The organism is Acinetobacter sp. AOR18_HL (assembly GCF_027855145.1).
Lineage (GTDB): Bacteria > Pseudomonadota > Gammaproteobacteria > Pseudomonadales > Moraxellaceae > Acinetobacter > Acinetobacter pittii.
Genome location: NZ_JAKTIG010000045.1, coordinates 1 through 57,671 on the forward strand (window position 1 = coordinate 1; position 57,671 = coordinate 57,671).

The 57,671-nt window shown below is 39.8% G+C and carries 53 protein-coding genes (1 of these 53 running past the window's edge); 36 read left to right on the forward strand and 17 right to left on the reverse strand.

What is annotated here, in order from left to right; genetic code table 11:
• From MKL51_RS11900 to MKL51_RS11915, 4 genes are all read right to left on the reverse strand, one after another.
• On the reverse strand, positions 1-731 hold a 731-nt coding region (locus tag MKL51_RS11900; protein WP_270893817.1), incomplete at its 3' end, for an IS5 family transposase.
• Between the two features lie 112 nt (positions 732-843).
• On the reverse strand, positions 844-2,127 hold the full coding sequence (locus tag MKL51_RS11905) for a ribonucleotide-diphosphate reductase subunit beta (RefSeq protein ID WP_005803276.1): 1,284 nt from the start codon (positions 2,125-2,127) through the stop codon (positions 844-846).
• Positions 2,128-2,265: 138 nt separating this feature from the next.
• Positions 2,266-2,400 (reverse strand): hypothetical protein, encoded by a 135-nt coding sequence (locus tag MKL51_RS11910; protein ID WP_017481283.1) that lies wholly within the window; start codon positions 2,398-2,400, stop codon positions 2,266-2,268.
• Positions 2,401-2,456: 56 nt separating this feature from the next.
• A complete protein-coding gene (locus MKL51_RS11915) occupies positions 2,457-5,291 on the reverse strand; it encodes a ribonucleoside-diphosphate reductase subunit alpha (protein ID WP_002120003.1) in 2,835 nt (944 codons plus the stop codon).
• Positions 5,292-5,644: 353 nt separating this feature from the next.
• Here MKL51_RS11915 and MKL51_RS11920 point away from each other — a divergent pair, with 353 nt between their 5' ends.
• Genes MKL51_RS11920 through bfmS form a run of 3 tightly spaced genes read left to right on the forward strand, consistent with a single transcriptional unit; the run spans position 5,645 to position 8,222 of the window.
• On the forward strand, positions 5,645-5,827 hold the full coding sequence (locus MKL51_RS11920; RefSeq protein WP_031945032.1) for a hypothetical protein: 183 nt from the start codon (positions 5,645-5,647) through the stop codon (positions 5,825-5,827).
• Entirely contained in the window at positions 5,824-6,540 is a 717-nt protein-coding gene (gene bfmR, locus MKL51_RS11925) for a response regulator transcription factor BfmR (protein ID WP_000076440.1), read from the forward strand. The genes MKL51_RS11920 and bfmR overlap by 4 nt, the downstream gene beginning before the upstream one ends.
• Before the next feature lie 32 nt (positions 6,541-6,572).
• Entirely contained in the window at positions 6,573-8,222 is a 1,650-nt protein-coding gene (gene bfmS, locus MKL51_RS11930; RefSeq protein WP_002120020.1) for a sensor histidine kinase BfmS, read from the forward strand.
• A gap of 21 nt (positions 8,223-8,243) precedes the next feature.
• On the opposite strand, the gene MKL51_RS11935 is transcribed toward bfmS, so the two are convergent.
• Positions 8,244-8,597 carry a hypothetical protein gene (locus MKL51_RS11935; protein WP_002120022.1) on the reverse strand — a complete coding sequence of 118 codons (354 nt, stop codon included), beginning with the start codon at positions 8,595-8,597 and terminating at the stop codon, positions 8,244-8,246.
• Between the two features lie 92 nt (positions 8,598-8,689).
• The gene (locus MKL51_RS11940) at positions 8,690-10,108 is read right to left on the reverse strand and encodes a GGDEF domain-containing protein (protein ID WP_017481284.1); all 1,419 of its coding nucleotides are present in this window, start codon (positions 10,106-10,108) and stop codon (positions 8,690-8,692) included.
• 425 nt (positions 10,109-10,533) lie between these two features.
• Between MKL51_RS11940 and ndhC the strand changes: the two genes are divergently transcribed.
• The 15 genes from ndhC to MKL51_RS12015 all read left to right on the forward strand — a co-directional run bounded on the left by ndhC (position 10,534) and on the right by MKL51_RS12015 (position 26,723).
• Positions 10,534-11,085 carry an NADH-quinone oxidoreductase subunit A gene (ndhC, locus tag MKL51_RS11945; RefSeq protein ID WP_002120061.1) on the forward strand — a complete coding sequence of 184 codons (552 nt, stop codon included), beginning with the start codon at positions 10,534-10,536 and terminating at the stop codon, positions 11,083-11,085.
• A gap of 6 nt (positions 11,086-11,091) precedes the next feature.
• Positions 11,092-11,769: a NuoB/complex I 20 kDa subunit family protein gene (locus MKL51_RS11950; protein ID WP_002120034.1), complete on the forward strand. Its 678-nt coding sequence runs from the start codon at positions 11,092-11,094 to the stop codon at positions 11,767-11,769.
• Between the two features lie 84 nt (positions 11,770-11,853).
• Positions 11,854-13,641 (forward strand): NADH-quinone oxidoreductase subunit C/D, encoded by a 1,788-nt coding sequence (gene nuoC, locus MKL51_RS11955; protein WP_002120052.1) that lies wholly within the window; start codon positions 11,854-11,856, stop codon positions 13,639-13,641.
• Positions 13,642-13,654: 13 nt separating this feature from the next.
• Complete coding sequence (nuoE, locus tag MKL51_RS11960; RefSeq protein ID WP_002120040.1) at positions 13,655-14,164, forward strand: NADH-quinone oxidoreductase subunit NuoE; 510 nt, start codon at positions 13,655-13,657, stop codon at positions 14,162-14,164.
• Positions 14,161-15,492 carry an NADH-quinone oxidoreductase subunit NuoF gene (gene nuoF / locus MKL51_RS11965; protein WP_002120030.1) on the forward strand — a complete coding sequence of 444 codons (1,332 nt, stop codon included), beginning with the start codon at positions 14,161-14,163 and terminating at the stop codon, positions 15,490-15,492. The genes nuoE and nuoF overlap by 4 nt, the downstream gene beginning before the upstream one ends.
• 11 nt (positions 15,493-15,503) lie before the next feature.
• Positions 15,504-18,188: an NADH-quinone oxidoreductase subunit NuoG gene (gene nuoG, locus MKL51_RS11970; protein ID WP_002120017.1), complete on the forward strand. Its 2,685-nt coding sequence runs from the start codon at positions 15,504-15,506 to the stop codon at positions 18,186-18,188.
• 3 nt (positions 18,189-18,191) lie between these two features.
• Complete coding sequence (gene nuoH, locus MKL51_RS11975; protein WP_002120063.1) at positions 18,192-19,208, forward strand: NADH-quinone oxidoreductase subunit NuoH; 1,017 nt, start codon at positions 18,192-18,194, stop codon at positions 19,206-19,208.
• 18 nt (positions 19,209-19,226) lie between these two features.
• Positions 19,227-19,769, forward strand: coding sequence for an NADH-quinone oxidoreductase subunit NuoI (gene nuoI, locus MKL51_RS11980; RefSeq protein WP_002120012.1), 543 nt, complete (start codon positions 19,227-19,229; stop codon positions 19,767-19,769).
• Positions 19,769-20,287, forward strand: coding sequence for an NADH-quinone oxidoreductase subunit J (nuoJ, locus tag MKL51_RS11985; protein WP_014205902.1), 519 nt, complete (start codon positions 19,769-19,771; stop codon positions 20,285-20,287). The genes nuoI and nuoJ overlap by 1 nt, the downstream gene beginning before the upstream one ends.
• Positions 20,287-20,595 (forward strand): NADH-quinone oxidoreductase subunit NuoK, encoded by a 309-nt coding sequence (nuoK, locus tag MKL51_RS11990; protein ID WP_000529822.1) that lies wholly within the window; start codon positions 20,287-20,289, stop codon positions 20,593-20,595. The genes nuoJ and nuoK overlap by 1 nt, the downstream gene beginning before the upstream one ends.
• Positions 20,592-22,481, forward strand: coding sequence for an NADH-quinone oxidoreductase subunit L (gene nuoL, locus MKL51_RS11995; RefSeq protein ID WP_002120008.1), 1,890 nt, complete (start codon positions 20,592-20,594; stop codon positions 22,479-22,481). Before nuoK ends, nuoL begins: the two co-directional genes overlap by 4 nt.
• A 1-nt stretch (position 22,482) precedes the next feature.
• Entirely contained in the window at positions 22,483-24,081 is a 1,599-nt protein-coding gene (gene nuoM, locus MKL51_RS12000; protein ID WP_002120006.1) for an NADH-quinone oxidoreductase subunit M, read from the forward strand.
• Positions 24,082-24,083: 2 nt separating this feature from the next.
• The gene (nuoN, locus tag MKL51_RS12005; RefSeq protein WP_017481285.1) at positions 24,084-25,577 is read left to right on the forward strand and encodes an NADH-quinone oxidoreductase subunit NuoN; all 1,494 of its coding nucleotides are present in this window, start codon (positions 24,084-24,086) and stop codon (positions 25,575-25,577) included.
• 100 nt (positions 25,578-25,677) lie between these two features.
• Positions 25,678-26,313 (forward strand): uracil phosphoribosyltransferase, encoded by a 636-nt coding sequence (upp, locus tag MKL51_RS12010; protein ID WP_002120045.1) that lies wholly within the window; start codon positions 25,678-25,680, stop codon positions 26,311-26,313.
• A 116-nt stretch (positions 26,314-26,429) separates the two neighbouring features.
• Positions 26,430-26,723 carry a cold shock domain-containing protein gene (locus tag MKL51_RS12015; protein WP_005803269.1) on the forward strand — a complete coding sequence of 98 codons (294 nt, stop codon included), beginning with the start codon at positions 26,430-26,432 and terminating at the stop codon, positions 26,721-26,723.
• A gap of 19 nt (positions 26,724-26,742) precedes the next feature.
• On the opposite strand, the gene gigC is transcribed toward MKL51_RS12015, so the two are convergent.
• Entirely contained in the window at positions 26,743-27,627 is an 885-nt protein-coding gene (gene gigC, locus MKL51_RS12020) for a LysR family transcriptional regulator GigC (protein WP_002120024.1), read from the reverse strand.
• Between the two features lie 86 nt (positions 27,628-27,713).
• Here gigC and MKL51_RS12025 point away from each other — a divergent pair, with 86 nt between their 5' ends.
• Positions 27,714-28,475 (forward strand): ferredoxin--NADP reductase, encoded by a 762-nt coding sequence (locus MKL51_RS12025; protein ID WP_002120057.1) that lies wholly within the window; start codon positions 27,714-27,716, stop codon positions 28,473-28,475.
• A 48-nt stretch (positions 28,476-28,523) separates the two neighbouring features.
• On the opposite strand, the gene MKL51_RS12030 is transcribed toward MKL51_RS12025, so the two are convergent.
• Entirely contained in the window at positions 28,524-28,943 is a 420-nt protein-coding gene (locus MKL51_RS12030; protein ID WP_014205905.1) for a hypothetical protein, read from the reverse strand.
• A gap of 290 nt (positions 28,944-29,233) precedes the next feature.
• Between MKL51_RS12030 and MKL51_RS12035 the strand changes: the two genes are divergently transcribed.
• The 3 genes from MKL51_RS12035 to MKL51_RS12045 all read left to right on the forward strand — a co-directional run bounded on the left by MKL51_RS12035 (position 29,234) and on the right by MKL51_RS12045 (position 31,687).
• Complete coding sequence (locus MKL51_RS12035; protein WP_017481286.1) at positions 29,234-29,461, forward strand: hypothetical protein; 228 nt, start codon at positions 29,234-29,236, stop codon at positions 29,459-29,461.
• A gap of 225 nt (positions 29,462-29,686) precedes the next feature.
• Positions 29,687-31,390: a mechanosensitive ion channel gene (locus MKL51_RS12040; protein ID WP_017481287.1), complete on the forward strand. Its 1,704-nt coding sequence runs from the start codon at positions 29,687-29,689 to the stop codon at positions 31,388-31,390.
• Between the two features lie 126 nt (positions 31,391-31,516).
• Positions 31,517-31,687 (forward strand): hypothetical protein, encoded by a 171-nt coding sequence (locus MKL51_RS12045; protein WP_017481288.1) that lies wholly within the window; start codon positions 31,517-31,519, stop codon positions 31,685-31,687.
• A 12-nt stretch (positions 31,688-31,699) separates the two neighbouring features.
• Here the strand turns inward: MKL51_RS12045 and MKL51_RS12050 are convergent, their stop codons facing one another.
• The 5 genes from MKL51_RS12050 to MKL51_RS12070 form a co-directional block, all read right to left on the reverse strand.
• Positions 31,700-32,899, reverse strand: coding sequence for an NAD(P)/FAD-dependent oxidoreductase (locus MKL51_RS12050; RefSeq protein WP_017481289.1), 1,200 nt, complete (start codon positions 32,897-32,899; stop codon positions 31,700-31,702).
• A gap of 117 nt (positions 32,900-33,016) precedes the next feature.
• Positions 33,017-33,898 (reverse strand): 1-aminocyclopropane-1-carboxylate deaminase/D-cysteine desulfhydrase, encoded by an 882-nt coding sequence (locus MKL51_RS12055; RefSeq protein WP_002120010.1) that lies wholly within the window; start codon positions 33,896-33,898, stop codon positions 33,017-33,019.
• Between the two features lie 65 nt (positions 33,899-33,963).
• The gene (locus MKL51_RS12060) at positions 33,964-35,082 is read right to left on the reverse strand and encodes an HlyD family secretion protein (protein ID WP_017481290.1); all 1,119 of its coding nucleotides are present in this window, start codon (positions 35,080-35,082) and stop codon (positions 33,964-33,966) included.
• A 39-nt stretch (positions 35,083-35,121) separates the two neighbouring features.
• Positions 35,122-36,765: an MFS transporter gene (locus MKL51_RS12065; RefSeq protein ID WP_017481291.1), complete on the reverse strand. Its 1,644-nt coding sequence runs from the start codon at positions 36,763-36,765 to the stop codon at positions 35,122-35,124.
• The gene (locus MKL51_RS12070) at positions 36,762-37,331 is read right to left on the reverse strand and encodes a TetR/AcrR family transcriptional regulator (RefSeq protein WP_002120318.1); all 570 of its coding nucleotides are present in this window, start codon (positions 37,329-37,331) and stop codon (positions 36,762-36,764) included. Before MKL51_RS12070 ends, MKL51_RS12065 begins: the two co-directional genes overlap by 4 nt.
• 179 nt (positions 37,332-37,510) lie before the next feature.
• On the opposite strand from MKL51_RS12070, the gene MKL51_RS12075 reads away from it, so the two are divergent.
• The 3 genes from MKL51_RS12075 (at position 37,511) to MKL51_RS12085 (ending at position 38,801) form a co-directional block, all read left to right on the forward strand.
• The gene (locus MKL51_RS12075) at positions 37,511-38,134 is read left to right on the forward strand and encodes a LysE family translocator (RefSeq protein ID WP_005071049.1); all 624 of its coding nucleotides are present in this window, start codon (positions 37,511-37,513) and stop codon (positions 38,132-38,134) included.
• Between the two features lie 162 nt (positions 38,135-38,296).
• Positions 38,297-38,485 carry an NF038215 family lipoprotein gene (locus MKL51_RS12080; RefSeq protein ID WP_270904327.1) on the forward strand — a complete coding sequence of 63 codons (189 nt, stop codon included), beginning with the start codon at positions 38,297-38,299 and terminating at the stop codon, positions 38,483-38,485.
• Complete coding sequence (locus MKL51_RS12085) at positions 38,466-38,801, forward strand: hypothetical protein (protein WP_017481292.1); 336 nt, start codon at positions 38,466-38,468, stop codon at positions 38,799-38,801. The genes MKL51_RS12080 and MKL51_RS12085 overlap by 20 nt, the downstream gene beginning before the upstream one ends.
• Before the next feature lie 82 nt (positions 38,802-38,883).
• Here MKL51_RS12085 and metG read toward each other — a convergent pair whose 3' ends face one another.
• Complete coding sequence (gene metG, locus MKL51_RS12090) at positions 38,884-40,935, reverse strand: methionine--tRNA ligase (protein ID WP_017481293.1); 2,052 nt, start codon at positions 40,933-40,935, stop codon at positions 38,884-38,886.
• A 284-nt stretch (positions 40,936-41,219) separates the two neighbouring features.
• Between metG and MKL51_RS12095 the strand changes: the two genes are divergently transcribed.
• The 3 genes from MKL51_RS12095 to MKL51_RS12105 all read left to right on the forward strand — a co-directional run bounded on the left by MKL51_RS12095 (position 41,220) and on the right by MKL51_RS12105 (position 44,072).
• A complete protein-coding gene (locus MKL51_RS12095; RefSeq protein ID WP_017386611.1) occupies positions 41,220-41,720 on the forward strand; it encodes a hypothetical protein in 501 nt (166 codons plus the stop codon).
• A 145-nt stretch (positions 41,721-41,865) separates the two neighbouring features.
• A complete protein-coding gene (gene apbC / locus MKL51_RS12100) occupies positions 41,866-43,056 on the forward strand; it encodes an iron-sulfur cluster carrier protein ApbC (RefSeq protein ID WP_017481294.1) in 1,191 nt (396 codons plus the stop codon).
• A 143-nt stretch (positions 43,057-43,199) separates the two neighbouring features.
• Positions 43,200-44,072 (forward strand): 5'-methylthioadenosine/S-adenosylhomocysteine nucleosidase, encoded by an 873-nt coding sequence (locus MKL51_RS12105; RefSeq protein WP_017481295.1) that lies wholly within the window; start codon positions 43,200-43,202, stop codon positions 44,070-44,072.
• A gap of 32 nt (positions 44,073-44,104) precedes the next feature.
• Here MKL51_RS12105 and MKL51_RS12110 read toward each other — a convergent pair whose 3' ends face one another.
• Positions 44,105-44,671, reverse strand: a complete 567-nt coding sequence (locus tag MKL51_RS12110; RefSeq protein WP_016802582.1) for a DUF2062 domain-containing protein — start codon at positions 44,669-44,671, stop codon at positions 44,105-44,107.
• A 362-nt stretch (positions 44,672-45,033) separates the two neighbouring features.
• Here MKL51_RS12110 and MKL51_RS12115 point away from each other — a divergent pair, with 362 nt between their 5' ends.
• From MKL51_RS12115 to MKL51_RS12145, 7 genes are all read left to right on the forward strand, one after another.
• Positions 45,034-45,627 (forward strand): LysE family translocator, encoded by a 594-nt coding sequence (locus MKL51_RS12115; RefSeq protein WP_005071033.1) that lies wholly within the window; start codon positions 45,034-45,036, stop codon positions 45,625-45,627.
• A 114-nt stretch (positions 45,628-45,741) separates the two neighbouring features.
• On the forward strand, positions 45,742-46,311 hold the full coding sequence (gene dcd, locus MKL51_RS12120) for a dCTP deaminase (protein ID WP_002120290.1): 570 nt from the start codon (positions 45,742-45,744) through the stop codon (positions 46,309-46,311).
• A gap of 301 nt (positions 46,312-46,612) precedes the next feature.
• Positions 46,613-47,911, forward strand: a complete 1,299-nt coding sequence (locus MKL51_RS12125; RefSeq protein WP_005071030.1) for a hypothetical protein — start codon at positions 46,613-46,615, stop codon at positions 47,909-47,911.
• 213 nt (positions 47,912-48,124) lie between these two features.
• Positions 48,125-50,257 carry a hypothetical protein gene (locus tag MKL51_RS12130; protein WP_017481297.1) on the forward strand — a complete coding sequence of 711 codons (2,133 nt, stop codon included), beginning with the start codon at positions 48,125-48,127 and terminating at the stop codon, positions 50,255-50,257.
• Positions 50,258-50,272: 15 nt separating this feature from the next.
• On the forward strand, positions 50,273-50,998 hold the full coding sequence (locus tag MKL51_RS12135) for a DUF6160 family protein (protein WP_017481298.1): 726 nt from the start codon (positions 50,273-50,275) through the stop codon (positions 50,996-50,998).
• Between the two features lie 32 nt (positions 50,999-51,030).
• Positions 51,031-53,442, forward strand: a complete 2,412-nt coding sequence (locus tag MKL51_RS12140; protein ID WP_017481299.1) for a DUF6160 family protein — start codon at positions 51,031-51,033, stop codon at positions 53,440-53,442.
• Between the two features lie 161 nt (positions 53,443-53,603).
• A complete protein-coding gene (locus MKL51_RS12145; RefSeq protein ID WP_017481300.1) occupies positions 53,604-54,557 on the forward strand; it encodes a DUF6160 family protein in 954 nt (317 codons plus the stop codon).
• 81 nt (positions 54,558-54,638) lie between these two features.
• Here the strand turns inward: MKL51_RS12145 and MKL51_RS12150 are convergent, their stop codons facing one another.
• The gene (locus MKL51_RS12150) at positions 54,639-55,583 is read right to left on the reverse strand and encodes a tRNA-dihydrouridine synthase (RefSeq protein WP_025468420.1); all 945 of its coding nucleotides are present in this window, start codon (positions 55,581-55,583) and stop codon (positions 54,639-54,641) included.
• Between the two features lie 84 nt (positions 55,584-55,667).
• Positions 55,668-56,477 (reverse strand): cytochrome C assembly family protein, encoded by an 810-nt coding sequence (locus MKL51_RS12155; protein ID WP_002120294.1) that lies wholly within the window; start codon positions 56,475-56,477, stop codon positions 55,668-55,670.
• Between the two features lie 140 nt (positions 56,478-56,617).
• Here MKL51_RS12155 and ffh point away from each other — a divergent pair, with 140 nt between their 5' ends.
• Positions 56,618-57,671, forward strand: partial view of a signal recognition particle protein gene (gene ffh / locus MKL51_RS12160; RefSeq protein WP_017481302.1) — the 5' portion only. Its footprint extends 359 nt past the window's final position; the window shows 1,054 of its 1,413 coding nt (coding positions 1-1,054); its start codon is at positions 56,618-56,620; its stop codon lies beyond the right edge, outside the window.

Sequence of the window (57,671 nt, forward strand, 5' to 3'; positions counted from 1 at the left end):
CGTTTAATTGTTCGAAGTAATTCATTTCGCTCTAGCGAGCTACTCTTTGTATCTTTCCATGGTTTCGCATTTTTTCTAGGTGGAATCACCGCATGTGCTTGCCGATCTGCAATGACCTGACGGCATTGCTTGGTGTCATAAGCTCCATCGGTATAAACAGAGTCAATCTGCTCATCTTGTGGAATCTGATTAAGTAAATCACCAAGCACCTGTGAATCACAGACATTATTGGTTGTGAGCTGAATAGCGCGTATTTGTAGGGTTTTGGCATCTATACCAATATGTAGTTTACGCCATTGGCGACGATATTCAGCTCCATGTTTCTTGCGTTTCCATTCGCCCTCACCTAGAAACTTCATCCCTGTAGAGTCTACGAGTAGATGCAGCCCATCGCTACTTTTTTGGTAGCTGATTGCAATATCAATATGCTTTTGTCTTCTACAAAGCGTACTGTAATCTGGTGCGGTCCAATTTAATCCGCAAAGTTTAATCAGACTTTGCACAAAGCCAGTGACCATACGTAAAGATAGACGGAATAAGGATTTAATCATTAAGCAGCATTGGATGGCTGCGTCGGAGTAGGTTTGATTTCGCCCTTGTTTGCCTTTTGATGGAGCATACCATTGCGTAGCAGGATCAAACCAAAGGGCAATATTTCCGCGATTAATGAGTGCTCGGTTATATGCGGGCCAATTGGTTGTGCGGTAGATTTTGTGTGTAGGCTTCTTCATTTGAAAATTATATCGCTGAAAAAGCCTTTACAGATAGGTTTGTGCAACAAAGCCTATATTCAATAAAAAAGCCACTCGAGTAGAGCGGCTCTTTTGATTTGATAAGTTAGACTTACCAGCTTAACGCACCACCAGTTTGGTAGTCAGTTACGCGAGTTTCGAAGAAGTTCTTCTCTTTACGTAAGTCCATCATCTCAGACATCCACGCAAATGGATTCGTTACACCAGCAAATTGCTCTGGTAAACCTAACTGCGATAAACGGCGGTTACAGATGAATTTCAAATATTCTTCCATCATGCTTGCGTTCATACCCAATACACCGCGTGGCATTGTGTCACGTGCATATTCGATTTCAAGCATCGTACCTTCAACAATCATTTGAACCACTTCTTGTTGGAACTCAGCAGTCCAAAGGTGAGGGTTCTCAATCTTGATTTGGTTAATCATGTCGATACCAAAGTTCAAGTGCATAGATTCATCACGCAAGATGTATTGGAACTGCTCAGCAACACCGTTCATTTTGTTACGACGACCCATACTCAAAATTTGAGTAAAGCCACAGTAGAAGAAGATCCCTTCAAGTACACAATAGAATGCGATCAAGTTACGAAGTAAGCGTTGGTCGTTTTCAGGCGTACCTGTGTGGAAATTAGGATCAGTTAAAGATTGAGTATATTTCAAGCCCCAAGCTGCTTTACGTGCAACAGATGGAACTTCACGATACATGTTGAAGACTTCGCCTTCGTCCATACCTAAAGATTCGATACAGTATTGGTAAGCGTGAGTGTGAATTGCTTCTTCAAACGCTTGACGCAAGATGTACTGACGGCATTCAGGGTTAGTAATGTGACGGTAAATCGCCAATACCAAGTTATTTGCAACCAAAGAGTCCGCAGTCGAGAAGAAACCTAAAGAACGCATAACAATAGTACGCTCATCTTCGGTCAAGCCATTTTCAGACTTCCAAAGTGCGATGTCATGGTTCATGTTCACTTCTTGAGGCATCCAGTGGTTTGCACACCCGTCAAGATATTTCTGCCAAGCCCACTCATATTTAAATGGAACAAGTTGGTTCAAATCGGCACGACAGTTAATCATTGCTTTGTCGTCAACTTGAACACGTTGAGCACCCATTTCTAGCTCTTCAAGGCCAGGGGCAACGTCTAAATGTTCTAAGGCTTGAGCGGCTCTAGCCACTGTATCGGAGGCAACTGTTGGTCGCACGGAATGGGTTCCAGCGGATTGTGGAGCTGCCACGCTCGGCGATGATGGCTGCGCAGTAGATACATTCTGCGAATCTGACGCTTTTTCCGATTGGACGGGCGCAGACTTGTGTTCAGGTGTAGTCGGTTTTTGCGAATCATCTTCAAAATCGTCCCAACTAAGGATAGACATTTTTGTTCTCTCTTCGTTGTATATATCTATATTTGACATCTCTTAAACGAAGATGTCCCTACTATACGCTTTTAATGTGTAAACAAAATTAAGTTTTATTGATGCATGACCAAATTTTGGGCCTTTGGTCTCTACTCACTACAACTTATTTTGTTTACGCTGCTGCTTACGTATTGTGATAAATGCGTAAACCATTGGCATATAAAAGAAAATAAAGGCAAAGATTAAAACTCCAACACCAAGCATATAGTTATGGCTGAGATCAGAAAGCATAATCTTTACCTCTTTTAAGATTGTTCTTTAGTGAAAAAGAGCAACCTTATTGAATGTTATTGGCAAGCTTCACAATCAGGGTTGTCGATTGAACAAGCCATTGGTACAGGAGCTGCTTGAGTGAAGCCTTCTTCTTCAACCGCTGCTTCTGGTTTCTTCGCTTCTACAACAGGGGCAGCAACAGCTGCTGCTTCAACAGTCGCAGGTTTAACTGCGTTTAAAGCACCTGTGTTGATTGTAGATTTTTCAGCAGAAGTTGCACCTAAAGCTCGGAGGTAATAAGTCGTCTTAAGACCACGTAACCATGCCATCTTGTAAGTGATGTCAAGTTTCTTACCGTTTGCACCAGAGATGTAAAGGTTAAGCGACTGAGCTTGATCAATCCATTTTTGACGGCGTGATGCAGCATCAACGATCCAACGTGTATCTACTTCAAACGCAGTAGCAAAAATTGCTTTTAATTCTTCAGGAATACGAGCAATTTTTTGTACTGAACCTTCAAAGTGTTTAAGGTCGTTAACCATTACTGTGTCCCAAAGACCACGTTCTTTTAATGCACGAACAAGGTATGGGTTAATAACAGTGAACTCACCAGACAAGTTAGATTTCACATATAAGTTTTGGAATGTTGGTTCAATAGACTGAGAAACACCACAAATATTAGAGATGGTTGCAGTTGGAGCAATCGCCATCACGTTTGAGTTACGCATACCGTCTTTTTGAACTTTGGCACGTAAAGTGTCCCAGTCTAAACGTTGAGTACGGTCAACTTCGAACATGCGCTCTGGACGAGATTTCGCAACAATTTCTAAAGAGTCGATTGGAAGGATGCCTTGATCCCACAATGAACCTTTGAATGTTGAGTAAGCACCACGTTCAACAGCCAAGTTGCTTGAAGTTTCAATTGCGTAGTAGCTAATTACTTCCATTGATTCATCAGCAAAATCAACAGCAGCGTCTGAACCGTAAGCAATACCCATTTCATATAGAGCATCTTGGAAGCCCATGATACCCATACCGACAGGGCGGTGCTTCAAGTTAGAGTTTTTCGCTTGTGGTACAGCGTAGTAGTTAATGTCGATAACGTTATCGAGCATACGTACTGCTGTTTTAATAGTGCGAGCTAACTTTTCACGGTCTAACACACCACCTTGAACGTGTTGTACAAGGTTGATCGAACCCAAGTTACATACTGCAATTTCGTCTTGATTTGTGTTCAAGGTAATTTCAGTACATAAGTTAGATGAGTGAACTACACCAACGTGTTGTTGTGGTGAACGTAAGTTACATACATCTTTGAATGTGATCCATGGGTGACCAGTTTCAAACAACATAGAAAGCATTTTGCGCCATAAGTCTTTAGCACGTACTTTCTTGTGTAGCATGTTAGTTTCTTTCGCTACAGACTCATAGTAAGCATAACGCTCAGCAAATTCAGCACCAGTTAAGTCGTGCAAGTCTGGAGTTTCAGAAGGGGTAAATAATGTCCATTCACCATCTTCAAATACACGTTGCATAAACAAGTCTGGAACCCAGTTCGCAGTGTTCATGTCGTGAGTACGGCGACGGTCATCACCTGTGTTTTTACGAAGCTCTAAGAACTCTTCGATGTCTAAGTGCCAAGTTTCTAGGTAAGCACACACAGCACCTTTACGCTTACCACCTTGGTTTACTGCAACAGCTGTATCGTTCGCAACTTTCAAGAATGGAACAACACCCTGAGACTTACCATTAGTACCTTTAATATAAGAGTTCAAGGCACGAACAGGTGTCCAGTCATTACCTAAACCACCAGCCCATTTAGAAAGCATCGCGTTGTCACGCATTGCGCCATAAATGTCATAAAGGTCATCGCCAATCGTTGTTAAGTAACAACTTGAAAGCTGTGGACGTAATGTACCTGAGTTAAACAGGGTAGGCGTAGAAGCCATGTAGTCGAAGCTAGACAATAAGTTATAGAACTCAATTGCACGCTCTTCTTTATCTTGCTCATTGAGTGCAAGACCCATTGACACACGCATGAAGAATAATTGTGGTAATTCGAAGCGAACGCCGTTTGAGTGAATGAAATAACGGTCAAATAAAGTCTGTAAGCCTAAATAGGTAAACTGATTAGAACGCTCTGGCTGAATTGCTGCTGATAATTTTTCTAAGTCGAAGTCAAGCAAGTCAGGTGAAAGCAAATCAAGCTCAACACCTTTTTTCAAGAATGCTTCAAGTGCATTGTTTTCAGGTGTATCTGTTGATAAGCCTAAGAACGTTAAACCAGTGCTCACTAATTCGTTACAAAGCAAACGTGCAGTCACGTAAGTGTAGTTTGGTTCTTGTTCAATACGGGTACGTGTTGCCATCATCATTGTAGTGGCAATATCACTTTCTTTTACGCCGTTATATAAGTTTTTAACGGTTTCATCGACAATGGCTTGAACGTCAATACCTTCCAAACCTTCAGCTGCCTTAGAAACAGTTGCTTGCAATGCACTTAAATCAAGTGGCTGAAGCTGACCGTTTTTGTCGGTAACTTGTAAAGTAGGGTGGTGGTTTGAGTTCGTTTGCTGACGAGCGCTAGCACGTTGTTCACGGTAAATCACATAAGCGCGGGCAACCTTTTGTTCCCCAGTACGCATTAAAGCAAGTTCTACTTGATCTTGAATTTCTTCAATATGGATCGTACCGCCCGATGGTAAACGGCGAGTAAAAGTATTTAAGACCATTTCCGTCAACTGGGTAATACGGTCGTGAATACGGCTAGAATCCGAACTCTGTTGACCTTCCACAGCAAGAAAAGCTTTACCAATCGCAACTGAAATTTTCTCTGCATCAAATGCAGCAACATCTCCAGTGCGCTTAATCACCTGAATTTGACCGGGAGTCGAAGTAATTACGCTCATGCCAGCATAGCTCCATTGTCACTTTTGTTATGTTCATAGACCGTTTGAACCGAGCAAAAAACATGCCACGATATTTGAGGGATAAACACAAGACTTAGTAGTTAAAGTTTATTTTCAACACAAGATACGGGATTTTTCATAGCAGATCAATCTTGACTTTTTAGTAATTTTTTATCTGTATGATTTGATGGGAGATAGCATAGCAAAGCTGTTAAAAAACGCTTATAGATAACTTTGTGGATAACTCAAAAAACAAACACTTAAATAAATTTAAACTAAACAGAGAAATAATTTGTTTAATATTCATACATTGGAAATATGAATAGAATATGAAATTTAATAACAATAAATAAATCTTAAAAACACGTGAAAATTCAAAGGTTAATAAAATGCAACAAAATACGATGGTCATGTATCAGTTTGGTGAACGCCTACTTGTTTACAATGTAAACGTGTGTATATTGCAAATGATAAACGAATGTATCTGCAAGATTTTTAAGATGCATGAAACGAGATTTATAGGGGCAATGATATGAGCCAAGAAGAAAAGTTACCAAAGATTCTGATCGTTGAAGATGACGAGCGCTTAGCGCGATTAACTCAAGAATATTTAATTCGCAACGGCTTGGAAGTTGGTGTAGAAACTGATGGTAACCGTGCAATTCGTCGTATTATTAGTGAACAACCAGATCTAGTGGTCTTGGATGTCATGTTGCCGGGTGCCGATGGCTTAACAGTTTGCCGTGAAGTTCGTCCACATTACCATCAACCGATTTTGATGTTGACTGCACGTACAGAAGACATGGATCAGGTACTTGGTTTGGAAATGGGCGCAGATGACTATGTTGCTAAACCGGTTCAACCACGTGTTCTTTTAGCGCGTATCCGTGCACTATTACGTCGCACAGATAAAACTGTAGAAGATGAAGTTGCACAACGTATCGAGTTCGATGACCTTGTAATTGATAATGGCGGTCGTTCTGTCACGCTAAATGGTGAACTTGTTGACTTCACTAGCGCAGAATATGACCTATTATGGTTGCTTGCATCAAATGCTGGTCGTATCTTATCGCGTGAAGATATCTTCGAACGTTTACGTGGTATCGAATACGATGGTCAGGACCGTTCAATCGACGTCCGTATTTCACGTATTCGTCCAAAAATTGGTGATGATCCTGAAAATCCAAAGCGTATTAAAACAGTACGTAGTAAAGGTTACTTGTTCGTTAAAGAAACCAACGGGTTATAAGGTCTGAATAAACTTCCTATAAGGTTGGTCGAGTGTTTAAACACAGTATATTCCTGCGAATATATGCGGGACTGGTAATTCTTGTTGTTCTGGTTGCTGTCTTTGGTTATTTGCTTGTACAAATTATCAATTATCAACGGGCACAAGAATACCGAGAATCTTTAACCGATGGTATTTCTTATGTCATTAGTGAGGGAGTCGCTCGACAACCAGGGAAGCAACAGAAAATAGACTGGGTTTCAGATGCGTCAGACTTATTGGAACTTCCAATTTATTATACTGATGCAAGCAAGGTTGAGTTATCTCGTACCGAGAAAAAACGGATCGAAGCTCAAAAATCTGTTGTCCGTTACGATGCCAGTAATAGTATTGCGTATATCATTATTGGCTTGCGTGACGACCCGCAGCATTTTTTATCTATAAAAGTCGACAAAATTACTGAGCGCCAAATGAAGGCTCTCCCTATTTTTGTGCTGGATTATCTAATGTTTTATCCGGGGCAAGAACAAGAATATCTTGCCAAGATTCAAAAGCATTTCTCCTACCCAATTAATATCTACAATATTCAAGATATTAATCTGGACTCCGAACAAATTGGTCGTTTACGCCAAGACCAAAGCGTCATGTTGTACAAAGACAGTGCGACAGTACGCGGAACAACTATTTCAATCGTCTCTCCAATTCCGAATCAGCCTACACGGGTTCTCGTGCTTGGACCAGTGCCGATGTTTAACTGGATGCCTTTGCAGCTTTCAGCAGGGATTACTTTATTTAGCTTATTTTTGCTGAGTCTAGGTGTCTATGGGTTGATCTTGCCACTAGAGCGTAAAATTCGCCAAGTACGTTATGCATTAAACCGTATGAAGTCTGGTGATTTGTCATTGCGTGTTCCTATTGAAGGAAGCGACGAAATGGCAAACTTGGCATCAAGTTATAACAACATGTCTGATCATATTCAGCGTTTAATCGAGGCTCAGCGTGAGTTAATGAGAGCGGTATCTCATGAGCTTAGAACGCCTGTTGCCCGTATTCGCTTTGGTACAGAAATGTTGGCAGAAGAAGATGATTACAATCATCGTATGCATCAGGTCGATATGATTGATAAAGATATTGAAGCACTCAATACCTTAATTGATGAAATCATGACTTATGCAAAACTAGAGCAGGGTACACCTTCGCTAGATTTTGATGAAATTACTTTATTTGATGTGTTAGATCAGGTTGCGGTCGAAACCGAAGCTTTAAAAACGCAAAAAGAAATTGAACTTGTTGCTCCTCCACTTTATGTAAAAGTAGATGCTGAGCGTCGTTACTTACATCGTGTTGTTCAAAACTTGGTGGGTAATGCGGTTCGTTATTGCGATAATAAAGTTCGGATTACTGGTGGTATCCACAGCGATGGTATGGCCTTTGTTTGTGTTGAAGATGACGGTGCAGGTATTCCTGAACAAGACCGTAAAAGAGTATTTGAAGCTTTTGCCCGTCTAGATGATAGTCGTACACGTGCGTCGGGCGGTTATGGTTTAGGGTTGTCTATCGTAAGCCGTATTGCCTACTGGTTTGGCGGTGAAATTAAAGTGGATGAAAGCCCAACCTTAGGTGGTGCTCGCTTTATCATGACATGGCCAGCAAAACGCTTTAAACAGCCTCCTTTAAAAGCCAATAAAAAAGCACCTTCATAAGGTGCTTTTTTATTGATCTATTTATAGTTGAGTTGCATCTGGTTCCAAAATAGGTTTTCCGCTTCTTAAGCTGGTTAACGCATCGGAATTAAAATCGATCAGTAACGAATTGTTTTTTGCATCAATCTGGTATTTTTGAATAAGAGGTTGATCTCCGTTAAGCGTTTCTATTTTATATTCATCTGCAATATGCAAAATACCTTCTAGGTTTGTTGTCGTTGACGCAAAATCCTGTCTAAATATTTCATAGACATCCCTCAAGTCAAAAATTGCATTATTGGCATCTGGATGTTTGTGAATATAGCTTTCTATATGTCGCACTAGTAATTGTGCAAACAAGTAGTAGTTTGGTTTATGCGTATATTCTAGAGTCATGCATTTTTCTCCTTATTATCTGTTATTAGCATACATGGCAAAACACAGGTTATTGTATAAAATTCATTACACTAGATGATGAAGTGAAAATATTATAAAGAGATAAACACTCGATTACGTCCTTGGCGTTTTGCTTGATATAAAGCGTCATCTGCTTCTTTAAATAAACTTTCAATCGCTCGATGGGAAGATGGGGAATATAAGCTTATCCCAATACTCACCTGTATAAAAATTGGTAATTTCCCATAAATATAAATCGGTTGCTGACTAATTTTAATTCGAATTTGTTCAGCCAGTTCAAATGCACTTTCCTTGGTGGTATCTGCAATAAAAATGGCAAACTCTTCACCTCCAAAGCGACCTAATAAATCATGAGGATGTAAAATATTTTGAATCGTGGTGACACAAGTTTGTAGCGCCCGATCACCGATTTGATGACCATAGTTGTCGTTAACTTGCTTAAAGTGGTCGACATCAAGCATGAAAAAAGCTGAGGTCTTATTTTCTTTTTGTACTTTTTCTTGAAGTAATCTGACCGACTGTAAAAACTGGCGTCGAGTCAGACTTGACGTTAGTTCATCATGTGCAATGGCATGTTGAAGCTTTTGAATTAACTCTGAATGCAAAACACTAATACTAGAAACCGTAAGTGGGGCAATCGTCATCATAATTAACCCAATTCGGATTGAGATCGTATTGCTGAAATATTCGTTTGGATAGAGCAAAAGGTAATGTCCAGAGACATGATAAATAATATAAGCACTGGTAAAGCTAGTAATGAGTGCAACAACAATAGGTTTGTAGCGAATGGCACACCAGATCAGGGCAGCAATCGGGTAGAGCAGCGAACCCGGACCAGAGTCATAATAGCTAGCAGCAATCGAAATAAGCACAGCGCCAAAAGGTAAAAGGTCGGTTGGTTGTAGGCCACGATTTCTTGAAAAGTAATGTTTAACCTGACTATATTGAGGGATGTTCAATATGATAGGTAAAAGAAGCAAGGCATTTTGCAGTTCTGAAGTAAACCAGTAACCAAACTCATCCAGCAAGCCACCAATCATAAATTTGGTATTAAACATAGGCACGAAAGTTGCTGCAAACAATGCACCTACTACGCTACCTATTCCGCATAATCCAAATAAAAAAAGGTAAGAATAACCGCGATAGGCCGCCTTAATATGTTGATTAAAAAACATATAGAGCGCAAACGTAGTAACAACATAAAGAAAGTTTGATGTTGTTAAAACAAGTGTGAGAGCAAATGGAGTGCCCTGAAATAAGTCAGCAATCACATATCCTATATAGGCACCGAAAAATGCGCTTGGTCGGCGTGTGATTGGAAAACGAATAAGCAATCCGAGCAAAACCGAATTGGCAGGCCAAAAGAATGCAAGAAAACTTAAAGGGCGAGATGCAATGCCAATGAAACAACATGTCGCAATAATGAAGCTAAATAGGAGAAAAAATTTTAAAAAGGAGAGAAATGAAAATTCACGAAGTGAGTATGGCATCAGCTGCCCTTAATGATAAATACTCTTATCCAAGAGTAATAAAATATTATGTATGATTAAACATTCATCATAATTCAGAGGAGAAGCTGAATACAATAAAAAACAAACTAATATTATAAAAAAGTAAGTTATAAAAAGTTAATAAGCGCTTCAACTGTGTAAATATTCTAAAATTAAAAAATGAAAAAAATCATCATAAATAAAGAAACTATTAGTTAAACCGATTATGTGCTGTGAAACCCCCCTTACAACACATAGAAGAATAGTTTTGTCTAGAAAATCATCCGAAAGACTAAGACGCTTCAACTAGCATGGGAAATTAGAAATCAGGTACAATTGGCGGGATTAATTTTGTGTTTGGTGTATTTGAAGGCCAATACATACATTCTTTGTTAAATAATAGGCCTGCCAGGAGTTATCCCCGCATGAGTGCCATTACTCCATACGACTGGGCGATTATCGCCTTCGTGATCGGCGTTACATTTCTTTGCGTCTTTATGCTCACAGTTCCCTTACTCCTCGGGGGGAAATCGTGGGGACGTGCTAAGCAAGAGCAGTTTGAATCAGGTGTCGTGAGTGCTGGTGGCGCTCGCATTCGCCTGTCTGCAAAGTTCTATTTAGTTGCAATTTTCTTTGTTGTCTTCGACTTAGAGGCGCTTTACCTCTATGCATGGTCTACTTCTGTGCGTGAAGTAGGTTGGTTGGGATATACCACTGTAGTGATCTTTGTCGTTGATTTATTGATTGCGCTTGTTTATGCCTTCTCTGTAGGTGCTTTAAGTTGGTCACCAGCAGATCGCCGTAAATCAGCAGGTGAAGCGGTTAAAATCGGTTCACCAACAATGAACATTGCTGAAATTACACGCTTTAATTCTATTGAAGAGCTCGTAACTGACCCTACAGGCCAGATTCCAGCTCAATCATCAGGTCGTGTTAAGTCAAAAACTACACCTGCATTGTCATCTGAAAAGGAGTAAGTCGGGATGAAATATACTCTGACCCGCGCGAATCCGGATGCTGATCAATACCCATTGCAAGAACGTCAAATTGTGACGGATCCGCTTGAAGAGGAAGTGAATAAAAACGTATTCATGACTCGTTTAGAGGATGTCTTGCATACAGCAGTAAACTGGGGACGTAAAAACTCTTTGTGGCCATTTAACTTTGGTACCTCATGTTGTTACGTCGAATATGCAACGACCTTAACAGGTGTGCATGACTTGTCACGTTTCGGTGCAGAGGTTATCCGTGCTTCACCTCGTCAGGCTGACTTGATGATTGTTGCAGGTACCTGTTTCGTAAAAATGGCACCAGTTATTCAGCGTCTGTATGAACAGATGTTAGAGCCTAAATGGGTCATCTCGATGGGTGCTTGTGCAAACTCTGGAGGTATGTACGACATCTATTCAGTAGTACAAGGTGTAGACAAAATTATTCCTGTTGACGTGTACGTCCCAGGTTGTCCGCCTCGTCCTGAAGCATTAATTCAAGCTTTAATGCTTTTACAAGACCAGATTCAATTAGAGCGACGCCCGCTTTCTGCCGTGATCGGTGATGATCTTCAGCCAGTATATAAGCCAAAGATGATGCCAGAACGTGACCGTAAGAATGCAGAGCGTATTGCCGTTAAAAACTTACGCTCTATGGATGAGATTAAATAATTTTTTGACGGTGTTTTGACATATCTAACTGATATGTTCATCGAGACAATTGACAGAATTTGTATTAAATAGGAAGCCAAGCCAATGGCTGAAACTGACATTGCTATGCCAGAGTCAACAGCAGTTGATTCACGCCCAGCATTTGCAATCGTAGAAGAGCTCAAAACCAAATTTGGTGAGAACTTTTACGTGCAGGCGACTTTTGAAGAGTTTCCAACAGTCTGGGTTGAGCGCGCACGCGTGCAAGAAGTCCTTATGTTCCTACGTAAAGTGGAACGTCCGTATGTAATGCTATTTGACTTATCTGCGATGGATGAACGTTTACGTGTTCATCGTGATGGTTTACCAGCATCTGACTTCACTGTGTTCTATCATTTATTATCGCTTGAGCGTAATAGTGACATTCGTATCAAGGTTGCCTTGAACGAAAATGATCTAAACATTCCAACAGCGACAAATATCTGGCCAAATGCCAACTGGTATGAACGTGAAGCTTACGATATGTTCGGTATCAATTTCGAAGGGCATCCAATGCTCCGTCGTATTTTGTTGCCAACCTATTGGGAAGGTCATCCGCTTCGTAAAGAATATTCAGCACGTGCGACAGAATATACGCCGTACATGCAAGACAAAGCGAAACAAGACTTTGAACAAGAGCACTTACGTTTTGTACCAGAAGACTGGGGCCTTAAGCGTGGTAACGCTGATGAAGACTTCATGTTCTTGAACTTGGGTCCTAACCATCCATCTGCACATGGTGCGTTCCGTGTTGTATTGCAGTTAGATGGCGAAGAAGTGAAGGACTGTGTACCTGATATCGGTTATCACCACCGTGGTGTGGAAAAGATGGCTGAACGTCAAACATGGCATTCTTTCATTCCTTATACTGACCGTGTTGACTACTTAGGTGGTTGTGCTCAAAACATGCCGTATGTAATGGCTGTTGAGCAAATGGCAGGTATTAAAGTTCCTGAACGTGCGCAAGTGATTCGTGTCATGTTGAACGAATTGTTCCGTATTAATAACCACTTGTTATTCTGTGGTACGGCAATTCAGGATGCTGGTGGTATGACACCAGTATTCTATATGTTCGCAGACCGTCAAAAAGTTTACGACATTGTTGAAGCAATCACGGGTTACCGTATGCATCCAGCATGGTTCCGTATTGGTGGTACAGCACACGATCTTCCAAACAACTGGCAAAAGCTTGTTAAAGAATTGCTAGAGTGGATGCCTAAACGCTTAAACGAATACTACACAGCGGCATTGAAAAACTCTGTGTTTATTGGTCGTACGCGTAATGTTGCACAATACGATGCCAAATCTGCACTCGCATGGGGTGTAACTGGTACTGGTTTACGTGCAACAGGTATCGATTTTGACGTTCGTAAATATCGTCCATACAGCGGCTATGAAAACTTCGATTTTGATGTGCCGGTTGAGTATGAAGGCGATGCATACGCACGTGTGCTTGTTCACTTCCGTGAAATTACCGAGTCGCTAAAAATTATTCAACAGTGCTTGGATAACATGCCTTCTGGTCCATATAAAGCGGATCATCCATTGGCTGTTCCACCACCGAAAGATAAGACATTACAAGATATTGAAACCTTGATTACGCACTTCTTGAGCGTTTCATGGGGTCCTGTCATGCCAGCGGGCGAGTCATCATTTATGACTGAAGTGGTTAAAGGTGCAAGTACTTACTACTTGACTTCAGATAAAGCGACCATGAGTTATCGTACTCGTATTCGTACACCGACGTTTACTCACTTACAGCAAATGCCTTCAGTGATTAACGGAAGTTTAGTATCTGACTTAATCATTTATCTGGCGACCATTGACGTGGTTATGGCTGACGTGGATCGCTAAGAGGTAACACATAATGATGATTTTGACTGATAAAAAACCACGTGTGAATGTCGAAGGGATTTTGACTGCGGAAGAAATTCACGAAATCGAACATCACATTGGTCACTATCCATACCCTCGTGCAGCCTCTTTGGATGCATTGAAGTGTGTACAGCGCCGTAATGGTTGGGTAGATGACGCTCAAATGAATGCCATCGCACAGTTGTTGTCGATGAGTGTTGCTGATTTGGAAGGTGTTGCAACATTTTACAACCGTATCTATCGCCATCCGGTAGGTCGTCACGTAATTTTGCTTTGCGACTCAATTGCTTGCTTCTTAATGGGTGCAGAAACTCTTGCTGAAGCATTCCAGCGTGAATTAGGAATTCAGTATGGTCAAACGACACCAGATGGTCGTTTTACATTGCTTCCAATTTGCTGCCTAGGCAACTGCGACAAAGGCCCAACTTTAATGATTGATGAAGATACTCACGGTTTAGTCGAAGTGACATCAATTAAACAGTTATTGGAGAAGTATGTATGAATACTGAACCAAAACCAATTTATGGCGACGGTAATCCGGAAACTCATCCGCTCACTTGGCGTTTAAGCAAACAAGAAGCGGTACGTAGTGCTGATGATTACGAAGCACTTGAAGGCTATGCTGGCTTTAAAAAAGCTTTAGGCATGAAACCTGCTGAAGTGTTAGATGTCATTAAAGCTGCAACTGTAAAAGGTCGTGGTGGTGCGGGTTTCCCTGCGGGTATTAAATGGTCATTGATGGCACCAAATGATGGTGGTCCACGTTACTTGATCTGTAATGCCGACGAAATGGAACCGGGTACCTTTAAAGACCGTTTGTTGATGGAAAAACTTCCACATCAATTGATCGAAGGGATGTTAATTGCGGGTTATACCTTAGAAGCAACTCAAGGTTATATCTTTATCCGCGGTGAATACATCGAGGCTGCTCAATATCTAAATGAAGCGTTAGAACAGATTCGTGCTAAAGGTTATTTAGGCGAAAATATCTTAGGTTCTGGCTGGAATTTTGATCTGCATGTACATACGGGTGCAGGGCGTTATATCTGTGGTGAAGAAACTGCATTGATTAACTCGCTTGAAGGCCGTCGTGCTAACCCACGTACTAAGCCACCATTCCCGCAAGTTGCAGGAGCATGGGGCCGTCCGACGATTGTGAACAACGTTGAAACTTATAACAACTTGCCAGCAATCATGCTTCGTGGACCAGAGTGGTATATCGGCTTGTCAGCGGGTAAATCAAAAGATCCAGGCACTAAAATTTATGGTGCATCGGGTAAAGTTAAATTCCCGGGTCTTTGGGAATTGCCGTTTGGTACAACTGCACGTGAAGTAATTGAAGATCATGCAGGTGGTATGCGTGAGGGCTTAAAGCTCAAAGCATGGTTGCCAGGTGGTGCTTCAACTGACTTTTTACCAGCAGATACCATTGATTTACCAATGGATGCAGACACGATTATGAAAGCAGGTTCTCGTTTGGGAACATGTTTGTTAATGGTGGTAGACGAAACTCAATGTATGGTATCGCTCACTCGTAACTTAGAAGAGTTCTTTGCGCGTGAATCATGTGGTTTCTGTACACCATGTCGTGATGGTTTGCCATGGGCTGTTAAAGCGCTTAAAGCACTTGAAGCAGGTGAAGGCAAGAAAGAAGATATCGACCATTTACAAGAACTAACTCGTAAATTATGGATTGGTAAAACTTTCTGTGCCCACGCACCAGGTGCGATGGAGCCGCTTATGGGCGCACTCAAACATTTCCGTGGTGAGTTTGAAGCGAAAGTGACGAATCGTCCTGTCGTGCAAACCAGCAACGTAGAACAAGCTTAAGGAATTCGACTATGGCTACAATTCATGTCGATGGAAAATCGTATGAAGTCAACGGCTCGGAAAACTTGCTACAAGCATGTTTGAGTCTGGGCATCGACATCCCATATTTTTGTTGGCATCCATCCTTAGGTTCGGTTGGTTCTTGCCGTCAATGTGCTGTTACGCAATATGCGAATCCAGAAGATACGCGTGGTCGTTTAGTCATGTCTTGCATGACACCAGCATCTGACAATACCTATATCTCAATTGAAGACAAAGAAGCAACGGATTTCCGTGCATCTATTGTTGAATTTTTGATGACCAACCACCCGCACGACTGTCCAGTCTGTGAAGAGGGTGGTCACTGTCATTTACAAGATATGACTGTAATGACGGGTCATGACCGTCGTCGCTACCGTTTTACAAAACGTACGCATTACAACCAAGAACTCGGCTCATTCATTGCGCATGAAATGAACCGCTGTATTGCTTGTTACCGTTGTGTTCGTTACTACAAAGACTATGCGGGCGGTACAGACTTTGGCGTATATGCCAATGCATCTCGTGTTTACTTTGGTCGTCCGGAATCAGGTACTTTAGAGTCTGAATTCTCTGGTAACTTGACTGAAGTATGTCCAACAGGTGTATTTACTGATAAGACTCATTCAGAGCGTTATAACCGTAAGTGGGACATGCAGTATGCACCAAGCGTGTGTCAAGGCTGTTCTTCTGGTTGTAACATTTCTCCGGGTGAACGTTATGGTGAAATCCGTCGTGTAGAAAACCGTTTTAATGGTTCGGTTAACCAATACTTCCTTTGTGACAAAGGTCGTTTTGGCACAGGTTATGTAAACCGTGCAGACCGTCCACGTCAGCCTCAGTTCCGTAATGGTGAAACTGTTGCAACTGTTTCTGTCGACCAAGCTCTAGATCAAGCGATTGCTAAGCTTCAAGGCAAAAAAGTTTTGGGTATTGGTTCTCCTCGCGCAAGTTTGGAATCGAACTATGCATTACGTGAGCTTGTAGGTCAGGCAAATTATTCAACTGGTATTGCACAAAAAGAGCAAAAGCTTGTTGAACTTGCTGCATCTATCATGCAAACCGAGGGTATCTACAACCCGAATATGCGTGAAATTGAAAGCTATGATGCTGTTCTGATCTTAGGTGAAGACCTAACTCAAACTGCACCTCGTATGGCATTGTCTGTTCGCCAAGCTGCGAAAAACAAAGCGCGTGAAATGGCTGCAAAAACACGTACACCAGATTGGTTAGCTGAGCCTGTACAACGTATTGGCCAAGAAGCAAAATCTCCGGTTTACATTTTAGCTGCAACTCAAACTCGTCTTGCTGACATTGCAACTGGTGAAGTGGTTGCTTCTCCAAATGACATCGCACGTTTAGGCTTTGCAGTTGCTGCGGCAGTAAATGGTGAAGTTGTAGGTGGTTTAGATGAAGATGCAAAAGCATTTGCTCAAACCATTGCCGACACTCTAAAAGCAGCAAACAAACCATTAATTATTGCGGGTACAAGCTTGCAAGATGCTTCTATTATGGAAGCTGCTGCACAGTTAACTCAGAACTTAGGTTCTAAAGCTGGTTTAAGTCTTGTAGTTCCTGAAGTGAACTCTATGGGCTTGGCATTGTTCGGTGGTTTAAGCCTTGAACAAGCATTTGCTCAAGACTACGACACACTTGTTATTGTTGAAAATGATTTGTTCCGTCGCTTACCAGCTGCTCAAGTAAAAGCTGCATTAGATAAAGCTGAAACAGTAATCGTGCTTGATCACAGTGAAACTGAAACTGTGAAACAGGCTGATATCGTTCTTTCAGCAGCAAGCTTTGCAGAGGGTGATGGTACTGTTGTAAGTCAAGAAGGTCGTGCACAGCGTTTCTATCAAGTTTACGATCCAAGTTACTACAAACCTGAATATGCAATTAAAGAATCATGGCGTTGGTTACATGCCATTGAAACTGGCATTAAAGGTAAGGCTGTAGATTGGACATTGCTTGACGATGTAATTGAAAGCATCGTGAAAAATGTACCAGTACTTGAAGCTATCCAAGATGTTGCGCCTGATGCAGGTTACCGTGTACATGGCTTGAAAATCGCGCGTGAACCACGTCGTTATTCAGGTCGTACAGCAATGCGTGCGCCGTTATCGGTTCATGAGCCTAAACAACCTACCGATCCAGATTCAGCATTAACATTCTCAATGGAAGGTTATGTTGGTCCGCAAAAAGCGTCATCATTAGTACCATTTGCATGGGCTCCGGGTTGGAACTCTCCACAATCTTGGAATAAATACCAAGATGAAGTTGGTGGTCACTTAAAAGGTGGTGATTCTGGTGTTCGTTTATTCGATCGCTTGGCAAAACGTCCTGCACGTAGCTACGTTGCTCCAGTGCCAGTAGTTGCAAATCCTGAAAGTTTCCGCTTAGTTCCAATGCACCATATTTTTGGTTCTGGCGAATTCACGATTAAAACACCTGCAATGGAAACTCGTATTCCTGAAGCTGTGTTTGCAGTGGGCGAACAAGATGCAACTCGTTTGAACCTTCAAGAAGGTCAACGCATTACAGTAAAAGCAGGTGAAACAACTGTAAGCTTGCCTGTACAAGTAATTGAATATTTACCTACAGGTTATATTGGTTACCCAGTTGGTTTAGCACCAATGGTGTCACTAGCTGAGCCTGTTTCAGTGGCTTTAGGAGTGTAATTCATGAATCAAGAAATTATACGTCAAACGCCACTTTGGGCTGAGAACTGGCCGATTGCTTATGCTGTCGTTCAAGCAGTTGTAATTTTGCTTGTTGTGGTTTTAGTTGCAGCGTTGATGTCTTTTATTGAGCGTCGTTTACTTGCTTGGTGGCAAGACCGTTATGGTCCAAACCGTGTTGGTCCTGGTGGTATGTTCCAGATCGTTGCCGACATGCTCAAGATCATGTTCAAAGAAGACTGGACACCAAAGTTTGCTGACAAACTTACATTCCGTTTAGCACCAGCTGTTGCAATGGCAACAGCGGTTCTTTCGTTCATGGTAATCCCAGTGAGTCCTTCACTGGGTGTTGCCGACATGAGTATCGGTTTGTTGTTCTTCATGGCAATGGCTGGTATTGCAGTCTATGCGGTTTTATTTGGTGGCTGGGCTTCAAATAACAAATACTCATTGCTTGGTGGTTTACGTTCAGCAGCTCAAACCATTTCTTATGAAGTGTTCTTGGGTATTTCATTGATGGGTGTGGTTGCAATTGCAGGCTCATTTAACCTTCGTGAAATTGTTGAAGCACAACGTGATGTTTGGTTTGTCATTCCACAATTCTTAGGTTTCTTGATTTTCGTAGTTGCTGGTGTTGCGGTAACTCACCGTCATCCATTTGACCAACCAGAAGCAGAGCAAGAATTGGCAGAAGGTTACCATGTTGAATATGGCGGTATGAAATGGGGTATGTTCTTCGTTGCTGAATATGTCAACGTAGTACTGATCTCTGCATTGATCGTGACTTTATTCTTTGGTGGCTGGTTAACGCCATTCAATTTAGAAATTCCATTTGTTCCACCAGTATTCTGGTTTGTGATTAAAACAGCATTCTTTGTAATGATGTTTGTATTGGCACGTGGTTCTTTAATGCGTCCGCGTTATGACCAAGTCATGAACTTTGGTTGGAAAATTTGTTTGCCATTGGCGTTGGTCAACTTGTTAGTGACTGGTGCTGTGATTCTGATGAATCAGGCCTAGGACAGCAGGGAGTACAAAATGTATAAATTTCTAGCTGGATTCGGATCAATTGTACGTACGTTACTCATGGTGTTTAGCCATGCAACGCGTAAACGTGACACGATTTTATATCCAGAAGTTCCGGCTGAACAGATTGTGCCGCCACGCTTTCGTGGTCGTATCGTATTAACGCGTGACCCTGATGGGGAAGAGCGTTGCGTAGCATGTAACCTATGTGCGGTTGCATGTCCGGTTGGCTGTATCTCACTACAAAAAGCAGAAACAGAAGATGGTCGTTGGTACCCGGAGTTTTTCCGTATTAACTTCTCACGTTGTATTTTCTGCGGTATGTGTGAAGAAGCTTGTCCAACAACTGCGATTCAGCTCACACCAGACTTCGAGTTAGGCGAATATGTACGTCAAGACCTTGTTTATGAGAAAGAAAACTTACTCATTTCAGGTCCGGGCAAATACCCAGATTACAACTTCTACCGTGTAACGGGTATGGCAATTAACGGTAAAGAGAAAGGTCAAGCACAAAAAGAAAGTGCACCAATCGATGTACGGAGTCTATTACCATGATGTGGCCGTTTTATTTGATGGCACTCGTGGCCATCGTTTCTACGGTTCGTGTAGTGACTAACACGAACCCTGTACACGCTCTACTTAGTCTAATTGTTTCATTGCTTGCTGTTGCTGGTATTTTCATGATCGTGGGGGCGCCTTTTGCAGGTGCTCTTGAAATCATCGTTTATGCCGGAGCAATTATGGTTCTATTTGTCTTCGTGGTGATGATGCTTAACTTAGGTCAACACACCGTTGAACAAGAACGCAAATGGCTTTCTTCAGATGCTTGGGCATATCCAGCACTCATGAGTTTCTTACTCGGCTTGCTTTTAGTTTGGATGCTTGGTGGTGAATACACCACTATTTCAGCACCACTTGGGGCACAAGTGATTGGACCAAAAGTAGTTGGTCAAGCACTCTTTACTCACTATTTATTATTGGTTGAAGTTGCCGCGATGTTATTGCTAGCAGCCCTTGTTGCAGCATACCACTTAGGTAAACGTGAACCAGGTGCAGAAGAGGAAAAAGAATAATGGGCCAGATTCCTTTAGAACATGGTTTGATTGTTGCAACCATCCTTTTTGCACTCGGTTTTTACGGTGTAATGGTGCGACGCAACCTATTATTTATGTTAATGAGCCTTGAAATCATGATGAATGCTGCAGCATTGGCATTTGTTCTTGCGGGTAGCGTATGGGCACAACCAGATGGGCAAGTGATGTTCATCTTGATTTTGACCCTTGCAGCAGCAGAGGCATGTATCGGTCTTGCGATTGTCCTTCAGTTCTATCATCGCTTCCATCATTTGGATGTGGATGCTGCTAGTGAGATGCGCGGATGAGTTATTTATATTTAACAGTATTATTTCCGCTAATCGGTTTTATTTTATTGGCGGCAGGACGAGACAAACTCTCTGAAAATGTTGCAGCTGTTATTGGTGTAGGTTCTGTAGGTTTATCTGCATTATTTGCACTCATTGCTGGAATGGCATTTACTACGAGTGGTCAGCAAGTTTTTGTTCAAAACTTGTGGACATGGTTCAATGTTGGCGGTTTTGCGCCGGGCATTAGCTTACATTTAGATGGCTTATCTTTACTCATGATGGGCATGATCACGGGTGTTGGTTTCTTAATCCACATCTTTGCATCATGGTACATGCGTGGTGAAGAGGGCTATGCGCGTTTCTTCTCTTATTTCAACCTGTTTGTTGCAAGCATGCTTGTGCTTGTATTGGGTGACAACTTGGCGTTGTTATTCTTGGGTTGGGAAGGCGTAGGTCTTTGCTCTTACTTGCTAATCGGTTTCTATTATGCAAACCCTGCAAATGGTTGGGCTGCGATCAAAGCGTTTACAGTGACCCGCGTTGGTGACGTATTCTTGCTTATTGCTTTATTCTTGCTTTACCAACAATTTGGTACGCTGAATACTCAGTACATCGTTGAACACGCAGCAGAAGTAATGACGAAGAGTTCGTCACTTACAATCTGGACTGCATTAATGTTGTTCTTGGGTGCTGCTGGTAAGTCTGCTCAAATTCCATTGCAAACATGGTTGGCAGATGCGATGGCAGGTCCAACACCTGTTTCTGCATTAATCCACGCAGCAACAATGGTAACGGCTGGTGTGTACTTATGCTGCCGTCTATTCAGCGTATTTGAACTTGCTCCTGAAGTGATGCAATTCATTTCGGTAACTGGCGCGGTAACTTTGTTAGTTGCAGGTTTTGCTGCACTCGTTCAAACAGATATCAAACGTATCTTGGCTTACTCAACAATGAGTCAGCTTGGCTATATGTTTATGGCTGTAGGTGCGGAAGCTTATCAAGCTGGCTTGTTCCACATGTTGGCTCACGCATTCTTTAAGGCATTATTATTCTTGTCTTCTGGTGCGGTGATTTTGGCTTACCACCACGAGCAAAACATCTTCAAAATGGGTGGTTTGTTCAAACGTAACAAATTCCTGTTTGCTTGTTTCGCGATTGGTGGCGGTGCATTAGCAGCTATTCCATTCTTAACAATTGGCTTCTTCTCTAAAGATGCGATTCTTGGTGAAGTTTGGGTACAAGGTCAATCAGTTGCTTTATATCACACCTTATATTGGGTGGGTGTAGCAGGTGCATTCCTGACTTCAATCTATACATTCCGTTTAATCTGGGTTGTATTCTTTGGTCAAGAAAACACGCCTTACCATGAAATTAAAGGTGCAACTTACTGGGCTCCATTGGGTATTTTAGCTGTATTGTCTACTTTTGTTGGTGCGGTATTAAAAGCACCGGTAGCAGGTATTCTGAATACTGCAAAAATCCCTGAATTCCATGTCGCTGAACAATTTGTAGAGGGCATGCATGGGGCAGAGCACTTAGCAGTAGGTATTGCACTAGTTGGTCTAGTTGTTGGTATAGCATTATTTACATTTGCTTATGGTGCAGTGAAATCATTCGCTCAAACAAGTTTGGGTTCAGGTTTGGCACATATTTGCCGTACCGCTTTTGGTTTTGATGCATTGTATGACATCGTTTTTGTTAAACCTTATTTATTCTTCGCCAAAATCTTTGGCCGTGATCCGATTGACGGTTTGTGGTTAGTTCTTCCTGCACTCGTGAAAGGCGGAAATAGTTTTACAAGCTCACGTCAAACAGGTTCATTGCGTGAATACGCATCAAGCATGTCACTCGGTGTAGTGGTGTTATTGATGATCTTGATCGTTATTCAGGTAGTGGGGAAATAAAATGGAAAACAATTTAATTTTACCCGCGCTGATCCTTGTTCCGTTCATTGCCGGTTTTATTTGTTGGTTAGTCGATAAGCTCGACAAAACTTTGCCACGCTGGATTGCCTTAATTGGTATGCTCATTACTTTGGGCTTAGGTCTTGCACTTTGGCAAAGTGGAACTTATAGCTACGAGTTGGGTTCTAAAATCCCAACTTGGTCTGCTGAGTTCTATTTACCGTGGATTCAATCACTCGGTATTGGCATTCACTTAGCTGTGGATGGTTTATCTTTACTCATGGTGTTATTAACAGCGTTACTTGGTGTACTTGCTGTTGGTTGTTCATGGGGTGAGATTCAAAAGAACGTTGGTTTCTTCCACTTAAACCTATTATGGAGTTTAGGTGGCGTTATCGGTGTATTCTTAGCGATTGACTTGTTCTTGTTCTTCTTCTTCTGGGAGATGATGCTTGTACCAATTTACTTCTTGATTGCGTTATGGGGTCATAAAGGTTCAAACGGTCGTTCACGTGTTTACGCTGCTACTAAGTTCTTCCTTTACACGCAGATTGCCGGTCTAGTGATGTTAATCGGTATCCTAGGTCTTGTAGTTTATGGCTACATGATGACAGGCATGATCGGTTTTGATTACAACTATTTATTAGCTGTAGCTAACCACTTACCTGCAGGCTTAGCTTACGGTTTCATGATCTGTTTCTTCATCGGTTTTGCGGTGAAGTTACCAGTATTCCCATTACATGGTTGGTTGCCAGATGCGCATGCTCAAGCTCCTACAGCAGGTTCTGTAGACTTAGCGGGTATCTTGATTAAAACAGCTGCGTATGGCTTGCTTCGTTTTGTTATTCCATTCTTCCCGACAGCTTCTGCACAGTTTGCAGACATTGCGATTATTTTCGGTTTGATTGGTATTTTCTACGGCGCATGGTGTGCTTACCAGCAAACTGACATGAAACGTTTACTTGCGTATACATCGATTTCACACATGGGCTTTATCTTACTTGCAATCTATGCTGGTAATATTTTGACCTTCCAAGGTCTAATGATCATGATGTTGGCACATGGTTTGTCATCAGCTGCATTGTTCATTATGTCGGGTCAAATCTATGAACGTTTACATACACGTGATTTACGTTTAATGGGTGGTCTTCGTGGCCAGCTCCAGTACTTGCCATTTTTCTTGATGTTCTTCGTTGCTGCTCTTGTCGGTGTACCAGGTTTAGGTAACTTTATTGGTGAATTCCTGATTTTGATGGGTTCATTTAATAAATATCCTGTCTTCACGATTCTTGCTTCTATCAGCCTTGTATTTGCAGGTTTATATGGCTTGATCTTGATTCACCGTGCTTTATTTGGTGAACCAAATCCTGAACAAAAGCAACATTACACTAGTCCATTGAAAGACTTATCTGCTCGTGAAGTTGGTATTTTGATGATTTGTGCGATTGGTCTCGTTTGGCTTGGTATCTACCCACAAACATTCTTGGATGTATCTCATTCAAGCATGCAGTGGTTGGTCAATAGTTATGTGCCAGTACAAGAAGTCGTTGAAACTGTTCAGCAAACAGCTACTCAACTTGACCATGTGGAGATCCAATAATCATGAACTTCACAGTATCATTTTCTACGCTTATGCCTTTAGCTCCGGTGATGATTGTTGCTTTGACAACAATCGTCGTCATGTTGTTAATTTCAATTAAGCGTAATCATAATTTAATCGCAACAGCTTCTGTTGTCGGTTTAAACCTTGCTGCACTTTATATTTTATTTTCAGTATTTGGCGGTAAGTTTGTACCGGCAAATGTGATGGGCATGTTTATGGTTGATCCATTTACCATGTTCTATCAATTTATGATTTTGATTGCGGCATTGGCATGTTGTACTTTGTCTCATGCTTACATCGAAACTTATAAAGACAACCGCGAAGAGTTATACCTTTTGTTACTTGCTTCAGTAGCAGGTGCAATGTTGATGGTTGCAAGCTCTCACTATGCATCATTCTTCATTAGCCTTGAGTTAATGTCGATTCCTGTATATGGCTTACTTGCTTATACTTATCAACGTAGTAACTCACTTGAAGCGGGTATTAAGTACCTTGTACTTTCAGCGACAGCTTCTGCAATGTTGTTGATGGGTATGGCATATATCTATGCATATACAGGTTCACTTTCATTCTATGATTCTGTACAAGCATTATTTGAAGCAATCAAACAGCCAATGGTGTTATTAGGTTTAGCACTTATTATCTTTGCTGTTGCATTTAAATTGTCGCTTGCGCCGTTCCATAAATGGACACCGGATGTATATGCAGGTGCACCAGCGCCAATGGCAACTTTCTTAGCGACTGCTGCTAAAGTTGCAACAATTGGTTTGTTCGTGCGCTATATGCTTGCTTCAGGCGCAATGATGGTGAACTCGTTAGTAACTATTTTGACGATCATTGCTGTATTGTCGATTTTAGTTGGTAACTTACTCGCTGTTCGTCAAGTTAACTTAAAACGTATTCTTGGTTATTCATCTATTGCTCACTTTGGTTATTTGTTAATTGCTTTAATTAGCATGACTTATGCGAGCTTGGGTAGCGTAACTGTATATGTAGTGTCTTATGTATTAACAACTATTGGTGCCTTTGGTGCAGTAGCGTTAATGTCTAGCCCATATAACAACGTAGATGAAGCACAAAGCCTTGCAGACTACCGTGGTTTGTTCTGGCGTCGTCCAGTACTTACAGCAACTTTAACAGTCATGATGTTGTCTTTGGCTGGTATCCCATTAACAGCAGGCTTCATTGGTAAGTTCTTGGTGGTAATGGCTGCTGTAACAACTCAACACTGGTTCTTAGCTGCAATGATTATTGTGGGTAGTGGTATCGGTTTGTACTATTACTTACGTGTGATGGTTGTAATGTACATGACACCACCGGAAACTCCTCGTATTGATGCAGATGCTCATTGGGGACAAAAAGTGGGTGGTTTAATGGTATTGGCTGCTGCTGCATTAGTTATTATTTTGGGTGTTTACCCAGATCCAATGATTAATTTGGCACTAAAAGCAGAAATTTTATCTCCATTACATTTCATGCTTTCACAACAGTAATTCTGGTGTACAAAAAAGCCTCCAAATCTGGAGGCTTTTTTTTATTGAGCGTTAAAAAAAGATTATAATAAATACGTTTTTATATTTTTAGGTAACATCTGTGGCCATTCAAGAAATTCGTCACCCACTTATTCGTCATAAATTAGGCTTGTTACGCCGTGCTGACATCAGTACTAAAAATTTCCGTGAGCTTGCTCAGGAAGTGACTATGTTGTTGACTTATGAAGCAACAAAAGATTTGCCAGTTGTGGATTGTGAAATTGATGGATGGGCTGGAACTGTTACTACTCAGCGTATTGCTGGTAAAAAAATAACAATTGTACCGATTTTACGTGCCGGAATTGGTATGTTGGATGGTGTACTTAATCTGATTCCAAGTGCAAAGGTGAGTGTTTTAGGTCTTGAGCGTAATGAAGAAACACTAGAAGTTCGCACGTATTATAAAAAATTAGTTCCGGATGTGGCTAATCGTCTTGCGATGATTATTGACCCAATGTTAGCAACGGGTAATTCGTTAGTTGCTGCTATTGATGTGTTAAAGGCAAGTGGTTGTAAAGATATCCGTGTTATGGTGTTGGTTGCTGCACCTGAAGGCGTTGCTAAAGTTGAAGCGGCTCATCCGGATGTGCAAATTTATACGGCATCTATTGATAATGGCTTAAATGAACAAGGTTATATTGTTCCTGGCTTGGGCGATGCTGGCGATAAAATTTTTGGTAGTGTACAAAAAGATTAATTTTTTGAAATCGTAATAAAAAGAGACTTCATTCAACCGTATAATTTTAAAAACGGAATCGTGAGTCTCTTTTTTATTTACTGCAACGACTGGATTGGAAAAGTAGGGGAAAGATCATGAAGCAAGAGTTTTATACTGGATGGGTAAAACAATATAACCCTGATAAAGGTTTTGGTTTTATTGAAACTACTGAAGGAGATATTTTCTTTCATATTTCTGATTTCCCTGCATCAGAGGGCGAACCGAAAAGAAATGAAAAAGTGAGATTTCTTGCCGCAGATAATCAGGGCAAATTTAAAGCGATCAAAATTGAGCGTGTTGACCCGAATCCTGCGAAAACCAAGAAAAATAAAATTGCAGATCACAATAAAGCGATCACAAGCGAATTGCTATCAAATTTTCGACGCTAATCAATGAAAAGATCAGGTTTTAAACCTGATCTTCACAGAATTGTAAGAATGCTTTGAGACCTGGACCCTGATATTTTTGACGGTGTACCAGCATATAAAGCGGACGGGTAAGCTGCCAGAATGGTGTATCTAAAATTACTAATTGTCCCTTTTCAATTAAAGGTTCAATGGCTAGTTTAGAAATACATGACATACCTAAACCACCAGCAACGATTTTTAAAATTGCTTCATTGTGACCTAGGGTTAAGCGAATATTCGCGTCTGGCAGATCTTGCAATATCGCATTATCAAATACTTCACGCGTTCCTGAGCCTTCTTCACGTAAAATCCATTCGACTTGAAGAAAATCATGCGCTGTTAGAGGTCTATTTAAACGTGCTAACGGGTGATTTGGGGCGCAGCAAACTGCAAGCTCATCATCACGCCAATGAATACATTGGAGTTGAGGTAAGTGACATGAGCCTTCAATTAAAGCTAAATCAAGTTGGAATTGATTGACTGCTTCAATCATTTGGCGTGTATTGCCCACTTGTAATTGCAAATGCGCTTTAGGGTGATGCTGTAAAAAGTTTGCCATTAAATCTGGCATGAGGTAATCACTAATCGTTAAAGTGGCCCCAATACGTAAATCAATGCTTTGCAATTCACCTTTTGCAGCTTGCTCAAAAGCTTCACAGCGACCTAATATTTCTAATGCTTGAGGCAATAGAAAACGACCTAAATCATTAAGCTGTAATCGTTTACCTAAACGATCAAATAGAGGAGCACCAAGACCATCCTCTAAATCGGCTAAAGCCATACTTGCTGCACTTTGCGTCAGTCTGACCGCATCACTCGCTTTGGTGACAGTTCCTTCTTGAGCGACTGCTACAAAAACAGCCAACTGGCGTAATGTCATGCGCATGTTTAAAAAGCCTTAACGTTTAAAAGTATTCATTATTTCGGCTGTCATGCTAACATGAGCGCACTATTTCATGCCACGTTGAAATCATGTCAATTGAAAAATTTAGCGTAGAAAAAGTTTTATCTGTACACCGCTGGACTCCAACTCTTTTTAGTTTCACCATGACCCGCCCTGCACATTTTAAATTTACTGCTGGGCAATTCGCACGTATTGGGCTAAAAGTTGGAGAGGAACTCGTTGTTCGTGCTTATTCGGTAGTCTCATCACCATTTGATGAAACGCTTGAGTTTTTTTCGATTGTAGTACCAGACGGTGCATTTACGTCAAATCTTCAACATTTAAAGGTAGGAGATGAGCTGTATTTAGAAAAAATACCTTATGGTTATTTGACTTTAGCTCGCTATCAACAACCTTTACCCCATGATTTATGGTTATTGGCAACGGGTACAGGATTAGCTCCATTTTTATCGATGCTACAAGACTTCGATACATGGTCTAAATATCAAAAAATTAATTTGGTCTACAGTGTCCGTACCGCAGCTGAGTTAGCTTACGTTGATCGTATTCAAGAGATTGCTGAAACTTTTGGGGAAGGACATAACGGATTTAAATTTATTCCGATTATTACTCGAGATCCATCTGCGCCATTGCATGATCGTTTGCCGATTCTAATTGAAAATGGTGAATTAGAAAAATCTGCTGGTATAGAGCTGAATCCTGCCACAAGCCACGTCATGCTTTGCGGAAATCCGCAAATGGTAGATGACACGAAAGAGGCTTTAAAACGCCGTGGTTTGACGATGAACCGTCGAGGTGAGGGAAATATTGCGGTAGAAAATTACTGGTAATAAATTGCGGTGAAAACAACTTTATAATTAATTTTATGGATATGTTTATTAGTGGACAAACATATCCATAAATTCGCGAATTTCTGAAATTGCGCTGTCTACATCGGTTGAAAGCCAAGTTGGCTCAAAAAGACCTGCATAATGTTCCAAACGATCTTGTGGAACGACTAAGCGAACAGGACAGTCTTCTTCTAGTAAGCGCCAAGGTAAAATCGGAACATCATTGTCTAGAAAAATATTGATATTACGAATATCAACAATCATGGCATTAATGCAGTCAGGAAATGGCATGACGGAAAATTCTTCAGTACGGCGACGAAAATACTCTAAATCACCCCATTTGAGTTCATAACTTGGTTTATTAAATTCAATAATACCAATGAGATGTTCGTCTCTCGTCTGATGTATATAACATTGATGTGTGACGTCAGTGTCGAGATCAAGTGTTACGTTTTGCTGACGATACATCATAAAATAGAGCAGCTTTAAAACAAGGGGGCTTATTATAGCCTATTTTATAAAAAGTAAGCGCTAAAACATATTGTATTACAAATAGAACCTTAAAGAAGCTCGAGCATAACTTGTCATTATTTTTTAATGGCTAAATATTTTTGCCTAAATTTTATACTGTTTTTATTATTTTAATAGTAGAGTTTTGCAAACACAGACACCTTAGCATAATGCTTTTTCACACAATGCAACAAACCAAATTGCTATGATGATTATAAAGTTAATGATAAAAGAAGAGGGGAAAGAAGATGCATGATTTTTCAAAACCACCTCATGTGACGAGTTCTGAAGAAACTGCGAAAAAAAGAAGATTGCCAGTTTACATTTTAATTATTGTTGGGCTTTTTCTTATTGCACTCATCGTCTACATGGTTGCTGATCACAGCAAAACACCTAAAGAAGAAGCCGCTTTTCAACATGAGGTCACACCACATGTCATTAAGAGTACTTCAGATTTGAATATCTATAAAGGGTAATAAGCTAACCAGTATATCTTTATAGAAAGCCTTTGGGATGTGACCTGAAGCCTTTTTTTGCAACCTTTTGCATCAATTTGTTGTATTTATGCAGAAGTGTGTTGATTAGAAAATATTCAAAACATAAGGTGAGATAGACCGCATTTATCGTCATTTTTAACAACGAAAAGTGTTTTTCATAATTGATGGCACTGAAAAGAACATAACAATTGAGGACATAACAATATGAATGAATTTTTTGATGGGCCTCGCGGCGCTCAGTTTGATGCGATGTATTACTGGGATCAGTTTCATCCTATTTTAGCTGCAATCGTCATCTTACTGGTTGGCTGGATAATCGCTTTATTAGTTGCGGCAGGTGTAAAAAAACTTCTGCAAAAAGTAAATACCAATGCAAAATTATCTTCAGCAACTGGGCGTGCTCCAAACATAGAAGGTCTTATTTCAAAAGTCGTATTCTGGTTTATTCTAATCTTAGCTGTTGTCGCAGCTCTCAATGTACTTAACATTAGTGGAGTAAGTGGCCCGTTCAGCAATATGGTGAATCAGGTACTCGTCTATATTCCAAATATTATTGCTGCTGTTGTGGTGGGTTTTATTGGTTGGATCGTTGCTCGACTGGTGCGAGCAGGGGTGACCAATGTTTTATCCCGAACTCAACTTGACGATAAGTTAAGCAGTGAAGTGGGTGTAGGTGGAATTAGCCAGAATATTGGTGAAATTCTTTACTGGCTTGTATTGTTACTTTTCCTTCCGATTGTTCTTTCAATATTAGGATTAACAGGCTTACTGATTCCAGTTCAAAATATGGTAAATGATGCAGTAGCATTCTTACCAAATATCTTTATTGCTGGTGTTATCGTTTTTGTTGGTTATATCTTGGCAAAAATTGTACGCGGTATTGTTGAAGGTTTAGTAAATAGCTTAGGTGTTCAGGCTCAAGCTGAAAAAATTGGTCTTTTCAAAAGCTCTAATGTAGGCAAATTCTTAGGTTCATTTGTTTTTGCAATCATCATTATTACAACATTGATTGTAGCGTTTGAAGCTTTAGGCATTGAGACAATTTCTCAGCCAGCAACAGCTATGCTCAATGAGATCTTGCAGGCGATTCCAAACATTATTGCTGCTGGTTTAATTCTACTGGTTGCTTATATTGTTTCTCGTTTTGTTGGCCGCTTAGTAGCCGAATTAATTGCAGGTACAGGTGTTGATGAAATTCCTGCAAAGTTAGATGTACAACGCTTTTTAGGTCAAACTAAAGTTTCTAACGCAGTTGGCTGGTTAATTGTATTCTTTACTATGCTATTTGCAGTTTCTGAAGCTGCGGATCGTCTTGGTTTCGATCAAATTAGTGGTCTAATTGCAATGTTTATCCATTTCGGTGCAAACATTCTATTGGGCGCTGTAATCTTGGTTATTGGTTTCTGGCTTGCCAATGTTGTGGCGAACGTGGTTCAACGCGGCGAATATAATAGCTCGCGTTGGTTAGGTAGTTTAGTTCGTGTGTTAATTATTGGTCTTGTACTTGCGCTTGGTTTAAGAGCGATGGGTATTGCAGATTCAATCGTTAATCTTGCTTTTGGTTTGACTCTAGGCGCAGTTGCAGTTGCTTTCGCTCTTGCATTTGGTTTAGGTGGTCGCCAACCAGCAGAAAGACTGTTGAGTGATTTGTTAGATAAAGCTAAAAAAGAAGCGAATGAACCGAATCCGCTTTATCAACCACCGTCTACTACCACAACGAGCAGCCCATCTGCTGGTAGCTCATCTGCAACTACGAGTTCGTCAACATCTACAGTTGCACCAACGACTACAACCTCACCATCAACTGTTTCATCTGATGCAAAACCAGCTGATTCTGCACAAGTAAATCCAGCAGAACCACCAGTAAATAAACCGTTTGGATCTACTGGAGAAAATGACGAAATTTAGTAAGTAAAACTAATTTTCAGATAAACCGTACAAAAAATCTTTGATTTTTGTGATAAGTTCGACCACTCTATATTGAGTGGTCGTTCTTTTTAAGCGTTATAAAAACAAATAAGTGAGGAAAATACGATGAAGAAACCAAGTCGTTTTTTAGCACCGATTGTCATTGCGGGAATTACGGTAGGTTTTTTAGCAAGTGCTTATAAATTTGTGTTTAACAAATCTAATTCATCAAAACAGGCAACAACTCATACACGTAATTCTGAAAAATCTTCAAATGATTCGAAAGCTTCAAATTAGCTTATTCATCATTTAAACGTATTGTGCTGCTGCATAAGCAGAAGACCAAGCCCATTGGAAGTTATAGCCTCCTAAATGGCCAGTCACATCAAGTACTTCCCCAATAAAAAACAGTCCTTTCTGCTTTTTACTTTCCATGGTTTTGGAAGATACTTCACTTGTATCAACTCCGCCTAAAGTAACTTCGGCAGTACGATAGCCTTCTGTGCCTGATGGTTTGACGGCAAAACCATGTAGTTGCTCAGCAATATGATCTAGCTGTGCATCACTGATATTACCAATCGCTATTTCGCTCTGCTCTGGCCATATAAGTTGCTGTAATTCTTGTACAATACTTTTTGCAGTAAATTCATTCAGAAGAGTACGCAATAAAACTTTAGGTTGGGCTTTCTTTTTGTCTTTTAAATAAGTTGCTAAATCTTGGCTCGGGAAAAAGTCAATTTTAAAACTTTCACCAGTATTCCAATAGTTTGAAAGCTGTAAAGAACTTGGACCACTCAAACCACGATGCGTAAACAATAATGCTTCAGTAAAGCTATTCTTCGAGTTACTTAGAGTCACATCTAAAGCATTACCACTTAGGCGTGTAGTGACTTCTTTAATATGATCTGAAAAAGTAAATGGGACTAAACCTGCGCGAGTTGGGAAAACCTGATGTCCAAATTTTTGTGCCAGTTCATAGCCAAATCCAGAACCACCCAAAGTTGGAATGGATAAACCACCTGTAGCAACCACTAATGACTCACAGCTAAATCGGCCTTGGTTTGTGTGTACAGTAAAACCGCCTTTTTCTAATGGATCAATCTGTACAGCTTCACATTGAGTTTGGATATCAACGTTATTGGTTTTATCACATTCACTTACTAGCATCTCTAAAATTTCTTTAGCGCCGTTTAGCGTGAATAATTGCCCGTGTTTTCGTTCTTCATAAGCAATTTTATAATCACATACCAAACCGATAAAGTCCCAGTTGCTATAGCGTGATAGAGCAGAAATAACGAAGTGTGGATTATGAGAAATATAGTTGTCAGGCTCTACATAAAGGTTGGTAAAGTTACACTTACCACCGCCCGACATTAAAATCTTTTTACCAATTTTATTGGCTTTTTCTAAAATTAAAACCGAGCGCCCTCGTTTAGCAGCATGTGCAGCCAACATGAGTCCAGAAGCACCTGCACCTAAGACAATGACATCGACATGACTGTTAGACATAAGAGATTCTCGATTAATCGTGAAAATTTAAAAGGGGCATATACTATCATGCCGAGCCTTAGTCATGTTAAAGACATTTACTGCTATGCGAAGTAATGTGCACTAAAAACTAATTAGTTATTGATGTGATTTATTTCTTATATCTGCCTGTAAACCACCAGAATGAATTGCCAGAATGCGAGTTCCTTCAGAAAAGTAATTATTCTTTATAAGATCAAACAGACCAAACATCATCTTTCCCGTATAGATCGGTTCAAGTGGTACCGCATGCTGCTCTTCAAAACTTTCTATAAATGCCAATAACTCGGGTGAAGTTTTTGCATACCCACCACAGCAGTATGCATCTGTCACAGACCAGTTCTGTTTTTTGGTCCACTGCCGAATTTCTTGTTGTAAAAAGTTACCTTTTAAAGCCGAAAATCCTAAGACTTTTTGGTGTAGTCCACTGCTTTCAATGAGCCCCGAAATCGTTCCGCCAGTTCCTACTGCACAGCAAATCACATCATATTGATTTAAATCACTTTGGCTCAGAATTTCCTGACAACCTTGAACAGCCAATTCATTGGTGCCGCCTTCAGGAATAATGAAAGTTTCAGGAAATTGATGACGTAATTGTTGAAGATAGTTTGCATCATCTCGTAAGCGATATTCATTGCGTGAGACAAAATGTAGATACATTCCTAAACTTTGAGCTTTTGCTAAGGTTGGATTAAGAGGCTTATCAGCTAACTCTTCACCACGAATAATTCCAATACTTTTTAAGCCAAAAAGATGAGCGGCATAGGCAGTCGCGGCAATATGATTTGAATAGGCCCCTCCAAAAGTCAAAATGCTCGATAAACCTTGTTGTTTTGCGACAAGCAGATTGTATTTTAGTTTGAAAAATTTATTGCCTGAAATTTGGGGATGAACTAAATCTAATCGCTTAATGTCGAGATGAACTAAAGAGGGGGGAGCAATGTGCTGATAGGAAACAGGTTGGGCAATGTGATCAAACATTAGAAATTGAGAAAAATAATGATTGATCACATTGTAGCTTTTTAAATAGAGCTTTAAAAAGCTGTTTACGAACTTGTATCGACAGATGTAATCACTGACATGCCAGGACGTAAGTGTTCTATTCCTTCTTGATTTGGATCAATGGTAATGCGTACGGCAATTCGTTGAACCACTTTGGTAAAGTTTCCTGTTGCATTGTCAGGCTTTAATACACTGAACTCAGAACCCGCAGCAGGTGAGATCTGCTCAACATGCCCTGTAAATTTTTTGTGTTTCATCGCATCGACTGTAAACCATGCTTTTTGCCCAATTCGCATATTGGCAATTTGGGTTTCTTTAAAGTTGGCAATCACCCAAGTTTGCTGTGGAATGAGGTAGAGTAATTGTGACCCTGCTGCTACATATTGCCCAACACGAGGGTTCACCTCACCAAGTTGTCCATCCATTGGAGCAACAATGACACTATAGTCTTTGGTAGTTTGTGCCTGATCTAGTTGTGCTTTAGCACTGGAAACTTGTGCTTCTAAGCCAGCTTCCGCGACCTGCGCCGTTTTAAGTGCTTCTTTGGCAACTAAAACATTGGCTTCTGCCTGCTTCAGTGCTGCAAGGTTATTTTCAGCATCTGATGCGGCTTTATCTTGCTCAGATTTAGAAGCTGCTCCACTATTACCTAACTGTTGATATCGTCTAAGCTGTGCTAAAGAAAGTTCATATTGAGCTTTAACTTGATCTACTTTTGCTTGTGCAGCCACAATATCAGCTTGTTTTTGAGCAATAGACTGTGTCTGATTGGCTAAAGTATTTTTAGCTTGTTCAACTCCAGAAGCCGCTTGCGTTACTTTTTGGTCGTAGGTGGTTGCATCAATATGCATTAATACTTGACCCTTTTTAACGTGGTCAAAGTCCTTAACTAATACATCTTTAACATAGCCATTAATTTGCGACGATAAAATCGTTGTTTTACCTTTAACATAACTATTGTCAGTTTGCTGAACGCTCGTTGCGAAGGGTCCGATTCTCCATGCCCACAAAATCACTAAAATACCGACAATGAGCACAACTAGCATCCATAATAAAGTTGAGCGTTTTGTGGAAATCAGTTTACTCGCAGGTGCCGGTTCATTAGATGGAGCGGGAGCTACTTGAGGTGGAGCTTGTTCTGGTTTGTTTTGATCATCTGACATATATCAATCTCAATTTCTATTTCATCAATAAAGAAGCCGTTAAGGACGGCTAATTCCTCTACGTTGTAGATATTTACTTCGTGCAATATTAAAACCACCCCACAAGAGTAGTGCGACAGCAAAAATACCGTTTAATGCAATAACGTCATTGTAGGCACGCACTTGCGCTTCACGAGTGACCACTTGATTAAGTGAGCGCATGGATTGGGCTGTTTGTAATGCTGGGTCAGTAGTCGTAACTGATGCACTGCGTTGATATGTAGAGAGCCTTTGAGCAACTAGAGGATCTGCTTGTTCCAAATCTTTAATAATCTCGACTTGATAGTTTTGTGTGCGGTGTTGTTGATAGGTCGAGAAGAATGAAGACCCGACAAGGCCGCCAAATGTTTGAGTTGCAGAGAACAGCACAATAAAAGTCACCACATACGAAGGACCTTTAGCCAAAGTTTGCGCAAAGCCAATCAGGAGCAATGGCCCAATAAATAAACCACCTGCAAAGCCTACTAAAAACTGACTTGCAAAGAAGTTCACAGGTCGGACATCACTGGTTAAGTGATAATCTAGTCCACATGCGACTAAAATTAAAAATTCTGCAAAAAGTAAGTGGAAGATAATCCGTTCGCGTGAAAAAGTCAGTGCACTAAAAAGTGTTCCGCTTAAAATCCCTATCAATATGACCACATAGAGTGGAACAAATTGGTCTGGACCCATCCCCATTGTTTTTAAGAAGTTAACAGCTGCGTAGCTTTGTTCTGACATTAAAAGTCGAATAGCAAAAGCACCAAAAATGAAGCGTAGGGTCGAAGCGGCGCCTAACCAGCGTGTCATAATTAATGGATTGGCGCGATAGTGCTCATAGAGCAAACCAAGAACAACTAAGCTAAAACCTGCAATTAAGACGTAAGCAAGCCATTCACTGTTAAACCACCATAAAATTGGACCTTGTGTGAGTACAATACATAAGCAGGCAAAGCCAGGCGCTAATAAAGCAAAGGTAAAGAAATCTTGCTTCTCAAAAACATAAATTCTTAAGCTACGTGGTAACTTCAATGAAACGACCATGGCTAAACAACAAAGTGCTAAGCCGAGCTCAAAGGTATATAGAACAGACCAACTATCTGTATTTACGAGAAATGGAGAAATAATCCAAGCTAACGGCACGCCAAGTTGCTGAAAACCAAAGGCAATATATATACCTTTTGCCATGTCTGCTTTTTTAAAAGCTTGCATGGTGTAATACATACCTAGTGAGCTTAATGGCGCACCAGCTAAACCAGCTACAACCCGCGCAAATAGGGCCATTTCATAAGTATGCACAAAAATATGTAATACCAGAACTGCAATAAAAATCACGAGTCCTATTTCCGAAAATACTCTTAGGCCATACTGTTGCCGGGCTTTAAATAAAATCAGGTTTGAACTGACATTTGCCATGACATAAGCAGCAGGCAACCAAGCCGCTTCGGAAGGAGTTAGTCCATACTCACCTTGGATTAAAGGTAAATTTGCCGTAATAAAACCATTACTTAAGCTTGCCGAAAGGGCGATAAATAAACCAATAAAAAAGTAAATAAACCGCTTAGGTACAGAGTGTTCAATAGCTGCTGGTGAACCAGGTAAAGTCGGTTGCTCTTCTGGGGTCCAGTCGGGTGGTGTTTCCAAATAACGAGGCGTTTTACTCATTCTATCCCTCGAATTTTTTGTATTTGAATACCATGAAATAGTAATTCAATTGCTCGTTTTGCTAAGCGAGTCTGTTCTTCTGGCTCATGTCCTTGAAATGAAGAACCCAACATTGCTGTGACCATTGCATAGTCATCGGCGGTCAGATCAGCTCGGCACAATTTTTGTTCTATCGCATTTTCAATCAGTGGGTTAAGTGCATTATTTCGCCGTTCATAAATTTTTAACATAATTGGATCTTGTCGATCAATCACTCTCCAAAAATCTTGCAAAATTGCGAGTTTGGGAAGTTGTCCAATATGTCCTTCAATTAAACGAAATAAACCATCTTCGAATTGTTGAAAATGAGCTGCTTTTTGCTCTAGCTGTGTAATCGCGCGTTCTAAAAGTGCACTAATTAAAGCTTTTCGATCACAAAAGTTGCGGTAAAAAGTTGCTCTGCCGACCCCAGCGTGGTCAATCACAACTTGTAAGGGAACATTAATACCATGAATACGAAAACATTCTTCGGCTGCATTGAGTAATTCATCCCGATTATGGGCTGCAATTTTTTGACGTTTACTCATGTCATCGGTTTGGGGAGTTCTAAAGGTTATATATTTAACGGACATTTTTGTCCGTTGTGAAGATTTAAATTGTAAAAACATGAAAATTCAATTTTCATCATTTATATCTTCGCCATTTTTATATGTGTCATAAAAAGCTGTTAGAATACCGCGCAATTGCATGATGCTAGGTCAATACAATGTTTGAGTCCCTTATTCCTCTTTTTTCAATTGCGATGGCATTGATGCTTGGAGCAATAAGTCCTGGGCCAAGCTTTATTTATGTTGCACAAAATTCAATTTCTAAATCACGTAAACATGGGTTGTTTACCGCTTTAGGGACGGGGACAGGCGCAGCGCTTTTTGGTCTATTAGCAGTTATGGGATTGCAAGCAGTTTTATTGGCGGTGCCTTCTGCTTATCTAATTTTAAAAATTGGTGGTGGGCTATATTTACTTTGGCTGGCTTTTAAAATTATTAAACATGCTAAAGAACCAATTGCGATGGAAAACGATGGCAAATCGAAAATGACCTATAAGCAGGCATATCGATATGGCTTAATTACCCAGTTAAGTAATCCAAAAATCGCAGTTGTATTGGCCAGCGTATTTACGGCTTTACTGCCAAAAGAAATCCCTAATTATTACTATGTCGCATTACCAGTGATTTGTTTTATGATTGATGCGGGTTGGTACTCATGTGTGGCAATGCTGCTCTCTTCAGAGAAGCCTAGAACAATGTACTTAAAAGCAAAAACTGCCGTTGACCGAGTAGCTGGAAGTATTGTGAGTGTATTAGGCTTAAAGTTAATTTTCTTCAAATGATAAGTCTTTAATTAAATTATCTAAAAAATCCAAAGCCAGCTATTTATAGTCTGGCTTTATTTTTGCGTAAAATATATACAAATTGAAATATCTTTTTTAGCACTTAAACACTTTAAAAGTGGTAACTTAATAAATAAAACAAAAAGAAATGAGGATCACGTTATGAAAAAACTAATGGTGAGCATTTCTGTAGTTTTTCTCATCTTAACTACAGGATGTGAGATGAGAACGATGAGTAAGCAACAACCGGCAAATGAGCGGGCCATGAGTATTGCTGGTTCTCCAATTCACGAAAAGGACTATAAAATTTCCGATATACAAGTGAATAATCATGAGCAATCTAACTATTAAGTTACTTGCTGGATGTGCAACTTACTGTATTTTGAATATGGTAATTGCATGTGAGCCTGCTTCTTTAGATGGGGAGCTTTTTCAGGAAAAATATGATTTAAATCATGATGGCATGTATAGCCTAAAAGAATTTCAACGGGTTGAAGACTTTTATCCTTATAACTGGCCGAGTGATAAGCGTTTTCAAGGTGAAAACAAGCAGACAGAGCTATTTCATTATTTAGATGAAAATAAGAATGGCTATTTAACAAATGAAGAGTTGGGAAATATACACGTTTTATTTAATAACCCTTGCGAAGGGTGGCCGTGGTCATAATTTAGTAAGCTTTGTTTAAACCTATTCAAAGCCCTTAAAAATAAAAAAGCTCCCAATTTAGGGAGCTTTTTTTGAAAGCAGATTAAGAAACTTTATCGCCAGGTTTCGCACCGCTGTCTGGAGAAATAATGAAAATACCTTCACTATTTCCGGCAGCAAGTACCATGCCGTTTGAAATACCAAAACGCATTTTTCGTGGTGCAAGGTTAGCCACCATAACAACCAATTTACCTTTTAGGTCTTCTGGTGTGTATTGGCTACGAATACCACTAAATACATTGCGTGGTTCAGCTTCACCAACGTCTAAAGTAAGTTGTAGTAGTTTATCTGAACCTTCAACTGTACCTGCGTCAATGACCTGAGCAACACGTAAGTCAACTTTTAAGAAATCTTCAATACCGATAATTTCAGCTTCACCAACTGCTGGAGTAGGCGCTGCTTTGTCTTTTTTTACTGCCGCTTTTATTGCTTCTGGAGCAGGAGCACCTAAAGACTCTTTAGAAGCATCAACCATAGCTGCAACAGCTTTTGGATCAACACGCTGCATAAGCGGTTGGAACTGCGCAATCTCATGGCTTACAAGAATTTGTTTGCGTGACTCGAAATCGAAGCTTTCAAGTTTTAAGAAATCTTGAACTTGTTGAGCTAAAGTTGGCAGAACTGGAGCCAAGTACACCGCTAGTTGACGGAATAAGTTGATACCCACAGAACATACATCAAGAACCTGTTGTTCTTGACCTTCTTGTTTAGCAAGAGCCCAAGGTTTTTTCTCATCAATATATTGGTTTGCACGGTCAGCTAGCGCCATAATTTCACGGATCGCCGTAGAGAATTCACGTGCTTCATATGCAGCAGCGATTGAATCGCCAGCATCAATAAAACTTTGTACTAACTCAGTTTCTGCACAATGAGTAGATAACGTATTGTTAAAACTGCTGTTAATGAATTTCGCACAGCGACTAGCAATATTAACGACTTTACCGACTAAGTCTGAATTTACTTTCTGAACAAAGTCATCAAGATTTAAGTCAGAGTCTTCAACTTTATCTGAAAGTTTAGATGCAAAGTAGTAACGTAGATATTCTGGGTTTAAATGCTGTAAATACGTCTCGGCCTTAATGAAAGTACCACGAGACTTAGACATTTTTTGTCCATTTACAGTTAAGAAACCGTTTACAAACAAGCCTGTTGGGGTGCGATAGTTCGCACCTTCAAGCATTGCAGGCCAGAATAAAGCATGGAAATAAACAATGTCTTTACCAATAAAGTGATAAACATCGTTTTGGCTGTCTTTTTTCCAGAAATCATCAAAGTTTAAATCTGGGCGTTTAGTTTTGATGTAGTTTTCAAAACTAGACATATAACCAATTGGGGCATCTACCCACACATAGAAATATTTATTTGGTGCGTCTGGAATTTCAAAGCCAAAATATGGTGCATCACGAGAAATATCCCAGTCTGCTAAACCAGCTTCAAACCATTCATCTAACTTGTTCGCAATTGAAAGAGGTAAACGTCCTTCATCACGCGTCCATTTTTGTAAATATTCTGAAAAGTTTGGAAGCTTGAAGAAATAGTGATCTGATGATTTTTCAACTGGTGTTGCGCCACTTAATGTTGAACGTGGATTAAGTAGCTCAGTTGCATTGTAAGTTGTACCGCACACTTCACATGAGTCGCCGTATTGATCTTCTGACTTACATTTTGGGCATGTACCTTTAATGAAACGGTCAGACAAGAACATCCCTTTTTCTGGGTCAAATAACTGAGTTACAGGGCGAACTGCAATATTTCCAGCTTCACGGTTTTTAATATAGATATCTGTTGAACGTGCTTTGTTTGCATCGCTATGCGTTGAATCGTAGTGATCGAAATGTACGCCAAAACCGTCAAAATCACGGATGTGTTCTTTTTGAACATTCGCAATTTGCTCTTCTGGGCTAATACCGTTTGCTTCGGCACGTAGCATAATTGCTGTACCGTGAGCATCATCCGCACATACATAAGTCACATCATGACCCATTGCTCGCATGGCACGAACCCAGATATCTGCCTGGATGTAACCGAGTAAATGACCCATATGAATTGGACCATTAGCATAAGGGAGGGCATTAGTGACTAAAATTTTACGCACGGATTTCATTCTCTCATTCGTATTTATAAGGTGGAAGATTTTAACTGATGCAGGGAGATAAGCAAAGATTAATAATCTCCGGCTTGGCATAAGAGATTTCTATTAAAATGGATTTTGGTCAGGCATGGTTTCTCTTTAGAACAGATAAACAAATCAAAAAATATTTGAATCTTCCTGTATTGTCTTTGTTTCAAATTGCAGTTACGGTCAGAAAATAAGCCATAACGATGTATAACTAATAACTTATTCAGGTAATTTTTTAATTAACTATGAGGATAACAACGATGACTACAGAAAATAAATTAGATGAATTAAAGGCAAAAGCGGCTGATGCAAAAGTACAAGGTGAAAAAGCTTTGGACGATTTAAAGGAAAATGTAAAAGAGAAGCAAGCTGCTGGTAAAGAAGCAGTTGAAGATAAGGTAGACCAATTAAAGGCAAAAGCGGCTGATGCAAAAGTACAAGGCGAAAAAGCTTTGGATGATTTAAAGGAAAATGTAAAAGAAAAACAAGCGTCTGGTAAAGAGGCTCTTGAAGAAAAAGCAACTGATTTAAAAGGTAAACTTGAGGATGCTCAGCATAGTCTACAAGATAAGTTTGATCATTTGCGTACAGAAGCAGCTCATAAACTTGACGATGCTAAAGCCAAAGCTGCGGAATTAAAGGAAGAGGCTGCTACAAAATTGGATGAGTTGAAAACGCAAGCAACCGCAAAACTTGATGAGTTGAAGAAAACTGCGACCGATAAACTCAATAAATTAAAGAACCATGATTCTGCTGAATAAGCTGATTTAAACTAAAATCTGCACTCCTTACCTAAAAGATGAGATGTGAAGTTAGTAATTATTCATCCCAAGGTGAGCGAGTGCGGAGCAATACTGTTACACTATCTCCATTAAGCTGTAATGATCTGTTTTTGGAGTAAACAATATGTCTTGGCTTTCTTCATTAAAGTCCGTTTTTTCACCCGCACAAGAGGTGAAAGAAGATGAAATCCAAACCGTACTCCAAAATTATTTATTACCGCATTCGAAAGATGCTTTAAAGGAGCGCATTAGTCAGCTTCAAGTTCAGGGTCGTGTATTACAACTTACGATTAATACATTTCCTGATGAAAAAGAGCATTTGCAGCAAATCCATGATGATTTAGCTGGTGCATTAGAAAAGTGCGGTATTGAAGAACTTAATTTACACGTAGTTCAACAAAAGCGCCCTACACAAGAAAGTTCAAACCTACCTCCTGTGCTTGATGCCTCACCTAAATCAGAACCAGATCCAAATAATCCACCGATTCAAAAAGCCGCTCCGCAACAAAGAGATGTTCCACTTCACCCTCGCATTAAGAATGTTATTTTAGTTTCATCTGGAAAGGGTGGCGTTGGTAAATCGACAACTACCGTCAATTTAGCACTTGCCTTGCAAAAAATGGGTCTTAAGGTTGGGGTATTAGATGCTGACATCTATGGTCCAAGTATTCCCACAATGCTAGGAAACGCTGGTAAAACCCCACTTATTGAAAGTGAAAATTTTGTACCTTTAGATGCTTATGGTATGGCTGTGCTTTCTATTGGACATTTAACTGGTGATAACAACACACCTGTTGCATGGCGTGGACCAAAGGCAACAGGCGCTCTAATGCAATTGTTTAATCAAACACTTTGGCCTGATTTAGATGTACTCATGATTGATATGCCACCAGGTACTGGTGATATTCAGCTTACGCTTGCACAGCGTATTCCGGTTACAGGCTCAATCATTGTGACTACTCCACAAAATGTTGCCTTGCTTGATGCGATCAAAGGAATTGAGTTATTTAATAAAGTGGGTATTCCAGTATTAGGTGTCGTTGAAAACATGTCGACTCATATTTGCTCAAACTGTGGTCATGAAGAGCAAATTTTTGGTATCGGTGGTGGTGATAAGCTTTCCGAGCAATACCATATTCCATTGCTAGGCCGTTTGCCTCTAAATGCTCAAATACGTGAACATGCTGATCAGGGTAAACCGAGTGTTGTGGCAATGGATGATGCGGCTGATAGTTATATTGAGATTGCTAAAGCAGTCTGGCAGCAGATTGAAAAAATCCCTCAACGCACACGTGATGATAAGCGTATTTTCTAATTTATTAAAACCCGGCTTTAAGTCGGGTTTTTTATCATCTGATTAAAATAAAAAATTAAATTACTGAATCCTAATAACAAAGCTGAACTTGAAATTGGCATGTAGATTGCTACCTTACACTTTTTAAAAAGAAAGGTTAAAAAATGCAATTTAAGTATAGTTTGGGCGTAATCAGTTTATGTAGCGCTTTATTTTTAGTTGGATGTAACGATGACAACTCATCTGCCTCACAGACACCAACAGTTCAGGAACAAAAACAGAAGTTACAGCCGATCATTATTCAGGGTGCTTTACCCGTAGAGTCGGAAAGAATGGCTTCAAAGTTAGAGAATAAAACTGTTGAAACAGTAGGGGGATGGACCTTCTGGAAGGGTACCTATAATGGTTATCCAATGATTATTTCTAAAACCCGCATGGGTATGAGTAACTCTGCTGCAGCAACTGCTCTAGCGATTGAACGTTATAAACCAATTGCGATCATTAATCAGGGAACTTCAGGTGGACATGATCCTGATTTGCACGTTTACGATATTGTTTTAGGAAAATATACAACCAATATTGGTGCATTTAGAACACCTAAACAGCCAGTGGGCGGTGGTTCAGACTCACTCACATGGGGTGAGGCTTTTGATGTTTTGCCAACAGATGAATCTGACCCAGAACCGATTGCAATACGCAAATTTGAAGGTGACCAAGAGTTGTTAATGGCAGCACATAAAGTCCGTTATGATAAAGGTGATGTGGTTGAAGGAACGATTGGTTCAGCAGATGTCTGGAATAATGAGCTAGATCGTATTCAATTTTTCCACCAGCGTTATGGTACTTCTGTTGAAGAAATGGAAGCGGCTTCTGTTGCACAAATTGCAAGCCAGTTTAATGTTCCTTTCCTAGGCATTCGAATCTTATCTAATAATATTACCAATAACGGAGCTTATGACCCTGGTACAGGAGAGGCTTGCCAAGAATATGTGCTTAATGTGGCCGAAGAATATATGAAATCAAAACTACCGAAATAATGATTTAAACTTATGCAAGAAGAGTGAAGCTTTTATAAAACCTCTTCTTGCTTCTTTTGATGATGTCTACTTTTCCAGTTTTTAACAACCATCCAGCGCCAGAAAATTTCTGTGCATATATATAAAATAACAGCAAATACAAAAGCTTCTACAACAAGTCCAGTCATCAAGATTTTCGCAAGACTAAAATCAATATGGCCATGGCCGAAATGAGTAATCCAACGAGAAATCTGATGCAATACACCCAGTAACATTTCTTTGTTAATCATATGCACATGAAAAATATGAGCACCGAACCAAAAACCGATATATAGAATAGGAACTAATGTAAGCGGGTTACTTAACCAAGCGAGCATCAAGCTAATTGGTAAATTTACTTCGAATAGTAATACAGCCATCACAATAAATACGCTGTGAAAAGGAATAGGCAGTAAACCAAAAAAAGTTCCGACAAAAACAGCTCGGGTAATTGATTTTCGATTGACATACCAAAGCACAGGATTAAGAGTCTTTTTACCAAAAATCCTTAGAAATTTCATATTTGAAACTTTCTCGGGGGAGGGAAGCCAAGATTGAAAAAAATGCTTTGCCATAATCATTAAGGGTAGTAAAGCGCGATGCTCTATATAAAAAATCAGAAACAATATATGAATTGAAACTTATTAAAAGCTTAAAATTTAAACTTACCAGTGCTATATATTTTTTATTATAAAGACTTTTGATGGAAAAATAGACTTAAAATAAAAATAGTTATGTTACTTAACTCAGAATCTATTTGAAAAGTATAACAACTGACCGTAAAGTTTTCTTCTCGACTTTATGTGGTAATTTTATAAATATTTGTTTTTATATACTTTATTTTTATTTTGAAAATAACTTGAAATACTTTGTCTTACAATTACCTTTTGCCTTGTGACAGGATATCTATTAATCTGAGATGACTATATTGTGAGGTCATTCAATGATTTCATGGCTTTTTATTGGCTTAGTAGCCACAATTTTACTTACTCCAGGCCCAACCAATACTCTGCTCGCTTCTTCAGGAGTACAAGTGGGTTTAAGGAAGTCAGTAAAACTTATTCCAGCAGAAGTTTTGGGTTATGTAATCTCTATTTCTGCATGGGGAATGCTGATTGGAAAAGTGTCTAGCACACTACCAATGCTGCCGCCTATTCTAAAGCTATTGAGCGCTTGCTATATTATTTTCTTAGCCATCAAGTTATGGCATACGGCAAATCAAGAAGTTGAATTAAATCAGCCAACGATTCGTGCTCGTGAGTTATTCTGCGCCACTTTATTAAACCCAAAAGCCTTACTCTTTGCCTCAGCAATTTTCCCGGTAGCTGCATGGAGTAATTTTCATATTTATTTAATTCATATGATGGCTTATTTAGCGCTTATTACCCCAATTGCATTGTTCTGGATTTTCTTGGGATCGGTTTTAGCTTCTAAGAAAGTGGGTTGGTTAAATCAAACTAACTTGCAAAAAACCGCTTCACTTGTATTGGTCAGCTTTTCAATTCCAATTAGTTATTCTGCTTTACTGAACCTTTAAACGTACTGCTGAGCTATTCTTATTTATTTGAGTAGCTCTGTGTTGTTTTCATAATTGGTTTTTTAAGTTAAAGTACGTCGAAATCAATGAATTTACCTTTTGGATAGAAAATACATGGCCATTAAGTCTGATCGTTGGATTCGCGAGATGAGCGAAAAACACGGCATGATTGAACCTTATGCAGAGAATCAAGTCCGTTTTGATAAAAATGGTGAAAAGTTGATTTCCTACGGGGTCTCTAGCTATGGTTATGATGTACGCTGTGCCCGTGAATTCAAGGTTTTTACAAACGTACATTCTGCAATTGTCGATCCAAAGAATTTTGATGACAAAAGTTTTATCGATATTGAGTCTGACGTTTGTATTATTCCGCCAAACTCATTTGCTCTAGCGCGTACAATTGAATATTTCCGTATACCTCGCAATGTGTTAACAGTGTGCTTAGGTAAATCGACCTACGCTCGTTGCGGTATTATTGTAAATGTGACTCCATTAGAACCTGAATGGGAAGGTCACGTTACGTTAGAATTTTCAAATACGACAAATTTACCTGCACGTATTTATGCTGGGGAAGGCGTAGCACAAATGCTATTCTTTGAAAGTGATGAAGTATGTGAAACCTCTTATAAAGACCGTGGTGGTAAATACCAAGGTCAAACAGGTGTTACGCTTCCTAAAACTTAATCTTTCCTCGATGAAAAGATTTTAAAAATAATGGGTCACTTAGGTGGCCCAATTTTATAAATAAAATTTTTTTGAGAAGCGTTTATCGGAATTATGATAAACGACAGTTTCCTTTTGTAAAAAATGATATAATATGATCAATAATTGATTTGTTTTTTGTTCTGCATCACAGAATTTAAAGGCAAATGTGGTTGATATAGGCTCTCTTTGATAATGTTTAGTTAAATATTTATCAAATGCAGATAGGCCAAATAAAAAGAAATTAAATAGGATTATGCCCCCACGGATACGGAGGTCGGCCATGCGACAGTTTACGTCTCTTCGAGTAGCACTTTTAACTCTCGGAAGCTTATGTTTTTCTTCAGCTTACGCTGCTTCTACACTAGTCCCTATGTCAGATGCTGAACTATCAGCAACTCGTGGCCAAGCTTTAATGGGTATGTCTTATATTGCGCCTACAGATTCTGCAAGTAACTCAAGTTCAAATGGAAATATGGGGTTTTACCGACTTGCATTAGATGCCCAATTAGAACTTAATGCCAATATTAAAAAATTACAGTTAGGTTGTGGTGGGGTAAATGGCGCTGGTGCCTGTGACATCGATATTGATTATTTGAGTTTAAGTGGTGGCACGGTAGATAGTACTAGTACTGAGCGTGCTTCTTCTTCCGCTATTATTACCAATCCATTTTTAGAATTTGCTGTTAAAAATCCAGATTCAGCTTCTACACGTGAGATCCAAGGTTTTCGGTTAAGTGCTAAGTCACTTTCGGGTTTACTTACTTTTGGTTTAGAAAATGGTGATGCTGCTAGTGGTATTAATTCATTAAGTGGATATATGGTAACTAAACCAACTGGAGGTACGGTAACTACGAATCCTTACTATGGTATTACCCAAGATGAAACCGGAACTGCAATTACAGGACGGGCAGAATTTATAGGTAACATAGCAACACTTCCATTTACATCTACGGCCTATAATCTAAATTTAGGTGCAGGTAGTGGAACATTGTCTATGGGGCAACAAATTATTACGGGTAAGCGTATTAATACAGCTAATTTGAATGCAACAGCAAGGGTTGGAGGGATTGCAGTTACGGGGACTTTAGATGCAACTGCTTCAGTGCTGGGTATTCCTGTTCCGATTTCGGGTGATGTAACTGGAACAGTAAATAATCTTGATGTAAATGTGGCAATTAAACAAAGTCTGGGTTATTTCCATGCTGCTCAACTGAATGGCTCTGCTGGTTATCTCTCCGTACAGGGCGTAAATATATTATGGCCAGAGGCAGCCTCAACGGCACAAACAGGATGGTGGCTAGAGCTTACAAACCCAATTGATATTGGACAAATTACTCCTACGGGAAATGTTGATATTGCATTAGCTACAATTACTGATGCCTTGGGACAAGTTAGTTCTTATCTAGAAACACATCCTGTTAAATGTGGAGCATTAGCATTAAACTGTTTAGCAGGTAATCTTCCTATTGGAACTGTTGATTTAACAGGGAAAACACCAGCTTCTATGGCCTTAACTAATGTAGTGCTTCAAAAACAAAACTTCTCAGCTAACTGTTATGGTTCTTTAAAATTCTGTTAAATGCATCTCTTATTTCTCGTTTATCGGAAAAATGAGTTTTTATTTATTTAATTTTGCATTTGAGTAAATATTCAGCATAATGGAAATGTGGAAAGGTTGGCAATTTTTAAAAGTTTGCCCCTTGTGAGATGAAAAAGGAAATAATCTCACATCAAGGACTGTTAAAGAAAAAGAAATATGGTGCGTGGCATCGTATAAAACAGGAAGGTCACGATGACTACACTTAATTATACGGTAAGGTTTCAAAAAACCGTTTTAGCAAGTTTAATTGGACTTTTTTTAAGTCAGTCAAGCTTTGCTCTTGAAGAACTTTCTGATGCTGGTTTAAGTGAAACTATAGGCGAAGGTATTGCAATATTACCACAAAATACATTCATGGTATTTCGTGGCGCTGGTCCAAATGAATCTGTAAATCAAATTATTACCGATCGTAGTAAAGATACAGGTTATATTAACTATGTACCCGTAGGGCCTTTGAGTGTTGGTGCGGCTGATACAAGTGGTAATGGCACTGTTGGACCAGAAGACCGCGCAGTAGGTAAAGCAGACATATTTCTTTATGGATTAGCATTATCTAAGTCAGATGGCGATGCAAATTCGCGTATTGCTAACACCTCAGCTGCAGCAGCGATTTCAAGTTGGGGCACAGGAGCCAATCCATGGATATTTAAAGTAAAAACTGCGACCAATGTTCCTAATTTTAGTACAACAGATAGCGGTGTTTACCCAGTAACGTATTTATCTTTAGAAGCTCCTCTATATCAACCATTAATTGATGGGGCAGAGGGAGCTGATGCATATAATTTAAAATTAGGGCTATGGGCTGATGCATTTGTACGTAATCCCAATGTTGTCGCTACAACAAATGGCTCTCTAGCCCAATTTCAATATGGTAATAATAACGGGTTAATTGGTACCAGTATTGATACAACTCGTGCTAACCGATTACGTTTGCAAGGCATTCTAAATGGCTTTAGTTTAAATGGTAGCCAGATTAGTATGTTCCAAACATTAGGTGGTGCAACTACGGCTGGAGGAATGAGTCCTTTTTATAATAATACGTTAGGAATGTCTGGACTAGTTCGCTTAAATACGGGTGATAGCAAAAATACCAGTATTGTGACTGAAAATGTTACGAGTCAAACGCAGACATACGCTACAAGTAGTAATAATGGATGGCAAACAGTACATGCGGGTGCAAACTCAACTTTAAGTGCAAGTAGTACTGGAGACTGTGGTAACAGTGGCACAGGGAGTTTTAGTACCTCTCGTGGATGCCGTTACTATGTAGAAAATCGAACTAGAACAGATACAAAAACATCGAATAAAACACGAATTGCCTTTAATGATACAAATAAGGTATTGCGATTTAGTACCCGTGAAACTTCAGACTCACCAAATGCATCAAACAATTTATATACACCTGCATTTGACTCTGCAGGCGCTGTAGCACCGAAGTTTGCTGATAGTGAAGGCTTATATCTCTACAATCCAAATATTAATTTAGTATTAGGTAATTTATATCAACCGCTTATTTTAGGTTCCGACGGCAAAAACTTTAGTATTGAAATTGCTCGAATTGCAAATAAACCAGAAATATATAAACAGATTTATACTGATTACACTGGTGCTGACACGACTTACAAAGGTTCTACGTGTAACGTTTATTCATGTGTTAACCCTACGCATAGTAGTATTACGATTGGTACCGTATATAGTCCTGATAATGGAAAAACCTTGTTAGCAAATACCGGCGAAGGTGCAATTGGCGTTTCCTTTGGGCGTTTAATTTCAACAGGTACGCAAGTTTCTGGGACTTCTGCCGGTAGTTTGGTATCAATGACTAATTCAGTATCTGGTACTACTTCCGCCACAATGACAGAGGTCCGTTTTAAACAAAGACAACAGAATACCCAGACATGGAAACAAGAATATAGTTGTGGTTTGTTTAATTCTAACTGTGGTTATAAAACATTAGGATATTTATATCAATGGGAATATAGCAAAGGAACTGGTGCGTGGGTTATTACAAATCCAACGCCAAAACCAGCTGATGCAACAACTTGTTCTGGTGCTTTAGGATGTACGAGTACATCGGGTTCGACGCCAATGTATGGAGCTACTTCGAATCGTGATTGGACTAACTCTGCTATTCCATGGTTGACTTCAAGAAATGCTGTCGTCAACGATTTAATTGGTAGTAGTAATGGCACAACTGGATACGTTATTCCTACAGCTAATCAAGCTCCAGCTTTGTCTAACATTAGTCCTTTAAATAACTTGGGATCCGCTTCAATCGACGGTGTTTTAATCCAACACTTGAAACTGACAACTAAAGGTCTATAAGAGGAGGAGAATGCTATGAAAAAAATAAGTACTTTAATCCTCGCTCTTTGTGCAACGGTCACTCATGCAGAGCTACAAACTTTAGATAATGACGCATTACAGGCGATTAATGGTCAGGCGGGTGCTGATTTATCTTTAATGCTCAATTTAAACCAGACAGTTAACGGTGTATTTGACAATGGTAGTGGTGGTGTCTGTGAGAACGTAGAGTTTTGCCATATTGGCTTGGCAATTAATAAGCGTTTTGTACAAGCAGATGCGACCAAACCAAGTGGTTGGGCCGAAAATAGTGATAGTGGTAATAAACTTTGGCTTGTATTTAAAGGCGTACAAGGTACTTTAAATATTCAAAAAATGGGTTTGGATGGCGCTGATTTAAAGTATTTGGATAAAAACAATACTGAAATGATTAAGCCTGCTATTCAGCTTAGTTTTAGTGCAGCACAGCCAATTCTAATTCGTAACTTTGGTTTTAATGCCTTATCAATTGAGCAAGATAACTTTACCAGCTCAACAACAGCGCAAGGGTCGAGTGCAAATATGTATGATTATGCATATTTCAAAAAACCAACTTATGCGGCGACTGCTAATAGTGCAAACCAGCAAGTTGCTACTGCAACACCATCGGCGTATGACCATGGACGTGAAACTGGTTTTATGGGCTTGATGATGAATGGGAATTTAGCTATCCAAGGAAAAGTCATGGTCTTTAGTTGTGATGGTAGCCATCCTCGTTGTTAAGGGTTAATGTAGATTTCAAAGGAACTGAAGTGATGAAAAAAAATAAAGAAAATCACAGCTCAAAGTTTATTTTAAACGCATTAACAACCAGCATGTTGTTAGTGAGCGGACATGTTTTTGCGTTAGAAGCTTTAACAGATGCTGACATGAGTGCTGTTAATGGGCAAGATGGGATTTCGATTCAAACGACGTTTAATGAAATCAATATTGATAATGCTTACTGGGACGATCATGCAGGTACACCTGGTAGTGCAGATCAGGTCTTAAGAGCGCAAGCGAGCGGGATAAAAGTTCAAAAAAGTAATGCATCTAGTCAGCCTTTAAGTACAAATTACCGTTTAGATGTAGGGAGTAACCCAACTACGGGTAAAACTGGACTCGACTTTTCTATGCAAAGCAGTCCATCACTTATAACTGTAAATAGTTTTAAAGTATGTAATAACTCTGCTACTTGTTCGCCGACACTGGGGCAGCTAGCTATTCAAACGACTTCTCCTCTAAATTTGGCACTTACAACCCAAGATGGTCTATTTAATGCAAATAGTCAGTCGAGCATGACGCTTGGTATTAATAATGCCAATATTTATTTAGGGCAATTAGATGCTCGTAGTCAGCTAAATCAGTTAATTTTAAGAAATTTTAACTTTAATTTTGTCGGTAAAGGAGCCATGCTGATTGACCCAACTCGTGGCCTAGTTTTACAGACGAATACTGGAACTAACGTTGCTAGTGTAGGGCAAACCCCAAATAGTACCTATGGTTATGTTGATTTTAACCGTGTAGCAGATTCAGCTTCTGGTCTAACAGCAGGAACATATGTAGATAGTAGTGGAAAAGTAACTAATTCAGGCCTGAATATTGAGGTCATGTTAAGTTCTAATGTGGATAAAACTAACCCTTATGCTTTAGATGCAACCAATAGTCCCCAAAATGCGAAAGGTTTGATTCGTTTAGGTGCTAGCGGACGTATGGTAAATAGTTATTTACAAGTCCGTGGCATGGATGGTACGTCAGATACAACAATATTAGGTACAGCAAATACCGCTACAGGTACGGGCTCAAGTAATAGTATTTTAGGTAATTCTGGGATTGCCTTTCGTATGAAAGGTGAATTCACTAAAGACAATGACTCAATGCTAGGCTCAGATGGCAAAGCAACCACTTTAGAAATTGGTGGAGCAGGTCTGAATGCCTATGGTTTCGAATTTGGTAATTTAACAGGCCTTAACTCAGCTACGCGCGGTTATTTTGACAGCGGAAATATTTATTTAAATCTTGCTGATACAAAAACATTATTAATGCCAAACAACGCGACTTTAAATGCAATTCGTTTAGGGGCGGGTACTTTAACAACAGCTGCTGATTATCAGCATAATATTCACCGTGATACGGTCACTAATCCGTTTAGCTTAATTCTTGCGATGCGTGGAGCAGAGTTTCAAGCATTTTCAAGACGCGGTCGTTTTACGACAAGTGCAAATGTTGCTGCTGCCAATCAGTTTGCAGACAATGGTGCAAATAACCAGTGGGGCTTAGCCTTACCTTTTTATAATTTAAATGCTAACGCTGCTGTATATGGTTTAGATGCACCGGCAAATAGCGCTTATTACTATACAAAAGATACAAATGGTAAGCCTATTCGAAATGCTGTAGCTGCATCTGGAACGACTTCGCGTTTAGGTTTTGGTATTGCTGCTGGAACTACGGGACGTGATGCGACTGGAACTAAAACAACCTCAATTTTATTAATTGATGGTTCTCCAAATGCTAATAATGGTGGTAGTCCTACTGATTATTACATGGGCTTACGTAATATCGATATGTTCCTCAAAGGCAACGGAAGTATTGGTTTAGAAAATGGCAGTCTTAATATTAGTTTAAAAGAGATGCTACTTGCTTTATCAACAGAAATTGCAGCAGGTTATTTACCGGGGGCTAAATATAAAACTTGTCCAGCGACGGGTTCATGTACTTCACCTATCGATAATTTTGCCAAAAATAATGATGTGTTATTTGGTCTAAAACTCCGTTTAGGTGGCGATCTTAACTTATCAATTGTGCCAAATAGTTCAATTGCAGATGGTAGTGCTTTAACTGTACTAGGCGATTTCACAGTGCCTGCGACAGCAACTGGAAATACGGTTCAAATTAGTGATCCGATTGATGGTTCTGCAATTGGTTTTGACAATATTACAGGAAAGCTAGCGTTTAATACCGCTTTGGTTGTGGGTAAAGATACAACAAGTGGTTTAGGTAAAGTTGGGGTAAATACAGCGGTTTATTTCAACCCTGATAAGAGTATTGACGGCGCGTTACGTGTTAAAGATATTAATTTCTATCCGCCTTCAACAGGAGCGGGCGCACGTTTAGGTGAGCTTGCAATTACGGGTGGACGTTTAAATAGTAGCTTTAGTATTGTGCCTAGAAATGGGGCCTTTAACTAATAAATAAAAGTGACGATTATCGTCACTTTTTTATATAAATTTTATTTTAGTGTGATTGGATTTGCATTCGTCGGGTTATAGAGATAATTGCTTTGTACTTGAATATTATTCTGATAGTCTGAACAAATAATAAGCGTTTGTCTCTTAAGGATTAGAGCGACATGAAGAATAAAAATATAGGGTTCTGGCTGCTACTTGCCAGTAGTTCAAGTGTATTTGCAATGCAACCTTTGGATGATCAAAGCCTTGCAGCAGCGACGGGTCAAAATGGTTTAACTTTAGGAATTCAGGCCGATAAAGTTAAATTTAATCAAGTCGCACTTATTGATACTAACGGTGTTGCTTCAACTTCTTATAACAGTAAGGCTGGTTTTGTCATTGCTGGAAACTCTACTAATCCAGTTCCTAGTATAGAGTTTATTAAAGCCGCTGTATCGGGTAATCCTTCTTTTAATATTGCAATGGATACCGATGCTGGGGGTGGAAATCCTTTTTTAAATTTAGCTATATCTATGGGGAATGATGTAAACGGAATTCGACTTCTACCTTTTTCAGTTTATTTAGCCCCAAGTACATCTTTATCTAGTCCATCCGATTATGCATTAACAAGTTATGCACCCAAATCAATTTTTAGTTCGGGAACGACAGTAAATACGGGTGTAAAAGAAATCATTCGTTCTACTGGAAATCTAGATATTAACTTTGTACAAACCAATAAACCCCGTTTAAACATTCAACTGGGTCATGCTGCGCAGTCCGTCATGGTTAAATTTGGTGGGGCAATTCAATCTATTTGTTCTGCTGCTACGGGTTGTCCAATTACTTTAGTGTCCGATAATACGGGTGCTACATTTGGGTTTAAGTTTGCAGGAACAAATACCTCAACTGGTTTTGTATTAGATGGTTTTTATGCAGGAGTTGATCCAACTGGATTAACTTTTGGGAATACAGGCGCATCTAGTAAATTTGATGCTTCACTTAATAATGTCACTTTAGGGAATATGGCTACTCAAAATACAACAACATTTAATAATTTACCTAATGGTTCTATGGGGAGTTTTGGTGTCACTGGTGTTTCTGTAACTGACTTTAAAATGAAAGTAAGCGGCTTTTAAAAAAGAATAATAGCTTAACCTGAAATACGAGAGGGCGACTATGAAAATAATCGCCCTCTTTTTTTTAAAGGCTATGCCGAGTTAAATAGTATCTGATCTGGTGTGTTCTAATTGGTGAACAATTTCATCTAAAGCTTTAATACGTTTCACCTGATCCCATAATTCTTTTGCTTGAGGATAGGCTTTGGTCATCATGCCTAACCACTGCTTATAACGACCAACCATCCCAATTTCTGTTTTTGCTTGACCGTTTAAAAAGCGAATTTGTAAGTCAACGAGTTGTTCCCAACTAAATAATGCTTCATCCATATTTTGGCGAATGCATTGTGTTAAATCTGGAGTCGTTACCGCACCACGGCCAATCATTAAGTCTTCACAACCAGATTGTTGCTGACAAGCTCTAGCATCAGCATTGGTCCAGATTTCACCGTTAGCAATCACATTAATTTTTAAAGCTTCTTTAATAGGTAGAATTTTTTCCCAATAAGCTGGTGGTGTATAGCCATCTGCTTTAGTTCGAGCGTGTACAGTTAACCAGCTGGCACCTGCATCTTCAACAGCGTGGGCATTTTCCATCGTATGGTTTTCATCAAGATAACCTAAACGCATTTTTGCTGAAACAGGAATATGAGCAGGTACAGCATCTCTCACTGCTTTAATCAGCAGATGTACCACGTCTGGTTCATCAAGAAGGACTGAACCACCACGATGTCGATTAACGGTTTTTGCAGGGCAACCAAAATTAAGGTCGATTGCAGGTGCACCTAATTCAACAACTTTTGCTGCGTTTGCTGCCAGCATATCTGGGTTATTACCTAGGAACTGAACATGAACAGGCGTACCTGCTGCTGTTTTACCATCATTTTTTAGTTCAGGACAAAAACTATAATAGATGTGGTCTGGCAAAATACTGTCTGTAACGCGAATAAACTCGGTCACACACCAGTCGAAATCACCAACAGATGTGAGTGTATCCCGCATGATCGGGTCAGTTAAACCTTCCATTGGAGCGAGTATGAGTTTCACAGTCTGTGTCACCTGAGTAAAACGAAAACAGCGTTATACGGGATATGCATAACGCTGTCTAGTATCGATTAAATTTTAATTTCTCTAGCGCCCTAAGATCATCTCAAGCACAAATTTACTGCCGATAAATCCAATCGCTAAAAGTACAAAACCCATTAAGGTAAAACGAATTGCTTTTTGACCTCTCCAGCCAAGTTTGTAATGGCCGATCAGTAATGAGCCATAGATAAACCAAGAAATAATACTAAATACGGTTTTATGAGCGAGATGCTGAGCAAAGAAGCTATCAATTGTTAAAAAACCAAATGTAAGCGCAATTGTTAATAAAATGAAACCTGTAATGATTAGGTCAAATAATAAAGATTCCATCGCCTGAATTGGCGGGAGTAAGTTGACCCAGAAACGTTTTTTTTGTTTCTTTTTGAGTTCACGATTTTGGAACCACATTAAGATCGCATGTATGGTTGCCATCAGTAAAACTGCATAGGCAGAAAGCGAAAGAATGATATGAGTATCAAGCCCTAACGAATGCTGTTCAATAAATTGATCTGGTCGACTAAAGGCAAACCCTAAAATAAGACCAATAGCTGCGACAGGAATGCCTAACAAGTTTAACGGCAGAATAGGGCGGAAAGTACTAAAAATTAAGCTTAACAATAACATAAGCCCCGATGTAAAAGACATCAGGTTAAATACATCGTAGTTAATTCCTGCTGGTGTAAGCATGGCATCGCATAAAACTGTGCCGTGCAGTACTAATGCCAAGATAGTAACAAAAGCAAATAACCATGAGTTTGGTTCACGTTTTGACATTAAACGAATAAACAGATACCAGAAAGAAGTGGTATATGCGATGAGTGCCAAAATTGTATAAACCAAGGGGAGGCTAATCATGTCAAACCTTTTTCAGGATTAATTCATCTATATAAGATATAAATTCGCTGCGAACTAAAGTATCCTATAGCATTCTATGCATAAATTTTCTATTTCGAGAAAGATTTTTTTGCAACTAGCCATTTTAAGCGGATTTTGCAATGTTTGATACCTTAACAGAACGACTCACACAGAGTTTAAGAAATGTTACTGGCTCAGGGCAGCTGACCGAAGACAATATTAAAGATACCTTACGTGAAGTACGTATGGCACTTCTTGAAGCCGATGTCGCGTTAACTGTAACTCGTGAATTTATCGCGAAAGTTAAGGAAGAGGCATTGGGCCAAGAAGTGATGACCCAGTTATCACCAGGCCAGGCATTTGTAAAAATTGTCTATGACGAACTCACCAAGATGATGGGTGAGGCGAATGAAACACTTGATTTAAGTGCGAAACCTCCTGTTGTAGTATTACTTGCTGGTTTACAAGGTGCAGGTAAAACCACAACTGCTGCCAAGCTGGCACGTTTCTTAAAAGAACGTCAAAAGAAAAAAGTAATGACTGTTTCTGCCGACGTTTACCGTCCGGCAGCAATTAAACAGTTAGAAACTGTTTCAAATGAAGTTGGTGCAGGCTTTATTCCTTCAGATCCTTCTGAAAAGCCAATTGATATTGTTAATCGTGCAATTGAACAGGCAAAAATCCAGTTTGCTGATGTATTGATTGTCGATACGGCAGGCCGTTTACATGTCGATGCAGACATGATGGACGAAATTAAAGAATTACATGCAGCAGTTAAGCCGACTGAAACTTTGTTTGTGGTTGATGCCATGACAGGTCAGGATGCTGCAAATACAGCAAAAGCATTTAATGATGCTTTAGCTCTTACAGGTGTGATTCTTACTAAAACTGATGGTGATGCACGTGGTGGTGCAGCGCTTTCTGTGCGCGCCATTACTGGTAAGCCAATCAAGTTCTTGGGTATGGGTGAGAAGCTTGACGCTTTAGAACCATTCCATCCGGATCGTGTTGCTCAACGTATTTTAGGCATGGGTGACGTACTTTCTTTAGTCGAAGAAGTTGAACGTAAAATCGACAAAGAAAAAGCCGAAAAAATGGCGAAAAAATTGCAAAAAGGCGGTAGCTTCAACTTTGAAGATATGCTGATGCAATTTGAGCAAATGAAAAAAATGGGCGGCATGATGGGCTTCTTAG

Coding starts and splice junctions, on each gene's coding strand:
- MKL51_RS12025 (WP_002120057.1), top strand. CDS start 27,714: ATGTCAATTGAAAAATTTAGCGTAGAAAAAGTTTTATCTGTACACCGC.
- dcd (WP_002120290.1), top strand. CDS start 45,742: ATGGCCATTAAGTCTGATCGTTGGATTCGCGAGATGAGCGAAAAACAC.
- MKL51_RS12125 (WP_005071030.1), top strand. CDS start 46,613: ATGCGACAGTTTACGTCTCTTCGAGTAGCACTTTTAACTCTCGGAAGC.
- MKL51_RS12060 (WP_017481290.1), bottom strand. CDS start 35,082: ATGTCAGATGATCAAAACAAACCAGAACAAGCTCCACCTCAAGTAGCT.
- MKL51_RS12045 (WP_017481288.1), top strand. CDS start 31,517: ATGAAGAAACCAAGTCGTTTTTTAGCACCGATTGTCATTGCGGGAATT.
- ndhC (WP_002120061.1), top strand. CDS start 10,534: ATGAGTGCCATTACTCCATACGACTGGGCGATTATCGCCTTCGTGATC.
- nuoJ (WP_014205902.1), top strand. CDS start 19,769: ATGTGGCCGTTTTATTTGATGGCACTCGTGGCCATCGTTTCTACGGTT.
- nuoC (WP_002120052.1), top strand. CDS start 11,854: ATGGCTGAAACTGACATTGCTATGCCAGAGTCAACAGCAGTTGATTCA.
- MKL51_RS11935 (WP_002120022.1), bottom strand. CDS start 8,597: ATGACTCTAGAATATACGCATAAACCAAACTACTACTTGTTTGCACAA.
- nuoK (WP_000529822.1), top strand. CDS start 20,287: ATGGGCCAGATTCCTTTAGAACATGGTTTGATTGTTGCAACCATCCTT.
- MKL51_RS12065 (WP_017481291.1), bottom strand. CDS start 36,765: ATGAGTAAAACGCCTCGTTATTTGGAAACACCACCCGACTGGACCCCA.
- MKL51_RS12030 (WP_014205905.1), bottom strand. CDS start 28,943: ATGTATCGTCAGCAAAACGTAACACTTGATCTCGACACTGACGTCACA.
- nuoF (WP_002120030.1), top strand. CDS start 14,161: ATGAATACTGAACCAAAACCAATTTATGGCGACGGTAATCCGGAAACT.
- nuoE (WP_002120040.1), top strand. CDS start 13,655: ATGATGATTTTGACTGATAAAAAACCACGTGTGAATGTCGAAGGGATT.
- MKL51_RS12050 (WP_017481289.1), bottom strand. CDS start 32,899: ATGTCTAACAGTCATGTCGATGTCATTGTCTTAGGTGCAGGTGCTTCT.
- bfmR (WP_000076440.1), top strand. CDS start 5,824: ATGAGCCAAGAAGAAAAGTTACCAAAGATTCTGATCGTTGAAGATGAC.
- MKL51_RS12135 (WP_017481298.1), top strand. CDS start 50,273: ATGAAAAAAATAAGTACTTTAATCCTCGCTCTTTGTGCAACGGTCACT.
- MKL51_RS12115 (WP_005071033.1), top strand. CDS start 45,034: ATGATTTCATGGCTTTTTATTGGCTTAGTAGCCACAATTTTACTTACT.
- MKL51_RS12015 (WP_005803269.1), top strand. CDS start 26,430: ATGAAGCAAGAGTTTTATACTGGATGGGTAAAACAATATAACCCTGAT.
- gigC (WP_002120024.1), bottom strand. CDS start 27,627: ATGCGCATGACATTACGCCAGTTGGCTGTTTTTGTAGCAGTCGCTCAA.
- MKL51_RS12075 (WP_005071049.1), top strand. CDS start 37,511: ATGTTTGAGTCCCTTATTCCTCTTTTTTCAATTGCGATGGCATTGATG.
- MKL51_RS12035 (WP_017481286.1), top strand. CDS start 29,234: ATGCATGATTTTTCAAAACCACCTCATGTGACGAGTTCTGAAGAAACT.
- MKL51_RS11950 (WP_002120034.1), top strand. CDS start 11,092: ATGAAATATACTCTGACCCGCGCGAATCCGGATGCTGATCAATACCCA.
- MKL51_RS12055 (WP_002120010.1), bottom strand. CDS start 33,898: ATGTTTGATCACATTGCCCAACCTGTTTCCTATCAGCACATTGCTCCC.
- MKL51_RS11905 (WP_005803276.1), bottom strand. CDS start 2,127: ATGTCTATCCTTAGTTGGGACGATTTTGAAGATGATTCGCAAAAACCG.
- nuoI (WP_002120012.1), top strand. CDS start 19,227: ATGTATAAATTTCTAGCTGGATTCGGATCAATTGTACGTACGTTACTC.
- nuoN (WP_017481285.1), top strand. CDS start 24,084: ATGAACTTCACAGTATCATTTTCTACGCTTATGCCTTTAGCTCCGGTG.
- MKL51_RS12130 (WP_017481297.1), top strand. CDS start 48,125: ATGACTACACTTAATTATACGGTAAGGTTTCAAAAAACCGTTTTAGCA.
- MKL51_RS12145 (WP_017481300.1), top strand. CDS start 53,604: ATGAAGAATAAAAATATAGGGTTCTGGCTGCTACTTGCCAGTAGTTCA.
- MKL51_RS11910 (WP_017481283.1), bottom strand. CDS start 2,400: ATGCTTTCTGATCTCAGCCATAACTATATGCTTGGTGTTGGAGTTTTA.
- nuoG (WP_002120017.1), top strand. CDS start 15,504: ATGGCTACAATTCATGTCGATGGAAAATCGTATGAAGTCAACGGCTCG.
- apbC (WP_017481294.1), top strand. CDS start 41,866: ATGTCTTGGCTTTCTTCATTAAAGTCCGTTTTTTCACCCGCACAAGAG.
- MKL51_RS12110 (WP_016802582.1), bottom strand. CDS start 44,671: ATGATTATGGCAAAGCATTTTTTTCAATCTTGGCTTCCCTCCCCCGAG.
- MKL51_RS12080 (WP_270904327.1), top strand. CDS start 38,297: ATGAAAAAACTAATGGTGAGCATTTCTGTAGTTTTTCTCATCTTAACT.
- MKL51_RS12105 (WP_017481295.1), top strand. CDS start 43,200: ATGCAATTTAAGTATAGTTTGGGCGTAATCAGTTTATGTAGCGCTTTA.
- nuoH (WP_002120063.1), top strand. CDS start 18,192: ATGAATCAAGAAATTATACGTCAAACGCCACTTTGGGCTGAGAACTGG.
- nuoL (WP_002120008.1), top strand. CDS start 20,592: ATGAGTTATTTATATTTAACAGTATTATTTCCGCTAATCGGTTTTATT.
- MKL51_RS12070 (WP_002120318.1), bottom strand. CDS start 37,331: ATGAGTAAACGTCAAAAAATTGCAGCCCATAATCGGGATGAATTACTC.
- MKL51_RS12095 (WP_017386611.1), top strand. CDS start 41,220: ATGACTACAGAAAATAAATTAGATGAATTAAAGGCAAAAGCGGCTGAT.
- MKL51_RS12085 (WP_017481292.1), top strand. CDS start 38,466: ATGAGCAATCTAACTATTAAGTTACTTGCTGGATGTGCAACTTACTGT.
- MKL51_RS12155 (WP_002120294.1), bottom strand. CDS start 56,477: ATGATTAGCCTCCCCTTGGTTTATACAATTTTGGCACTCATCGCATAT.
- MKL51_RS11940 (WP_017481284.1), bottom strand. CDS start 10,108: ATGCCATACTCACTTCGTGAATTTTCATTTCTCTCCTTTTTAAAATTT.
- MKL51_RS12140 (WP_017481299.1), top strand. CDS start 51,031: ATGAAAAAAAATAAAGAAAATCACAGCTCAAAGTTTATTTTAAACGCA.
- nuoM (WP_002120006.1), top strand. CDS start 22,483: ATGGAAAACAATTTAATTTTACCCGCGCTGATCCTTGTTCCGTTCATT.
- MKL51_RS12040 (WP_017481287.1), top strand. CDS start 29,687: ATGAATGAATTTTTTGATGGGCCTCGCGGCGCTCAGTTTGATGCGATG.
- MKL51_RS11915 (WP_002120003.1), bottom strand. CDS start 5,291: ATGAGCGTAATTACTTCGACTCCCGGTCAAATTCAGGTGATTAAGCGC.